Annotated in this window: 52 protein-coding genes and 1 other annotated feature (2 of these 53 cut by a window edge); of the genes, 39 read left to right on the forward strand and 13 right to left on the reverse strand. The window is 48.1% G+C overall.

Annotated elements, in window-relative coordinates; all coding sequences use genetic code 11:
- Positions 1–711 carry the 5' portion of an AraC family transcriptional regulator gene (locus EIM92_RS12020; RefSeq protein WP_125082831.1) on the reverse strand. The gene continues 135 nt to the left of window position 1, outside the view, so only the first 711 of its 846 coding nucleotides appear in the window; its start codon is at positions 709–711; its stop codon lies beyond the left edge, outside the window.
- 171 nt (positions 712–882) lie between these two features.
- Here EIM92_RS12020 and EIM92_RS12025 point away from each other — a divergent pair, with 171 nt between their 5' ends.
- Entirely contained in the window at positions 883–2,271 is a 1,389-nt protein-coding gene (locus tag EIM92_RS12025) for a family 4 glycosyl hydrolase (RefSeq protein WP_125082832.1), read from the forward strand.
- 258 nt (positions 2,272–2,529) lie between these two features.
- Here EIM92_RS12025 and kduD read toward each other — a convergent pair whose 3' ends face one another.
- Genes kduD through kduI form a run of 3 tightly spaced genes read right to left on the reverse strand, consistent with a single transcriptional unit; the run spans position 2,530 to position 4,942 of the window.
- Positions 2,530–3,282 (reverse strand): 2-dehydro-3-deoxy-D-gluconate 5-dehydrogenase KduD, encoded by a 753-nt coding sequence (gene kduD, locus EIM92_RS12030; protein ID WP_125082833.1) that lies wholly within the window; start codon positions 3,280–3,282, stop codon positions 2,530–2,532.
- Positions 3,283–3,305: 23 nt separating this feature from the next.
- The gene (locus EIM92_RS12035; protein ID WP_125082834.1) at positions 3,306–4,076 is read right to left on the reverse strand and encodes a DeoR/GlpR family DNA-binding transcription regulator; all 771 of its coding nucleotides are present in this window, start codon (positions 4,074–4,076) and stop codon (positions 3,306–3,308) included.
- A 32-nt stretch (positions 4,077–4,108) separates the two neighbouring features.
- Positions 4,109–4,942: a 5-dehydro-4-deoxy-D-glucuronate isomerase gene (gene kduI, locus EIM92_RS12040; RefSeq protein ID WP_125082835.1), complete on the reverse strand. Its 834-nt coding sequence runs from the start codon at positions 4,940–4,942 to the stop codon at positions 4,109–4,111.
- Between the two features lie 247 nt (positions 4,943–5,189).
- Here kduI and EIM92_RS12045 point away from each other — a divergent pair, with 247 nt between their 5' ends.
- The gene (locus tag EIM92_RS12045; protein WP_125082836.1) at positions 5,190–6,845 is read left to right on the forward strand and encodes a hypothetical protein; all 1,656 of its coding nucleotides are present in this window, start codon (positions 5,190–5,192) and stop codon (positions 6,843–6,845) included.
- Between the two features lie 89 nt (positions 6,846–6,934).
- Positions 6,935–7,190: a binding site (T-box leader), on the forward strand.
- A 52-nt stretch (positions 7,191–7,242) separates the two neighbouring features.
- Positions 7,243–9,684 carry a leucine--tRNA ligase gene (gene leuS / locus EIM92_RS12050; RefSeq protein ID WP_125082837.1) on the forward strand — a complete coding sequence of 814 codons (2,442 nt, stop codon included), beginning with the start codon at positions 7,243–7,245 and terminating at the stop codon, positions 9,682–9,684.
- Positions 9,685–9,700: 16 nt separating this feature from the next.
- Here the strand turns inward: leuS and comER are convergent, their stop codons facing one another.
- Complete coding sequence (gene comER, locus EIM92_RS12055) at positions 9,701–10,582, reverse strand: late competence protein ComER (protein WP_125082838.1); 882 nt, start codon at positions 10,580–10,582, stop codon at positions 9,701–9,703.
- A 74-nt stretch (positions 10,583–10,656) separates the two neighbouring features.
- Between comER and EIM92_RS12060 the strand changes: the two genes are divergently transcribed.
- The 6 genes from EIM92_RS12060 to holA all read left to right on the forward strand — a co-directional run bounded on the left by EIM92_RS12060 (position 10,657) and on the right by holA (position 17,860).
- Entirely contained in the window at positions 10,657–11,289 is a 633-nt protein-coding gene (locus EIM92_RS12060; protein WP_125082839.1) for a ComEA family DNA-binding protein, read from the forward strand.
- Positions 11,290–11,304: 15 nt separating this feature from the next.
- Positions 11,305–11,823: a deoxycytidylate deaminase gene (locus EIM92_RS12065; RefSeq protein ID WP_125082840.1), complete on the forward strand. Its 519-nt coding sequence runs from the start codon at positions 11,305–11,307 to the stop codon at positions 11,821–11,823.
- A 158-nt stretch (positions 11,824–11,981) separates the two neighbouring features.
- Complete coding sequence (locus EIM92_RS12070; protein ID WP_246021417.1) at positions 11,982–14,597, forward strand: ComEC/Rec2 family competence protein; 2,616 nt, start codon at positions 11,982–11,984, stop codon at positions 14,595–14,597.
- A gap of 129 nt (positions 14,598–14,726) precedes the next feature.
- On the forward strand, positions 14,727–15,275 hold the full coding sequence (locus tag EIM92_RS12075) for an RNA polymerase sigma factor (RefSeq protein WP_125082842.1): 549 nt from the start codon (positions 14,727–14,729) through the stop codon (positions 15,273–15,275).
- Positions 15,272–16,507 carry an ICP22 family protein gene (locus tag EIM92_RS12080; protein ID WP_125082843.1) on the forward strand — a complete coding sequence of 412 codons (1,236 nt, stop codon included), beginning with the start codon at positions 15,272–15,274 and terminating at the stop codon, positions 16,505–16,507. Before EIM92_RS12075 ends, EIM92_RS12080 begins: the two co-directional genes overlap by 4 nt.
- Positions 16,508–16,840: 333 nt before the next feature.
- Positions 16,841–17,860, forward strand: a complete 1,020-nt coding sequence (gene holA / locus EIM92_RS12085; RefSeq protein ID WP_125082844.1) for a DNA polymerase III subunit delta — start codon at positions 16,841–16,843, stop codon at positions 17,858–17,860.
- Between the two features lie 89 nt (positions 17,861–17,949).
- On the opposite strand, the gene rpsT is transcribed toward holA, so the two are convergent.
- On the reverse strand, positions 17,950–18,222 hold the full coding sequence (gene rpsT, locus EIM92_RS12090) for a 30S ribosomal protein S20 (protein WP_125082845.1): 273 nt from the start codon (positions 18,220–18,222) through the stop codon (positions 17,950–17,952).
- 173 nt (positions 18,223–18,395) lie between these two features.
- On the opposite strand from rpsT, the gene gpr reads away from it, so the two are divergent.
- The 4 genes from gpr (at position 18,396) to EIM92_RS12110 (ending at position 22,593) form a co-directional block, all read left to right on the forward strand.
- The gene (gene gpr / locus EIM92_RS12095) at positions 18,396–19,409 is read left to right on the forward strand and encodes a GPR endopeptidase (protein WP_125082846.1); all 1,014 of its coding nucleotides are present in this window, start codon (positions 18,396–18,398) and stop codon (positions 19,407–19,409) included.
- Between the two features lie 221 nt (positions 19,410–19,630).
- The gene (locus EIM92_RS12100; RefSeq protein ID WP_125082847.1) at positions 19,631–20,923 is read left to right on the forward strand and encodes a stage II sporulation protein P; all 1,293 of its coding nucleotides are present in this window, start codon (positions 19,631–19,633) and stop codon (positions 20,921–20,923) included.
- 30 nt (positions 20,924–20,953) lie between these two features.
- Positions 20,954–21,364: a hypothetical protein gene (locus EIM92_RS12105; protein ID WP_125082848.1), complete on the forward strand. Its 411-nt coding sequence runs from the start codon at positions 20,954–20,956 to the stop codon at positions 21,362–21,364.
- A 146-nt stretch (positions 21,365–21,510) separates the two neighbouring features.
- A complete protein-coding gene (locus tag EIM92_RS12110) occupies positions 21,511–22,593 on the forward strand; it encodes a LacI family DNA-binding transcriptional regulator (protein WP_246020954.1) in 1,083 nt (360 codons plus the stop codon).
- A 75-nt stretch (positions 22,594–22,668) separates the two neighbouring features.
- Here EIM92_RS12110 and EIM92_RS12115 read toward each other — a convergent pair whose 3' ends face one another.
- The 4 genes from EIM92_RS12115 to EIM92_RS12130 form a co-directional block, all read right to left on the reverse strand.
- Positions 22,669–23,859, reverse strand: coding sequence for a glycoside hydrolase family 130 protein (locus EIM92_RS12115; protein WP_125082849.1), 1,191 nt, complete (start codon positions 23,857–23,859; stop codon positions 22,669–22,671).
- Positions 23,860–23,881: 22 nt separating this feature from the next.
- Positions 23,882–25,021 carry an AGE family epimerase/isomerase gene (locus EIM92_RS12120; RefSeq protein WP_425464204.1) on the reverse strand — a complete coding sequence of 380 codons (1,140 nt, stop codon included), beginning with the start codon at positions 25,019–25,021 and terminating at the stop codon, positions 23,882–23,884.
- 58 nt (positions 25,022–25,079) lie between these two features.
- A complete protein-coding gene (locus EIM92_RS12125) occupies positions 25,080–26,045 on the reverse strand; it encodes a glycoside hydrolase family 113 (protein ID WP_125082851.1) in 966 nt (321 codons plus the stop codon).
- Positions 26,046–26,253: 208 nt separating this feature from the next.
- Positions 26,254–27,282, reverse strand: coding sequence for a substrate-binding domain-containing protein (locus tag EIM92_RS12130; RefSeq protein ID WP_125082852.1), 1,029 nt, complete (start codon positions 27,280–27,282; stop codon positions 26,254–26,256).
- A gap of 369 nt (positions 27,283–27,651) precedes the next feature.
- On the opposite strand from EIM92_RS12130, the gene EIM92_RS12135 reads away from it, so the two are divergent.
- The 16 genes from EIM92_RS12135 to EIM92_RS12210 all read left to right on the forward strand — a co-directional run bounded on the left by EIM92_RS12135 (position 27,652) and on the right by EIM92_RS12210 (position 46,800).
- On the forward strand, positions 27,652–28,986 hold the full coding sequence (locus EIM92_RS12135; RefSeq protein WP_125082853.1) for an ABC transporter substrate-binding protein: 1,335 nt from the start codon (positions 27,652–27,654) through the stop codon (positions 28,984–28,986).
- Between the two features lie 104 nt (positions 28,987–29,090).
- Complete coding sequence (locus EIM92_RS12140) at positions 29,091–29,966, forward strand: carbohydrate ABC transporter permease (RefSeq protein ID WP_125082854.1); 876 nt, start codon at positions 29,091–29,093, stop codon at positions 29,964–29,966.
- A 1-nt stretch (position 29,967) separates the two neighbouring features.
- Entirely contained in the window at positions 29,968–30,801 is an 834-nt protein-coding gene (locus EIM92_RS12145) for a carbohydrate ABC transporter permease (protein ID WP_125082855.1), read from the forward strand.
- 33 nt (positions 30,802–30,834) lie between these two features.
- Positions 30,835–31,857, forward strand: coding sequence for a glycoside hydrolase family 130 protein (locus EIM92_RS12150; RefSeq protein ID WP_125082856.1), 1,023 nt, complete (start codon positions 30,835–30,837; stop codon positions 31,855–31,857).
- Positions 31,858–31,987: 130 nt separating this feature from the next.
- Positions 31,988–32,947 (forward strand): acetylxylan esterase, encoded by a 960-nt coding sequence (locus EIM92_RS12155; protein ID WP_125085152.1) that lies wholly within the window; start codon positions 31,988–31,990, stop codon positions 32,945–32,947.
- Positions 32,948–33,438: 491 nt separating this feature from the next.
- On the forward strand, positions 33,439–35,256 hold the full coding sequence (gene lepA / locus EIM92_RS12160; RefSeq protein WP_125082857.1) for a translation elongation factor 4: 1,818 nt from the start codon (positions 33,439–33,441) through the stop codon (positions 35,254–35,256).
- A 174-nt stretch (positions 35,257–35,430) separates the two neighbouring features.
- Positions 35,431–36,615 (forward strand): radical SAM family heme chaperone HemW, encoded by a 1,185-nt coding sequence (gene hemW / locus EIM92_RS12165; RefSeq protein ID WP_246021418.1) that lies wholly within the window; start codon positions 35,431–35,433, stop codon positions 36,613–36,615.
- A gap of 70 nt (positions 36,616–36,685) precedes the next feature.
- Positions 36,686–37,156, forward strand: a complete 471-nt coding sequence (locus EIM92_RS12170; RefSeq protein ID WP_125082859.1) for an N-acetyltransferase — start codon at positions 36,686–36,688, stop codon at positions 37,154–37,156.
- A gap of 101 nt (positions 37,157–37,257) precedes the next feature.
- The gene (gene hrcA / locus EIM92_RS12175; RefSeq protein WP_125082860.1) at positions 37,258–38,292 is read left to right on the forward strand and encodes a heat-inducible transcriptional repressor HrcA; all 1,035 of its coding nucleotides are present in this window, start codon (positions 37,258–37,260) and stop codon (positions 38,290–38,292) included.
- Between the two features lie 48 nt (positions 38,293–38,340).
- Entirely contained in the window at positions 38,341–38,958 is a 618-nt protein-coding gene (gene grpE / locus EIM92_RS12180) for a nucleotide exchange factor GrpE (RefSeq protein ID WP_246020955.1), read from the forward strand.
- 72 nt (positions 38,959–39,030) lie between these two features.
- The gene (dnaK, locus tag EIM92_RS12185; RefSeq protein ID WP_125082861.1) at positions 39,031–40,878 is read left to right on the forward strand and encodes a molecular chaperone DnaK; all 1,848 of its coding nucleotides are present in this window, start codon (positions 39,031–39,033) and stop codon (positions 40,876–40,878) included.
- Positions 40,879–41,027: 149 nt separating this feature from the next.
- Positions 41,028–42,146 carry a molecular chaperone DnaJ gene (gene dnaJ / locus EIM92_RS12190; RefSeq protein WP_125082862.1) on the forward strand — a complete coding sequence of 373 codons (1,119 nt, stop codon included), beginning with the start codon at positions 41,028–41,030 and terminating at the stop codon, positions 42,144–42,146.
- A gap of 244 nt (positions 42,147–42,390) precedes the next feature.
- Positions 42,391–44,016, forward strand: a complete 1,626-nt coding sequence (gene dcuS, locus EIM92_RS12195) for a DcuS/MalK family sensor histidine kinase (RefSeq protein ID WP_125082863.1) — start codon at positions 42,391–42,393, stop codon at positions 44,014–44,016.
- Positions 44,013–44,726: a response regulator gene (locus tag EIM92_RS12200; RefSeq protein ID WP_125082864.1), complete on the forward strand. Its 714-nt coding sequence runs from the start codon at positions 44,013–44,015 to the stop codon at positions 44,724–44,726. Before dcuS ends, EIM92_RS12200 begins: the two co-directional genes overlap by 4 nt.
- A gap of 255 nt (positions 44,727–44,981) precedes the next feature.
- Entirely contained in the window at positions 44,982–46,409 is a 1,428-nt protein-coding gene (locus EIM92_RS12205) for an FAD-dependent oxidoreductase (protein ID WP_125085154.1), read from the forward strand.
- A 37-nt stretch (positions 46,410–46,446) separates the two neighbouring features.
- Entirely contained in the window at positions 46,447–46,800 is a 354-nt protein-coding gene (locus tag EIM92_RS12210; RefSeq protein ID WP_125082865.1) for an FMN-binding protein, read from the forward strand.
- 76 nt (positions 46,801–46,876) lie between these two features.
- On the opposite strand, the gene EIM92_RS12215 is transcribed toward EIM92_RS12210, so the two are convergent.
- A complete protein-coding gene (locus EIM92_RS12215) occupies positions 46,877–47,155 on the reverse strand; it encodes a YxcD family protein (RefSeq protein ID WP_125082866.1) in 279 nt (92 codons plus the stop codon).
- Between the two features lie 3 nt (positions 47,156–47,158).
- Positions 47,159–47,623, reverse strand: a complete 465-nt coding sequence (locus EIM92_RS12220; protein ID WP_125082867.1) for a hypothetical protein — start codon at positions 47,621–47,623, stop codon at positions 47,159–47,161.
- Positions 47,624–47,819: 196 nt separating this feature from the next.
- Between EIM92_RS12220 and EIM92_RS12225 the strand changes: the two genes are divergently transcribed.
- The 8 genes from EIM92_RS12225 to EIM92_RS12260 all read left to right on the forward strand — a co-directional run bounded on the left by EIM92_RS12225 (position 47,820) and on the right by EIM92_RS12260 (position 54,227).
- Positions 47,820–48,188, forward strand: a complete 369-nt coding sequence (locus tag EIM92_RS12225) for a hypothetical protein (RefSeq protein ID WP_125082868.1) — start codon at positions 47,820–47,822, stop codon at positions 48,186–48,188.
- A 30-nt stretch (positions 48,189–48,218) separates the two neighbouring features.
- Complete coding sequence (locus EIM92_RS12230; protein WP_125082869.1) at positions 48,219–48,389, forward strand: YfhD family protein; 171 nt, start codon at positions 48,219–48,221, stop codon at positions 48,387–48,389.
- Positions 48,390–48,562: 173 nt separating this feature from the next.
- On the forward strand, positions 48,563–49,693 hold the full coding sequence (locus tag EIM92_RS12235) for a Gfo/Idh/MocA family protein (protein WP_342772859.1): 1,131 nt from the start codon (positions 48,563–48,565) through the stop codon (positions 49,691–49,693).
- An 85-nt stretch (positions 49,694–49,778) separates the two neighbouring features.
- Positions 49,779–50,747: a 50S ribosomal protein L11 methyltransferase gene (gene prmA, locus EIM92_RS12240; protein WP_125082870.1), complete on the forward strand. Its 969-nt coding sequence runs from the start codon at positions 49,779–49,781 to the stop codon at positions 50,745–50,747.
- A 6-nt stretch (positions 50,748–50,753) separates the two neighbouring features.
- Positions 50,754–51,437, forward strand: a complete 684-nt coding sequence (locus EIM92_RS12245; RefSeq protein WP_125082871.1) for a site-2 protease family protein — start codon at positions 50,754–50,756, stop codon at positions 51,435–51,437.
- A gap of 92 nt (positions 51,438–51,529) precedes the next feature.
- Entirely contained in the window at positions 51,530–52,294 is a 765-nt protein-coding gene (locus tag EIM92_RS12250; protein WP_125082872.1) for a 16S rRNA (uracil(1498)-N(3))-methyltransferase, read from the forward strand.
- Between the two features lie 3 nt (positions 52,295–52,297).
- Positions 52,298–53,638, forward strand: a complete 1,341-nt coding sequence (gene mtaB / locus EIM92_RS12255) for a tRNA (N(6)-L-threonylcarbamoyladenosine(37)-C(2))-methylthiotransferase MtaB (protein WP_125082873.1) — start codon at positions 52,298–52,300, stop codon at positions 53,636–53,638.
- A gap of 157 nt (positions 53,639–53,795) precedes the next feature.
- On the forward strand, positions 53,796–54,227 hold the full coding sequence (locus EIM92_RS12260) for an NUDIX hydrolase (RefSeq protein WP_125082874.1): 432 nt from the start codon (positions 53,796–53,798) through the stop codon (positions 54,225–54,227).
- Positions 54,228–54,262: 35 nt separating this feature from the next.
- On the opposite strand, the gene EIM92_RS12265 is transcribed toward EIM92_RS12260, so the two are convergent.
- On the reverse strand, positions 54,263–55,279 hold the full coding sequence (locus EIM92_RS12265) for a Na/Pi cotransporter family protein (RefSeq protein ID WP_125082875.1): 1,017 nt from the start codon (positions 55,277–55,279) through the stop codon (positions 54,263–54,265).
- Between the two features lie 165 nt (positions 55,280–55,444).
- On the opposite strand from EIM92_RS12265, the gene EIM92_RS12270 reads away from it, so the two are divergent.
- Positions 55,445–56,815: a class I SAM-dependent rRNA methyltransferase gene (locus EIM92_RS12270; RefSeq protein ID WP_125082876.1), complete on the forward strand. Its 1,371-nt coding sequence runs from the start codon at positions 55,445–55,447 to the stop codon at positions 56,813–56,815.
- Between the two features lie 257 nt (positions 56,816–57,072).
- Positions 57,073–57,671, forward strand: partial view of a helicase-exonuclease AddAB subunit AddB gene (gene addB / locus EIM92_RS12275; RefSeq protein ID WP_125082877.1) — the beginning only. Its footprint extends 2,923 nt past the window's final position; only the first 599 of its 3,522 coding nucleotides appear in the window; it begins with the start codon at positions 57,073–57,075; the stop codon falls past the right edge of the window.

Raw genomic sequence — 57,671 nt, forward strand, 5'->3', positions numbered from 1 at the left:
GTTCATCTTAACCTGGTAAATATATTGTCCCGGAGTAATGCCTAATGTCTTTTTGAAATAAGTGATGAAGTATTTCTCGGATATGCCGACAAGCTGGGCGAGCTCACTCATTTTAATCGATTTGTGCAGATGATTGTTAATATAACCGAATACCGGCTGCAGCACGTCCAAATTCCGCTCGGCTGTTTTTGGCATTCTCCCGCTCAGAAATGTGCCGGTATACCGCTCTTGTCCATAGAGTTCAATGATTTTGGCGATGACAGCAATCAGGTAAGCTTTTAAGTATAGACGGTTCCCAGGCAAGCTGCTTAACTGATTCGATTGCATAAATGCTTTGCTAAACAGGACGGTTTCTTCCCGAATCAGCTCTTCCGGTATAATTCCCGAGAGCGGAAAGTCGCTCAGAATTCGCTGCTGCTTACCGATTTCGAAGTCGAAATGCACGTAAATAAACCGGCAGCCCTGATCGGTAGTAGAAGCCATATAAGGAATTCCCGGATAAAAAAAGACCACATCTCCCGGCCCGGCCTCATGTTCGATTCCATCGATACGAATCGTAACGGTTCCGGATTGAATGAACCAAAGATCGTAGTCGATGTGCGCCTTATGCTCGACCCACTTTCCGTCATGGGCGTGCTCAAAAACAGACTTCATTCGCAGCGAGATCAAATCCGACAATTCATTGAGAATTCCCATGTCCTTCATTTTCATATCCCGTATCATTCCTCTACCGTAAGACATATTTCAAATAATTATAGTATACCATCGAAGTTTCCGCTCATAAATAATCAAACTATTTGACATGAACGTAAAACTATCTCATATTCTACTTTCGAAATCCGCCTTCTATAATGGGGTCATAACCCATAAGGAGGGCTTGATATGATAGATTCTAAAGTGCCACAACCGAAGATCGTCGTTATCGGGGCGGGAAGTTTATTCTTTGGGCGCCAATCGATTTGGCAAATGGTCGACTCTAAATATTTGAATCAAGGAACACTTGCTTTGGTAGATACAGACGAAGAAAAGCTGTCCAAGATGGTCAGGCTTGCAGAAATGGTTGCCAAGGAGAATGATGTGCCCCTTAAAGTGGAGGGCTCGACGAATCGGAGAGAGGTGCTGAAGGGCGCTGATTTCGTCGTCCTCAGCTTTGCTGAAGATACTGTAAAATACCGCGGCATCGATTGCCAGATTTCTTTAAAATACGGAATTCGCATGTGCTCCGGGGATACCATCGGCCCAGGCGGGATCTTCAGAGCCATGAGAGAGCTGCCAGTCATCATGGAATGCGCTAAAGACATCGAGGAGCTTTGTCCCGATGCGTGGGTCATTAATTATATCAATCCGTCTGCTGTCCATGGAATCGCTTTAAGCCGATATGCGCCGCAGCTGAAAACCTTCGCCCTTTGCGATAGCCACCATATGCCGCATAAGAAAGCTTACTATGCCATTCGGGCAGGCATCATTGAGGATATTAGTGAGTTCAATGGGGAAATCGATCGGAAATTTGATTTCCGCATAGCCGGCGTCAATCATTTCACCTGGCTGCTTAAGGCCGAGTATGATGGAAAGGATGTCATGCCGCAGGTAGCTGAGTCGATGAGAATATCGGCGGGAACGGAAAACGATGGCGGGGATACAGGTGCGAAGGCGCTTTATAACGATGCCATCACGTATGAGCTCTATAACATTTTCGGATATATTCCGACATGTACGGCCCACACGAAAGAATACGTCCGCTATTGGCAGGGACTGGGCAAGACGAAGGACGTCATTCCCCCTTTATCGATTTGGGAAACGGAAGATCGGTATCAACGGCATGAGGAGATGTGGGGGCAAGTGGATGATTTCCTTTCCGGAAAACGTCCGATCACCGACTACATGAAATCATTCGGGCCCGATCACGCCACGGATATTATCGAAAATATGGTGGGCCATTTGGGCAAGCGGTTCTTTATTAATACGCTCAATAACGGGGCGGTGACGAACATGAATGACGACGCTTTCCTTGAATTGTTATGTGAAGTGAAAATGGACGGAATCAAACCCCTTCACGTGGGTGAGATGCCCCGGGGAATCCGGGGCATGCAGGAGCTCGTGCTCGATACGCACGAACTGACGGCGGAGGCTGTTGTAGAAGGAAGCTTCACGAAATTGAGAAGAGCGATGCTAACTGATCCGCTGGTAAATTCCATACATGATGCAGATATGATGATTAAAGAGCTGCTGGAGTTGGAAAAGGAGATCATCCCGGGATATTGGTATGAGTAATAACTGGATTGTTAAGTCTAAAAGGACTATGCGGGAGAGGGGCATTTTCATATCAATGAAGTCTGCCCGCAACATAAGTTTTGGGCGAATAAAATGAGAAAAGAGACATAAAGACGGTTTATCCTGGTCTTTATGTCTCTCTTTAAGTAGATCCTATATAGCTCTCTCTTGCCGACATTGCTCCCACGGCCGCATTTGCAGCTTCAGTATTAGCTTGCCGGGATTGTCGGCTCTATGAATCGAAAACATATAATTTTATTATCTCGCCATCCAGCCGCCGTCTACGCAAAGAACGTGGCCGTTTAAGTAATCGGATGCCGAGGATGCCAGGAACACTGCTGGACCCTTCAGGTCTTCAGGAGTTCCCCAGCGTCCGGCAGGGATTCGATCCGTAATTGATGCGAAGCGGTTCTCGTCCGCGCGGATTTGTGCGGTGTTATCCGTCGCCATGTAGCCGGGAGCAATACCATTGATTTGCAGCCCGCTCTCCGCCCATTCGTTGGCGAATGCTCTAGTTAGCCCGGCTACGCCGTGTTTACTTGCTGTATAGCCGGGTACATTGATTCCGCCTTGATAGGAGAGCATCGAGCAAATATTGATAATTTTTCCGCTGCCTCTTTCCAGCATATGACGACCTGCGATTTGGGATAGCAGGAATACGGTGTTCAGGTTCAGGTTGATCACATCAAACCAATCCTTTTCACTGTGGTCTTTGGCTGGTGTCCGGCGAATAATGCCGGCATTATTCACGAGAATATCAATGTGGCCGGTAAGTTTAAGCGCTTCGTCGAAGGTCGCCTGTAATTTGCTATGATCGCTCAAGTCGACATCGATGGCCGAAGCTTTTCTGCCCAAGCTCTCGATTTGTTTTACTGTTTCTTCGCTAGAGCTAACGGAGACGCAGACCACGTCCGCCCCTGCCTCGGCCAAGCCGATGGCGATGCCTTGTCCCAATCCTCCGGTTGTGCCTGTTACTAGAGCCGTTTTGCCTGTTAAATCAAATAATTTCATGGTTGGACTCTCCTTTTATCAAATTAGCAATTCTGGTCGGTGCCGCACTCTAACGTGACTCCAGCATGACTGTATTGTTGGGCGGTTTCGGCTGGGAGCCCACTGTCGGTAATGATGCAGGTCAGTTCGCTTAGGGAAGCGAACGTCCGCAGTGCGGTCTGCCCAAATTTATGATGATTAATGACGGCGATGACTTCATGGGCCGTCTCGATCAAGGCCCGCTTGAAGTCAATAAGATCTCCCGTATAAATCGACAAACCATGGTCGGGATGAATGCCAGTCGCCGAAATAAATGCTTTCTGAATGTTTAACTGTCGGATATATGAGGTTGCTTCCGGTCCCGCCAGCATGTTACGAACCCGATAGCCGCCAGGAACAACGAGACGTATGTTGTCCTTTGCGGCCAGTTCGCTGATGATATACACATCATTAGTAATGACGGTTAACGGTTCGTTGCTTAGGCGTCGTGCAATCTCCAGCGTCGTGCTCCCACCATCGAGTGCAATAATATCGTTGGGTTCGATATGCAGTAAGGCCCTGCTTGCGATATCAGCCTTCTCGTCTGCATGCTTTGTTAAAGGCTCCTTGGACGGTAGGATCCCGAATTGATCACTTTGCGCCAGTATAGCACCGCCGTGAACGCGAACGATTAATCCCTGCTCTTCAAGCCGGGTTAAATCCTCGCGAATCGTCTTGCCGGTAACGCCCAGCTTGTCGCTTAATTCCGCCACCGTAACCTCTTTGTTTGTCAGCAGAACCTCCATAATTCTCTCATGCCGTCTAATCGGACTCATACCATCTCAACTCTTCCGTAAATATTATCTCTCTATCTTAAATCCTTCATGGCTACGGCGTCCATATCACTATAAATTTTGTTATCGCCGGCCATGCCCCAGATGAATGTATAATTGCTCGTTCCCACACCGCTATGAATGGACCAGCTAGGAGAGATGACAGCCTCTTCGTTTCTCATCACGATATGACGTGTTTCTGTCGGTTCGCCCATGAGATGGATGACGACTGAATCTTCGGGAAGATCGAAGTACATATAAGCTTCCATCCGGCGTGGGTGAACATGCGCTGGCATCGTGTTCCACATGTTGCCTGTCTTAAGCTGCGTCATCCCCATAACCAGCTGGGAGCTCTGAATACCGTCCGCATGGATGAAGCGATGGATCGTGCGGTCGTTGGAGTTTTGAATCGAGCCAAGTGCGCTGGAATCCGCTTCTCCGAGCGTCGTCTTCGCTGTAGGGAACTCTTTGTGGGCTGGTGCCGAGTTCAGATAGAATTTGGCTGGCTTGTCAGCATCCTTGCTTCTGAAAATAACCTCTTTGGAGCCCATTCCTACATACAAGCAGTCTTTTGTGTTCAGATCGTATTCCGTGCCATCTACGATAATGGTACCAGGGCCGCCTACGTTGATTGCTCCAATCTCGCGGCGCTCCAGGAAGAAGGATACGCCAAGCTCCTTCAGATCTGTTTCCAGCTTGACGTCTTGCTTCACGGGATAAGCACCGCCGATGATCAAGCGATCCTCGTGAGTCAAAACCAGCTCCAATTTGTCGGCCGTAAATAAAGTTGGAATATGAAATTCCTGACGCAGCCGATCCGTGTCGAACTGTTTTACTTCATTTGGGTGAGATGCGTAACGTCTTTCCATTTTAAAAGCCTCCTCTTGTCGTTCGTTTTTTGGTTTAAGATGTTCATATAGGTTCATATTAATCCGTTTGTGTTTATTTTGCAAGCGGTTTAATGATTTTATTTCAGGGGAAGACAAGATTAGTCCAAGAACTGAAGAATGTGCAAGTATAACATTAAAAATTACATTTGAAGATAAAATCGGCGTGTTATGATATTGAAATAAGGATAGGTATGGAGATCCATCCGCAGCGGGAGGAGAATCAATCATGTGTTCATATCGGTGTAGAATGAACGAAATTATACGAAGGGTGGCGCGAAAAGCCTGGAGACGGCCGCTGTTAAATAGTGGCTTATGGTTTCATGGCGATATTCGCGATAACTATTATTACGCATCTTATTTGTTCGCTGCTGCCGTTGATCTGGAGGAAATGTCAATTTTTGATCGCGAGGAAGGAAAGCAGCTCGCCGAAAAAGTGCTATACCGGGTGCTCCAATTGCAGGACACCAACCCCCATAGCCCGATGTACGGACATTGGCCCCTTAACTTACATCCAGCTCCCGAGCAAGCCCTGCCTCATGAGCTGCCCGTAGAATTAATGGGAAGCCTGATGGTTTATTTCTACCATAACTACGCAAAGCATATGAGCTGCGAGTTGGCGGAAAGCTTTGAAGCTGCATTAAGAAACGTATATAAGGGTAATTTCTATCGCAAGCCGCTTGAGCATTACGGTCACCACGAGGCAAAGTTTACGGCGGCCAAGTTGATTTTCGGCCAAAAGTATAACGATCAGGAACTGATTGAAGACGGGAGAGACAGCCTGCGGCGTACACTTGAGATGATTCGCAAGGAGGGAATGGCGGAGTACGGCGCGCTCCCGTGGTTCTGGCACTGGATTCAGGCGTTCACATGCGCCTTTGAGCTGATGGAGGATGAAGGGCTTAAAGTCGAGCTGGCCGAAATGCTCGATTATTTATGGCGCTTAAGGGCGAGCCTTTACTTGAAAGGCGCTTGGGTCGGTGCGCATTCCCGCGGTTGGCCGCATGACGCGCCAAAGGATGCGAATGTTCTGCATGATTATGTGCAATTTGGCGATTTTGAACTGCCGGAAAAAATGCCTCGTACGGAATACGCCGGTCTGCTGTTCCGTGCAGCCCCAGAGAGTGCCCGGAGCATGGCGTTAATTAGAAAGCAGCCGTCCGAGGTGTGCAGTTCAATCATAAAAAGGGTCGAGGGGCAGAGACGAGTGCTGCATTCGTATGTTTATATCACCGAACAGTTCGCGGCAGGCGGATTGTGGGAGAGAGTCAAGGAGTTTGATAACGAGCAGCTGCGCTGGCTGTTCAGTTTGCCGGTGCGCTCTTGCGGGTTAGGCAATCAGCTGTACTTTTTTCACCCCGGAGACGGATTTGATCCATCTGGATGCGACCCTCGCCATCAAAGCGAATGGATGGAGGTACTTTATCATCAGAATGTAGTGATTGCGCTGTATCCGCTGCCTGGGGCGGTTCGGGATGAGGTCATTGGCGTTATTCCCGAGGGGGAGTGGCTGGAGGAGCCGGAAGCATTGTACGGTAAAGTAGAAGAAGCTTACTTCGCAGTATACCTGACCGGGCCATATGAAATTCGTCAGCAGGACGGTTATCGTCTTGTCGTGTGCCGCGGACGCAGGGGGGGAGTCGTGGTTGAAGCAGTCGGAGCTGCCGCGGCAAATGAGCGCGGAATCTTAGATTTGGGCCAATTCGCCGGCGCGATGTCACAAAATCACCCCCGATTTACAGTGGATAGAGAATTTCAGGTCGATTATACGGGGATACTAAGCGGCAAGAAGTTTTGTTTATCTATAAAGGATAGAGGTGGTTCGGAAGCGTTGATCGATGGTCAGTCTGTTTGCTACGATGATTACCACTATAGGGTGCTGTAGTTTGGATGCTAAAGTCTGGATGCTGGTCTGAATTATCATTGACGAGGCTGATTCAGTTTTATATAATGATTGGTAATCAAATTTTGATATTTGGAACTTTGAAGAGGAATAATAGTTTGGATTCTGCCACTCAGAGAGCCGGTGCTTGGTGCAAGCCGGTTGGAGAATGCAAATGAACTCGCCTTGGAGTTATGATGCAATGGGATTTTGGGTAGCTTAAGCTGCTGTCCTTGTCTCGCGAACATCATCGTCTTGCCCGCGTTAAGGGTGTAAAGGGAGCGGAACGCAAAGCATGCTGGCCGCTAACTAGGGTGGTACCACGGGAATACTCCTCTCGTCCCTAGCGATGATACGCTATGGATCGAGAGGTTTTTTTAATTGAAGGGAGTTTAGGATCATGAGTAATAACAACCAATCTCACGATGTATACCGCGCACAGGCAATTGAGCCGAAATGGCAGGCATACTGGGATGAGCATCAAACCTTTAAAACTCGGGAGGAACCGGGCAAGCCGAAATTTTATGCGCTCGATATGTTCCCCTATCCGTCAGGGGCCGGCCTTCATGTAGGGCATCCCGAAGGCTATACAGCGACAGACATCGTCTCACGTTATAAGCGGATGCGCGGATACAACGTGCTTCATCCAATGGGCTGGGATGCATTTGGTCTGCCAGCAGAGCAGCATGCCCTTGATACGGGCGAGCATCCTCGCGATATTACAGTCAAGAACATCAACAACTTCCGGCGCCAGATCAAATCGCTAGGCTTCTCTTACGATTGGGATCGGGAAATCAGTACAACGGATCCGGAATATTATAAATGGACACAATGGATTTTTATTCAGCTCTATAAGAAGGGGCTGGCCTATGTTGCCGAAGTACCTGTAAACTGGTGCCCGGCTCTAGGGACGGTTCTGGCGAATGAAGAGGTTATAGATGGCAAGAGTGAACGCGGGGGGCACCCAGTAATCCGCAAGCCGATGCGTCAGTGGGTGCTGAAGATTACCGAGTACGCCGAGCGGCTGCTGGAAGACTTGGAAGATCTGGATTGGTCAGAGAGCATCAAAGATATGCAGCGCAACTGGATCGGTAAATCGGAGGGAGCGGAGGTCGTATTCCAAATTGAAGGAAGCGATGAGACGCTGACAGTATTCACGACTCGTCCAGATACTTTGTTTGGTGCCAGTTACGCTGTGCTTGCGCCGGAGCATGAATTGGTGGAGAAAATTACGACAGAAGGCCAGCGTGCGGCGATCGTTAACTATCAGGAACAGGCTGCACGAAAGAGCGACCTGGAGCGCACGGATTTAGCTAAAGAGAAAACTGGTGTCTTTACTGGAGCTTATGCGATCAATCCGGTTAATGGAGAGAAGCTTCCAATTTGGATTGCGGATTATGTGCTTGCAGGTTATGGGACAGGCGCGATTATGGCTGTTCCGGGTCATGATGAGCGGGATTATGAATTCGCAAAGCAGTTTGGATTACCGATTATCGAGGTCGTAGAAGGCGGCAACATTGCGGAAGGAGCATATTCAGGAGACGGCGCACACGTCAATTCCGATTTCTTAAATGGCCTCCGCAACGAAGAAGCGATTAAGAAAATGATAGCTTGGCTTGAAGAGAACGGCAAAGGCCGCGGGAAAGTAAGCTATCGCCTGCGTGACTGGCTCTTCAGCCGTCAGCGTTATTGGGGAGAGCCGATTCCGATCCTGCATCTCGAGGATGGCACGATGAAGCCGGTGCCGGAAGATCAGCTGCCAGTGCTTCTGCCGGAGGTCGATCATATCGCACCTTCCGGAACGGGAGAATCACCGCTCGCTAATGTGACGGAATGGGTGAATACGACGGATCCCGAGACGGGCCTCCCGGCTCGCCGCGAGACGAATACGATGCCGCAATGGGCGGGAAGCTGCTGGTATTATTTGCGGTACATTGACCCGCACAACGATAAGGAGCTGTGCTCGAAGGAGAAGCAGGAGGAATGGCTGCCGGTAGATCTATACATCGGCGGAGCCGAGCACGCGGTGCTTCATTTGCTCTATGCCCGCTTCTGGCACAAGGTCTTGTATGACCTGGGTATTGTATCGACGAAGGAGCCGTTTCACAAGCTGGTCAACCAAGGGATGATTCTTGGTACGAACAACGAGAAAATGAGCAAGTCCCGCGGTAACGTCATCAACCCGGACGTGATCGTGAATGAGTACGGTGCCGACACGCTTCGTGTCTACGAGATGTTCATGGGGCCGCTGGAAGCGACTAAGCCATGGAATACAAGCGGAGTGGAAGGGACGCATCGTTTCCTGTCCCGTATCTGGCGCCTGTTCGTTACTGAGGACGGAAGCTTGAATGCCAAAATCAACGATGGCGCTGGTTCAGAGGATTTTAAGCGCACTTGGCACAAGACGATCAAGAAAGTAACCGAAGACTTCGAAGCGTTGCGCTTTAATACGGCAATCAGCCAGCTGATGATTTTCGTCAATGAAGCATATAAAACGGATGTTATCCCTAAAGCAGCGGCTGCGAATTTCGTGCAATTGCTGTCTCCGCTGGCACCGCATCTAGCGGAAGAGCTGTGGGAGCGCCTCGGCCATAACGAAAGCATTACTTATGAGCCATGGCCGGTTTATGACGAGGCTTGGACGGTTGATTCCGAAGTGGAAATCGTCGTCCAGGTGAACGGCAAAATCGTTGATCGGACTAAAGTGGCGAAGGATCTTGATCAGGCGGCAATGCAGGAGCACAGCATGGCCCTGCCGAACGTGAAGCAGGCTATTGAAGGCAAGACCGTTCGCAAAGTTATCGCGGTTCCGGGCAAGCTTGTCAACATCGTGGTCGGTTAGGTAGGGCTAAAACGTTTTACGTTTCAGTCTCGGAATCGCCATTGGCGGGGGTGGCAGTGCTGCCTGCGGCAGATACGTCGTTATTGAAGAGGGAGGCTAGCTTTACCTGATCGGCCTTGTGCTTGCGCTGAGTCGCTTCGATCAAGCTTGGGAACACCCCCTGCAGCCTCTCTTCCAGAATAGCTAATCCCTCGGCGGTCACTCCGCCGGGAACGGCTACGCGGCGTTGCAGTTCTTCAGGCGTTAGTCCGCCTTCTGTTAAGAGTCTGCCTGTGCCAAGCAGCATTTCAGCGCTAAGAATCAGAGCGTCCGTCATGTTGATTCCGGTCAATTGCACGGCCGCCCTGACCCATTGCTGGACGATAAAGGACACAAAGGCGGGGCCACAGCTTGAAATGTCAGAGGCGATTCTTGTCTCTGACTCTTTCATGGGGATTGGTCGGCTGATCGAGGACATAAGCTGTTCGAGCAATAGCCGGTCTTCGGGCTGAACTCGCTTTCCATAAATGCAGAGCGAGGTGCCGCTATGTACAGAATGGACAATGCTAGGAATGATCTTGGCGATTTTGGAAGGGATTTGTTCTTCCAGCATCGAGATAAGCACAGGGCTTGTAATGGATATGACCAGTTGCGACTCAAGGAGTACACTGCGAATTTCTGCGATAACCTCTGGAAAGTGATGCGGTTTGACGCAAATAAAGACAATATCGCTCCCTTGGGCAGCGTTGGCATTACTGGTGGAGACATGAATGCCGGGATATCGCGATGCCAGCAGCTCGGATTTGTCTTTGCTGCGGTTGCTAAGGTACAGGTTATGCGGATACAGTGCACCGGAACGCAGGAAGGCTTCGATAAGCAGGCTCCCCATCGATCCCGTTCCGATGAATGCGACTTTCATCCTTTTTCCCCCTTTCGTGCTTAAGCACAAAAATATTCGTCGTTTATATATGTATGCATCTTGATTGGATCTTCATGACTATTTGGACAGATTCTTTTGAGATTGGAGCGATGGAATTGAAACGGGAATATGTGATGACAGCGATTATATCGGCTGTCGTAGGAGCTGGATTGATGCTTCTGGCGGTCGGAGGAAGTCGTCCTGCGGGCATTGAGGGCTGGGCTCCGCTCAATCGCGAGGTCGCTGCTGTAATGGGCGGCAATGGAGTGGCGGAAGCTGCTCCGGTTACTGTATCTGCGGAAGGGCCGGGAATTGCAGCAACTCAGAATGACTCCGCTGTTAACAACGAGTCTGCCGCAATTACGATTGAGCCCATGATGGGCCAAGATGCCACTGACAGTGAAGGGCAGAAACACGAACTGGACGCTCAAGCGAGCACCGCCTCCGCAGGAACAGCGGGCGGAAATGAAGCGGCCGAATCGTCTCAGCCAGCTTCCGAACGATCGGAGCAAGATGGCTTGGTGAGTCTGAATACGGCAAATAGTAAGCAGCTTCAAACTATACCGGGCATTGGCGAGAAGAAGGCTCAGGCCATACTCGATTACCGAAACCAACATGGTTCTTTTAAATCCTTGAGCGACTTGAAGAAGGTGAAGGGCATCGGGGATAAAATGTTCCAGAAGATGAAGCCTTATATCAAACTGTAAGAGGAGAAATAAGGAATGGGTACAGATACACGTAAAGATTGGGATACGTATTTCATGGATATCGCTTATATGGTATCCACGAGATCGCGTTGTAACCGGCGGCATGTGGGGGCTGTGCTTGTCCAGGGGAAGAAGCTGCTCGGAACAGCATATAATGGTGCCCCCTCAGGAGTGCCTGACTGCTCAGAGGCGGGGTGTATGATTGCTGAGGAATATGAGGTAGTGACGGTAGACGGACAGGAAAAGATGATCAAGAAACAGCGTTGTGTCCGTACTATTCATGCAGAGCAGAATCTGCTGTTATTTACCGATCGGATTGATCGGGAGGGCTCTAGCGTTTATGTGACGGATGAGCCGTGCTGGACGTGTGCCAACATGCTCGCGAACAGTGGGATCACTGAAGTTATTTTCCATCGTCCTTATCCGAAGGATACGGGTAAGGTTTCGGCAATGATGAGCCAGAAGGGGATTACCTTCCGGCGTTTGGAATCGTATCAGCCTCCGAAGGAAACGGATGGCCGGGTTGAAGAATAGAGCAAGAGATGAAGGAAGAACCTCGTCTGCACTAGCAGCGGGGTTCTTTTTTTGTAGAGGGACGGATGATTTTTGAGCACGATGTTTCCGAAAGGAGTCGAGGTATGCAACGCAGGCCTTTAGTTATTGCAGTTTGTTGCTGGATCGCTGGAAGCAGTATGTCTCATTTGTGCGACGGCTCTCCTTTTTGGCTATTATGGATAGGGGTATCCTTGTTCATTCCCTTGCTAGGGTGGATTTCCCGCTTTCCGTGGAGAATGCTACTTATGCTCTGGTTGATGTTTACTCTTGGAGCCGCATATTGGTCATATCATGATGGAAGAAATGAGAGCGCGCTCTCGGATTTGATACTTGAAAACAGCTTTGATTCCGCAGCGACTCTTAATACTAGCTCTGGCTCCAAGGAGTTACTGGTTCATGTAGAAGGTATGATTATGTCTGCTGTGGAAGTGGATGGCGACCGTGCTGATTTTACGTTTCGACTAAAGGCCGTATCATTTCCAGGCCAGGCATCAGATTATCATACTGCGGATGTAAGCGGAGAGCTGTTAAGAGTACAGGTACGGCTGGCTTCTATCGAAGAAATTGAAGTGGCGGAGAAATGGCAGAGAGGTCAGCAGCTTGAGATGGCCGGCAGCTTAGAAAAGCCGAATGTCGCCCGTAATTTTGGCGGATTCGATTATCGCGATTATTTGCGAAACCAGCGTATCCATTGGATTTTGAAAGTGACAGGTGCGACTTCCATTGAGGTTGCAGCTGACAGCCAAATTAGCCCGGCTCTGCTGTTCGGAAAGGTCGATACCGCTCGAAGGCTGCTAGGGGATCGCATCGAGCGGTTATTCCCGGACTGGCAGGCAGGATATATGAAAGGCTTGCTGATCGGTCTTGCTAGCGAACTGGAGCCTGATAAATACGTACAGTTCTCTCAGCTTGGATTAACGCATATTCTTGCTATTTCTGGCAGCCATGTTGCGATTAATGTAAGTTTAATTTTCGGCCTGCTGCGTCTATTTCGGGTAACTCGGGAAAATTCCTATCGCGTCGTGTTCGGGTTCATTCCTATTTATGTGCTGATTACCGGATTTTCGCCCTCCGTTATCCGCTCGGGATTAATGACGATGATCGGTATATATTTATTGCGGCGTGGATTGTTAAAAGATGGATTAAACATTCTGTCTGCGGCTGCTCTAATCATGCTGCTGTGGGAGCCTTATTTAATGCTCAATGTCAGCTTCCAGCTCTCTTTTATCGTCACAGCAGGATTGATCTTGTTTGTTCCTTTACTGCTTCCGTATCTGCGTTGGCTGCCAACCAAAATGGCGGGTGCCGCAGCGATTACGATAGCTGCTCAAATGGTTTCATTCCCGCTGACGATTTATTATTTCAATCAATTCTCCCTGCTCTCCTTGGGAGCGAACATGCTGCTTGTTCCATTGATCGGAATGATTGCTCTGCCAGGAGGCACGGCTGCATTACTGCTAAGCGCAATGTCGTTTTCCCTTGGAAAGTGGCTGGCTTATCCCGTGAGATTATTAAATACTGCGACTTTTATTGTGACAGAATGGTTGAATGCTCGCAGCGGATTTATGACCTATTGGAAGTCTCCCTCATTGTTGTGGATTGCTGTATATTATATGGCTCTTTATTTGCTGCTTTATTGGAGGCACCGCAGCCGTATTGTTCGTCAAGCCGATTTGGCCGGCATCGATGATACGCAGCCACTTGGGCCTCTACTGCAGAGCGGAGGCTGGCAGGAGCGTCGGCGTAAGCGGCGGTGGGAATTAGATAAGTTGTTCTCCCTTCGACCTCAACAACTTTTGCAAGCGGGGCTTGTCTGTCTTCTGCTCATTCAACTGTATTTGGGATACTTGCCTTTAAATACGAAGGGTAGGGGGCATGTGCAGTTTATAGATGTTGGACAAGGAGACTGCGCGCTTATCACTACGCCGGAGGGAAGGAACATTCTTGTAGATGGGGGAGGCACCGTATCCTTTCGCAAACCGGAGGAGGCGTGGCGGAATCGGCGAGATCCCTTTGAGGTAGGGGCAAAGACGGTAGTTCCTTTGTTGAAAAAGCGCGGGATCAACCGTCTCGACGCAATCATTCTAACGCACGCCGATCAGGATCATGCTGGAGGTCTGCTGGCTGTGCTAGAGCATTTTCCTGTAGATGCGCTGCTCATCAATGGGACGCTAAGCGATTCGGCAACGATGGACAAGCTTATGTCTAAGGCCCTTCGAAAGAAAATACCCATTTATGAGGCCAGGCAGGGAATGAGTTTAAAGATAGATGCATTGACTTCGATACAGGTGCTGTCGCCTGAAGCTGATGATACTAGCGATGGGCATATTGCCTACAGCCGGGAACAGAATCATGAATCCATCGTATTTACTTTGCAAATGGCAGGAGCAACATTTTTGTTTACCGGAGACATGGACGAAGCAGCCGAGCATCGCGTATTGGAAGAGATTGACCGTCAGAACCGACTTCGTCTCGATGTCATGAAAATCGCCCACCACGGCAGCAAAACCTCAACCTCATTGGAGTGGCTGGAATATTGGCAGCCTGCGTCAGTTGTTATTTCGGCAGGTGCTTCTAACAGCTATGGCCATCCTCATCCGACTGTAGTAGAACGGTTAAACGCTTTGGGGAGTTCAATCTATCGAACGGACGAACAGGGCGAGGTGCAAATGGAAGTGAACAATAGCCGGATACGCGTTCGTTTTAAGTTGTCCTCCTCTGATGACGGGCTCCTTTTTTTCTGGTATTCTTAGGTGAGATTTAGGCTTACGAATGGTGATGTAAGACTTTATTGCTAGAAATTATTAAAAATAATAGTAACAACATTGCAACATATCGCCAGTCGATATCGTCTGTAAGGTTGCAAGGAAGGGGGAGCCATTGTGGTGGAGCAGGAACTCATCAGAGCCGCTCAAATGGGCGATCGCGACGCTCTAATCACCCTATTGCGAGAAATAGAGAATCAGGTGTACCGTACAGCCTATTATATTTTGAATAATGAGCAGGATGCGCACGATGCGGCCCAGGAAGCACTGATCCGAATTTATACGAAAATTGATACTTATGAGGAGAAGGCGCAATTTAAGACCTGGGTGCAGAGAATTGTGACGAATATATGCATCGATAAATTCCGTAGAAAGAAACCAACGGTATCGATAGAGGAGCATGATTTCGTGTTCGAGGGCAAGGATAACGTTGAGCGTGAGGTAATGTCTGGATATATTGCAGAGGATATCCGTGAAGCGATTGACCAGCTTCCCGAACATCATCGCTCCGTCGTTGTATTGAGGTATTTGCAGGAATTTTCGTATAACGAAATAGCCGAGAGTTTGAATTTGCCGCTGAATACGGTGAAATCATATTTATTCAGGGCCAGGCAGCAGCTTCAGCAATTACTCCAAGATTATCAGAAAGGTGGTGTGTCAGGATGAAATGCGCGGAGGCGGTGGAATGGATGCATCGATATGTAGATTATGATTTGAATGACGAGGGGACCTCTCTTTTGCTCGAGCATATTCGCGACTGTAACGATTGTGCTTACGAATTTGAACTTCTGAGGAAGCTTTCTGCCCAGTTAAGTGAGCTTCCAAATGTCACCCCGCGCTTTAGCCTTGTTGACCGGATCATGCCACAATTAGATGAAATTGACCGGGCTCGCCAGGAAGAGGGGAGTGCGCTCGAGCATGATCCTATTATCGAATCGGTAGCAGCATCTGCGGCAGCTAGTCCGCGGAGCACACGGAGTCGGCGTGATAAGCAAGCTTCGCAACGTGCCCGTAGTCGTAAAATTCGGACAGGGATTTTCGGAACGGTCGCCGCGGCTGTCATATTGGGGATTTTCATTACGCAATATGAGCCGCAAACAATTCCTAATGCGGAGTTGTCAACAGCTGACCAGAGCGCAGACTTAAATAGTCACTCCTCGGCTAACGAAATCATGTCGGGAAGCTTGGATGACACAGTAGACATAGACAATCATGTGTCTGGATTAGGAGATGGATCGACCGAGAATTCAGGGGTGAGCCCAGGGGATAAAGGGGATATGAAAGCCTCTACCCGGAAAGAGGGGGCATCATCTGATGGAGAGGCCGGTTCGGGGAAGAAGACATCTCAGGATCATGCTGAAACGAAGGGGGATGGATCATCCCAAGCCCCGGCAAATGGGCCTGTCGAATCTAGCGAAGGCGCAGTTGAGAATCCAGCAGGGGATGCTTCGCGCAGTGCAGGGAATTCTTCTGAGCCGAAGGAGGGATCTCCGGAGGAAAATTTGGATCAAGGAGATCCTGTTCAAAATGATCCGCAGAACAATGACGAGCTGGGCGACCATCGCATGGAAATGGCACCCTTGGCGCCGGATGAGTCTCTGTCTCCGCAAGCCCCGGCTCAGCAGTACGGGATTGCGAGCATGCCGGAGGAATGGAGTTCTCCCGATGGAACTCACCGGGCTGTCCTGCAGGGTGATCATCTGTACATCTATCAGGTGGGCAACGAAACATCCCAGCTTGTTGTCGATAAGCAAATTTCAGGCACATGGATTAACGGCGAATGGTCCAGTGACGGTACGAAATTTAACTATGAGGCCGATGTGGACGGCAGCGTGACAAAGCATAGCGTAGAGGTCAAACCCTCAGCGAATGCGGAAAATTCATCACAAAATGAATGAGAGTAGCACGATTTCAGGAGATATGGAATAGGTTATATAGATAAGAGAATTAAAGAGAATTGAAAGACCCTGATCGTCGTATGACCGCCGGCGGAAAAGTTTCTAGAGCTTTTCAGCCCGCGTTTATATAGATGCTCCGGGACAAAGGAACCTGGCCATGGCGCCGAAGGTTCCTTTGTTTGTATGGGAATGGAATGAAACAGCGGTCAAAGAGTAGTTAAATGCTTTTGGACTAAACCGCCGAATCGAAGTATCATAGTATTACAAACTGTTGATGGCGGACGAAAGAGGAAAGCCGCCGAGTAATAAGTGTAGGATGAAAGGGGAAGCCGAGTGGATACCAAAACGGCGATGAAAGAAATAAGACAGGGGCGCATATCCCCTTTATACTTATGTTATGGCACGGAAAAATACCAAATCAATGAATTTATCGGCTTGCTGGAGAAGCAAGTTGTCGACGAAGAGCAGCGCGACTTTGCCATGGCTGTTTTTGATTTGGCAGAAACGCCGATCGAGACCGTCATCGAGGAAGCGGAGACATTGCCATTCCTTGTCACACGCAAGCTGATCGTTGTAAGGGATGCATCTTTGTTTACAGCGGGAAAAGATAGCGGGAAAGTCGAGCATAAGTTGGAGTCGCTTACGGCTTATATGACGAACCCGGCGGAGTACAGCGTCATTGTGTTTGTTGTTCACGGGGAGAAGCTTGACGAGCGGAAGAAGATCGTCAAGGCAATCAAAGCGTCGGGCACAGTGCTTTCTTTTATGCCCCTTGGCGGTGGTGAGCTCGTGCAGTGGTCCGTCAAAGAGGCGGAGAAACGCGGCTGCAGCATGAGTCGAGAGGTTGCCGAAGCATTGATCGCTGCCAGCGGTGTTCAAATGTCTGCCCTTGCGGTTGAGTTGGATAAGCTGTGTCTTTATGCTGGAAAGGGCGGCGTTATAGACGAAGGTGCCATCAACCAGCTAGTGGCGCGCAGCACGGAGCAAAATGTCTTTGCCATGGTGGAAAGCATTGCAAATTTAAAGTTAGAGCAAGCGTTGGACATTTTTTACGAGCTGCTGAAGCAGCGTGAGGAACCGATAAAAATTGCGGCGCTGATCGCTCGTCAATTTCGGATTATGCTGCAGGTGAAGGAGCTCGGGCGGCAGAGCTATTCGCAGCAGCAAATGGCCTCTCAGCTTGGACTTCACCCTTATGCGGTGAAAATCGCTGGCGAGCAAGCGCGGAGATTTGAAACGGCTAAGCTGCGTCAAGCGCTGTCAGAGCTCGCGCAGCTGGATTATCAGATGAAGAGCGGCGGAATAGATAAGGTGCTTGGGCTTGAGTTGTTTCTTCTGAAGCTCGGGGCATAGCGGCTTCAAGTGGAAACTATAGCTTCACCAAAAAGACCTGAACATCTCTGTTCAGGTCTCTTTGAGCTTAAGTTTATAAATAACGACACTTACGCTTGGGACGTAAGGGCGTTCAATTTTTTAGCCAAGCGGGATTTCTTACGGGCAGCAGCGTTTTTGTGGATCAAACCTTTAGTAACGGCTTTGTCCAATTTCTTAGCAGCTGCAGCAAAAGCAGTTTTAGCTGTTTCTACTTCATTGCTAGCTAGCGCAGTGTCTGCAGCTTTAACAGCAGTACGCAAAGCGGACTTTTGCGAAGCGTTCAGAGCACGGCGTTTGTCGTTAGTTTTCACACGTTTGATTGCAGATTTAATGTTTGGCATTGCATTCACCTCCTGTAAAGCAAATATCATCCCAGATGATTCACAACTTAAAATATTTTATCACGCAGCAAGGTAAAATGCAATAAATTCATAGTAAAGAAAAGACGTCTGTATAATGTCTATCTTCCTCCCGCACAATATAGGATGATAACGGAAAGGGAGGTATTCCTCATATGAATCTGGATTTACGGCAGTATTCGGTTCGTACGGATTTAGCAGTGGAGTCTAAAGAGCTGGCGGAGACGGCTCATGGCGGACCGGTATCTGGCATTCATGAAGAAGTCGAGGAGCTGGATGGAATTAAAATTACTCGGCTGGATGTCGAGAATGAGCAGGTTTCACGTCAGATTGGTCGGTTGGTCGGACATTATGTCACCTTGGAGGTTCCTGCTCTGCGCAGTCATGACAGCGATCTTCAGGAGAGGGTGGCAGCGGCCTTTTCCAAAGAATTTATCGCTTTCCTGGATAAGATCGGCATTGGGCCAGGTGCTACTATGCTGATCGTCGGCTTAGGCAATTGGAATGTCACGCCGGATGCCCTAGGGCCGCTGGTCGTAGAGAACGTCATAGTTACTCGGCATTATTTTGAACTGGCGCCGGATCAAGTCGCCCCGGGCTATCGCAAGGTTAGTGCGGTCGCGCCTGGTGTACTCGGCATCACGGGGATTGAATCCAGCGAAATTGTGCAGGGCATTGTCGATCGTACGAAGCCGGACGTGATTATTGCGATCGATGCGCTAGCCTCGAGATCCCTGGAACGGGTCAATACTACGATTCAAATTGCCGATATCGGCATCCATCCCGGATCGGGGATCGGTAATAAACGCAAAGGTTTGACGAAGGAAATTCTCGGCGTCCCTTGTATTGCGATCGGTGTTCCGACGGTTTGCTATGCATCTACGATCGTGAATAATGCTTTTGACCTGATGAAGTCGCATTTTAACGGGGAAAACGGAAATACGCAGAGCAATACGAAACAAATTATGGGGTTGCTTACAGATCTGAGCGAGAACGAGAGATTGGGATTGGTGAAAGAAATCCTTGAACCTTTAGGACATGATCTCATCGTTACGCCAAAAGAAATTGACGAGTTCATTGAGGATATTGCCAATGTCATTGCCAGCGGACTGAATATATCCCTACACCAGGCGATAGATAAGGATAATGTTGCAGCGCATACTCATTAGCATTTGGTTAGCGGGAATACGATCCAGGGTTCATCCCCAGGGGCGTATTCCTTTTTGTTTTAACCGCTGAATAGAGTCCAGGGATTTGTTTCGATCCTATAAAGTTCGCAATCTAGCGAACTTTATATTTTTTGTGAGATTAGGGGTTCTACTTTTCCGGACAGGTTCATAGATTTCAATTATAGAAAGTGGCACCCGGCTAAAGGAGGGCTTCACAAAAAATGAGATGGTTCAGAACTTGGAATGTCGGCCGTATGAGACAGAATCTGCTACGCGTGCTTGCTATGGGGCAGACGTTTATGCTGTTGTCGGTGTTATCAGCGGTATTCTTCTTGCTGCTTGGGGTGGGAGGGATTGCGGAGAAAGAGTTAAATACCTCTCCAGTTTCTTCTATGAAAGGATTAGCATCCTCATTATCAAGCCGATTCTTTATTAGTATGGTTGGCATGGAATTGCCGCATATGGTACCTGATAAGGAGATGAGCTCCATATCGGGCAAGCAAATGACGAATTTTGTATTTCAACTGCTTACGGATGTGAATCCGTCTGATCCTAAAAGCCTGGTTGCCCGGGAAGTACCGGGCCTTGGTGCGGACAGCCCGATTTTATTGCGCACAGGCTCAGGGAATAAGACAGTACAAGCTCCGGAGGATTATCGTCCAGGGGTTGGTGCGGATGGGAGCAGTCCGGATCATCCTGAACCAGACCTAGCGGAGGAGCCGGATGCTGAGCCGGTTAAACCGTCTGTTCCTGAGCAAGGTAGTACGCAAAATCAAGACGAGCCGATTAAGCCAGGCAACAAAAATATTGTTATGATCTATCATTCCCATCCGCAGGAATCCTTTAATCCTGTATTAGGCATAGATTCTACCAACCCTAGCTCATCCAAAAATATGATGAACGTAGGTTTGGTTGGTGACGCCCTGGCTAGGGAGCTTGAGCGTAAAGGGGTCGCAACATTGCATGCTTATGAAAATTATGCAGCGACTGTGCAGAATTATAGCTACAATTACTCCTACAAATATTCTAGGCAGACCGTGAAGGAAGCGATGGCTCAGAATGGGGAGCTGCAATATTTCATCGATATACACCGGGATTCCCAGCGGCATGAAAAAACAACGACGATAATTAATGGCGAATCCTACGCTCAGGTTTATTTTATTATCGGACACGGGAATGAAAATTGGCGAGAGAATGAAGCCTTTGCCAGCTCAATCCATGATAGGTTGGAGAAATCTTATCCCGGAATATCAAGGGGCATCTGGGGCAAGACTTCTTCCCAAGGAAACGGGGAGTACAATCAATCTCTTTCTCCTCGAAGCGTACTCATAGAAATTGGTGGAATCGATAACAGCAAAGAAGAATTGGAGCGAACCGCCGCCGTCTTAGCGGGAATAATTGCAGATATTTATTGGGAAGGACAGAAGGCGGAGAAGGCAGGTTCTTTAACTAAGGAACAGTCAAATAAGAAGGAAGGTCAGAAACAGGTCGCAGCGAACAATTCAGCTGGGTAAGTAAACATATATTTGAAAGGGGGAGCCGCTTTGTCCAAAACGCTGAGAAAGTCTTTGCTTTACGGACTGTTGCTTGTTATAGGCATTACCTTTGGAATGCAGCTGGCAGAGTCGGGAACAAGCCGGATTCATAGCCCGGTTCCAGCTCGAACAAGCCAGCGATTTGACCCGGTTCCCTCAGAAGCCGCCGGGGTTCCGGATAGACAGCAAATCTTATGGGAGGGTAGGACGCAGGTGCCCGCAGATTGGACAAGGACAGCAGCTGAAGCAAACACGACTCAGCCGGTAATAACGGAGCGAGTGCAGACTCCGGACAGTCTGCTTCTGCCACCGCCGGAACAAGCGCCTGTAGATCGTTTTGCCGATAAAGCGGCTAATCTATTGCAGCAGGTGTCCCAGCGCAGCATTTATTGGGTTGCTTCTTGGTTTAATGCGGAATGATCAGTTAATCGTAAAAATTGGACTACTAACTCCGGAAACGTCGATGATTTATCGATAGGCATAAATTTGTTATAATAAAGTTATATTTGCTATTGGGCTCTATCAAACAAATTAACTAATTGGAGTATGTCCGGGGGTAGTAATCATTGAAAAAGGTAACGATGCAGCAAATCGCCGATCATCTTGGTGTATCTAAATTTGTCGTCTCCAAAGCACTGTCCGGCAAGGGTGGTGTGAATGAAATGACGAAGGAACGGGTCATTCAAGCAGCATCCCAGCTCGGTTATTTCAATCAAAAGAACGGTTATGTGAAAAATATAAGACCGAGTGCAGGAGCGGCAGCCATTCCACCGGGTAAGCAGTCGGTGCTAGTGCTGATGCCCAACATTCGCTCGCAGAATAAAGAGTCTCTCTATTGGGGGAAAGTATTGGAAGGGATATCGGATGAGCTAGAGGAACAAAACCTCGGCATGATCATCGTATCTGAACCACGAAACGATGTTATGATGAATATCATTAACCCTGAAGGTATTCTCGGGATGATCGGGGTAGGCCAAATCGCCACCAATTTGTTGTTGGAGGTGCACCGCATCGGATTACCGATGGTGCTTGTTGACCATGAGGATAATCTGATTCCTGCAGATTCGATATTTGCGAATAATGTCGATGGAACCTATCGGATGGTTAATCACTTGATCGGACTCGGGCACAAAGATTTGTACTTCTTAGGTAACCTGAATTTCTCCAGAAGCTTTAGGGACAGATGGCTCGGCTTCCGCAGCGCATTGGAGGAGAATGGACTTGATGTACAAAGGCATGATGATCCAATGCTCTTCCTGGAGAGTGTAGAGACAGGAGGGTTCAATCAGGGGTTGAAGGATTGGCTAAACGCTAGAAGGCAATCTAAGTCTCTGGAGTTGCCGACAGCATTGGTGTGCGCCAATGACTCGATTGCACTACATACGATCCATGTATTGAATGAGCTGGGCCTTCGCGTGCCTGAGGATGTCACGGTGACCGGATTTGACAATATTGATGATGCTGCCCGCTTCGATCCTGCGATTACAACGGTGAGCGTGCCTAAGGAGCAGCTGGGCAGACGCGCGGTCACAAAGTTGCTGGATCGATTGTCTGATGCGAACAGAGCCGTGGAGAAATGGCTGATTTCGGTGGAACTGCTGTACAGGAATTCTGCAACCAAACCACGTGAGGAGCATGTGTCAACCTAAAAGATGCCATTAAGTATGAGTGATCCATACAATTTAAAAAACCTCGCCGGTTGGGCGAGGTTTTTTAAATATGCTCTATTGGTCATTTGCGGCTTCAAAGCGTTTGTTCTTATTAATTAGTTCGATTCTTTGCTTCACACAGGCATAGGAACGAAGCGGGTCTTCCGGCGTATGCAGCGCATAATCGACAAGTTGATCGACGGTGGTTGTAGCCACGTGGATACGCGTATCGGAGGAGGCATAGTAGATATAGACATCACCGTTATCTCGGGCGATGACTCCGTTACAGAATACGACGTTAGAGACATCTCCGACCCGTTCTTCGCCGACTGGCGCAATTAAGTGGCCGCCTGGACTGTGAGTAATGCGGTGCGGCTCATTTAAATCGGTCAGAAATGCGTAGAGAACATACCTTAAGCCAGCCGCAGTGTTCCGGACGCCATGAGCGATGTGAAGCCAGCCGGCATCCGTGCGGATTGGGGCTGGGCCCTGCCCGTTCTTCACCTCTTTGATCGTATGATAGTGACGCTCATCTACGATGATTTCTTCGTCAATAACTGCGTGCTCGATCGATTCGGACAGCCCCCAGCCGATCCCACCGCCGGAACCTGCGTCGATGAAGCCATCCTGAGGACGCGTATAGAAGGCATACTTGCCATCGATGAACTCGGGATGCAGGACTACGTTGCGCTGCTGCGGCGACTTCGTCTTCAAATCGGGCAGACGCTCCCAGGTTGCGAGATCTTTTGTGCGGGCAATGCCGCATTGGGCGATCGCGCTGGACAAGTCGCCTTCAGGCGCGTTCGGATCCTTGCGCTCTGTACAGAACAGGCCGTAAATCCAGCCGTCCTCATGCTTCACCAGACGCATATCATAGACGTTTACGTCAGGCTCCTCGGTTTCCGGCATGACGACCGGATGATCCCAGAAGCGGAAGCCGTCCACGCCGCTTTCGCTCTCGGCTACGGCGAAGAAGGATTTGCGATCGGCTCCTTCCACGCGGGCAACGAGATAGAACTTGCCGTTCAATTCAATCGCACCTGGATTAAACACACAATTGACGCCAATTCTTTCAGCGAAAAATGGGTTTGTCTCCGGGTTGAAGTCGTATTTCCAAATTAGTGGGGCGTGTTCGGCGGTAAGGACCGGATAGCGATAGCGGTCGTAAATCCCATTTCCGAATGGAATCTTTTCATTTGGACGGGCGATTAAGGATTCATACTTTTTCGTTAGTGCTGCTTTTCTCTCTGCAAATCGTGCGTTCATGTATAGTGCCTCCATTTATTAATTATTTGTTCAAGCGGGCGATCATTTCCAGGCAGGCTCTTCCGTTATGATAAGGACATTTCCAGGCGCTGACCTTCGGTTCCTCGGTAATGGGGCTCCCATCTTGACGTACTGCCCAATGCCATTCCCCATGTTCAGGGTCGGAGATGAAGCGGCGAATGAATTGCCAAGAGCCCTGAGCCGCCTCCAAGAACTTCGAGTTACCGGTTAGCTGGTACGCATTATAGAATCCGACCATAGCTTCGGCCTGTGGCCACCAATCCTTATTGGTATCCGTTAGACCATGCTCATCCGCTTCGTTCCACAGCGCGCCATCCTTGTCTACTCCTCTAGCAAGAACCGCCTCGGCCATAGCGATTGCGACTTGTTTGACGCGCTCCAGTAATGCGGGGTTATCCTCTAGCACTTCTGCCGCTTCCACGAGCAGCCAGCTTCCTTCGATATCATGTCCATAGGAAATATGAGTGCTCTTTACATGCCATTCCTCATCGAAAAATAAATGAAAATGAGCGCTCTTCGAGTCGATGATATGATCCAGTGTCACCTCGATGAGCTCAGTTAGCTTCAGCTTTAGAGCATCCGATTTCCATACTCGGTACAGGTTGGTGTAGGCTTCAAGCACGTGCAGGTGGGTATTCATCGACTTTTTCTCGTTCAAGTCCTTGTCGCTCAAGGTCAAGTCATTGGTAACCTGCCAGTCGCGGGCAAGAGCCTCAATATAGCCCTGATGGACGTTGTCGTAGCTATGCTTCTCAAGAAGCTCGAATAATTGGACGGCCTGCTGGACGGGTTCCGTGCGACCGCAGGCCAGATGATATTCCGCCAGTGCGTAAATGACGAAGGCCTGGCCGTATACCTGCTTTTTATCTTGGATAGGTTGGCCTGTATAATCGACCATCCAGTAGAGCCCTCCAAATTTGCGATCCATAAATGTGTCTTGAAGATAAGCGTACGCTCTGTCGGCGATTTGCAAATATCCGGCATGCGGATAAGCGCGGTGGGCTGCAGAAAATGTCCAGAGTATCCGGGCATTTAGGACGAGGCTCTTGGCCGCTTTGTCATTAATTTTACCGACATAATCCATCTCACCGATAAATCCGCCGTAGGTTTCATCCAGCGTCTGATTCATCCAGAAGTGCATGATATTGTTGTTCAGTTCGTCTTCGATTTGCTTCAGCCAGGTTGTTTTATTCAGTTGCTCACTCAACGCGCAATCCCTCATTTCTTCTCCTAGACATGTAGTAATCCTTAATAACTGCCTCGGATCTTTTGCCATAAACGCAATATCCGTCGTCAGTTGCAGCTTCTTCTCGCGAATAGAGCTTAGCCGGCCAATCCCAAAGCATGAAGCCCTGAACCCAATCCCGCTTGGCGCAAGCGGTGAACATCGCTTCATAGAATTTGACCTGCTCCTCCTGATCGGCAGCGCCCGCAAGTGTCCAGTCGTTAGGAATCGCAGCCGAGCCTTTGCGGCTGGGGCATCCGGCTTCCATGAAAAAGAACGGCTTGCCGTAGGTCTGAACGACTTTTTCGATGCGATCGAGCTGTCTTTCCCAGTCATTTGCCGGGTAGTAACCACTGGAGGAAATGATGTCCAGGGCGTCCCACCAAACCACGTTATCCTCTTGGTATTTATCGCAATTATACGTAATAAGACCGGTGTATATTTTGCGAACTTCGGCAATCAATTGACGCCATTCATTTTCCCGACGATCCGTTTGTACCATTTCACAGCCGATGCAGAACATCTCGCATTTGGTCTCCTCGGCAATCTTGGCAAAATGAAGGATGTAGGCGCTATAAGAGCGGAACCAATCCGACCATTTGGGCTCGCAAGGAACATCTTTATCAAAAAAATTAATATGCGCCCGCCATGTGCCATCGGCACAATTCACGATCGGCTTTAGACAAACTTTCAGACCTAAGCTTTTTGCTTGCCGAATAGCCCATTTTACTTCGTCGTCGGTGACCGTAGGTTTATCCCAGTAAGGGATCTCGGTCGAAAAAGCGGTAGCCTGAAGTGCTGAGAAGGCGATAGCCGTCCAGTTCACAGCAGTCGTTCTGGTCATTTGCTCCATAGAATTTCTAGCCTCATCATTCGCCCATGTTCCGCGAACACCCATAAATCCCCACGTCATTCCGGCGATGTATTCCGGCATCCTCATCGTATCAGCCTCTCTTTGTTAGTAAGTGGTGGAGCATGCTCATTAATTGAAATGAACAGGTTACAAAAGGTGGTTTGTTAGGTTTGTTAGTATAATAATTATTTTGTTATATAACTAATTTATAGATGGTTTCGATGAATAAATCAACTGTTAATTATGGCAAAATAAAAAAATCCGCCTCTTGGGCGGATGAATTGGAGCATTAAGCTTATGTTATTTTCGCAGCTTCAGCATCTATCTCTCTAACGGATTGCCTATAAATAATGTTGCCCTGGACCATGACTCGGCCAAATCTGCGCTGTGGGTTCTCGATTTTATCCATAATAAATTTTACGGCGGACTTAGCCATTTGCTCGATATCCACTTCCACCGTGGTAAGCTGCGGCGTTGTCAGCGTTGCATAAATATCGTTATCAAAGCCGACGACGGAACAGTCTTCGGGGATACTGCAGCCCATCGATTTCAGCTTATCCACGAGTAGATAGGCGATTTGATCGCAGTTGCACACAAAGGCGGTCGGCAAGGGATTGGGAAGCGAAATATCAATGAATTTTCCTTTTTCGTCCCGATCGTTCAGGATTAAATCCTGATCCAGGCGTATTCCGTGCTCCAGTAAGGATTTATAGTATCCGAGAAAGCGATCCTGAATGCTGCTGGTCGAGTAGATATTACCAACATAGGCAATTTTGCGATGACCGTTGCGAATCAAATAATTTGTCATCTCGTAAGCTCCGTAAAAGTTATCAGTCACAATTGAATCGATATCCGCATGTTCATCATAGAAATCAAGAAATATTTTTGGCAGATCCATATTTTGGACTGTTTCGATATACTTCTTGCAGATTTGACCTAGTACGATAATACCATCGACCTTTTTTTCATTGTAGACTCTCGGAAAGTTCAATTGCTCTTCATCTTCATTACTGAGGATGTTTAAAATGCCGAAATAGCCGTATTGATCCAAGAGCAGCGAGATTTGCTGGTACACGCGCAGATAGAAGGAATGGGACATCCCGGTGAACCGCTCGGGAATAAGCACGCCAATATTTTTAGATAAACCATCCTTAATGGATTTCGCCGCAGAATTATAACGGTAACCCATCTCTCCGGCTAAAGCTTTGATCTTCTGCTTAAGCTCCTCGCTAACGCCTTCTTTATCGTTAAGTGCTTTGGATACCGTCACACTGCTGACACCTAGCTTATTGGCGATATCCCGCATGGTAATGTTGCTTTTCATGATTTCACCTACTTTCGTTTCATACAAAGTTATAACTTTAAATTTAACCATCTACAGGTAGTATACAATTATATTTTTAAAAGATAAAGAAAGTTTATTAATTTATTAGCTAATCGTAAACTTAAAATAAAACCGAATTCATTAAGGTTCGCAAGTGTTCCGAAGGTTAATGTATCTTTTTCAAAGAAATTACTTGAAATTTATCTATTAGTCGAATTAGTCGAAAAAAATCTAAGGGAGTATTATTGATAACGGTGTGTTAAACATAATTTAATAAAATTAAATGATTGACGAGTAAGCGCATTCAGTATAATATTAATATTGTGAGTTACCGATAACTTAATTTTACTTTAGAGAGGGGTTACAACAGTGAAAAAAGGCAAAGCAATCATGGGTTTATTGGCTTTGACGCTCGTGCTGGGAATGCTCGCTGGCTGCGGCAGCAAAGGCAATAACAGCGCGGCGAACGGTGGGACAAGCAGTGCAGGATCAAGCGATGATGGGGGAATAAAGGGTGAGATCACCGTAATTACACAAAGAACAGATATTGTGGATACGGTGTTCAAAGAGTACGCTGCTGAGTTTAACAAAGAATACCCAGATGTGAAAGTAAAGTTTCAAGCTCTTTCCGATTATGAAGGCCAAATTACGGTCCGAATGAGCTCTGACGATTATGGAGATGCACTGCTGCTCCCAACGAGCATTCCACTGGAGGACACGCCGCAGTTTTTTGAACCGCTGGGTAGCTTGGAGGAAATGAGCAAGGAATATATCGGGCTGGAAGAGAGAACCGTTGATGGCAATGCTTATGGAATTCCAACTGCGATTAACTTCTCGGGTGTTTTGTACAACAAGAAAGTGTTTGAAGATGCTGGCATAATGACAGCTCCAAGAACGCCGGAAGAATTTCTGGCAGCATTGAAAGCGATTAAGGAGAAAGGCGACGCGATTCCACTGTATACAAATTATGCTGACGGCTGGCCGTTGACGCAATGGGAATCTGTCCTGACAACGGTGGCGGGCGATGTGGATTATGTCAATGTGACACAGCCGAACACCGACGACAACTTTACACCAGGACAACCTCACTATGAGTTGTACAAAGTAATGTATGATGCTGTCGAACAAGGACTAATTGAGAAAGATCCAACGACGACGAACTGGGAAGGGTCCAAGTCTGATCTTGCTAACGGTAAAATTGGTGCAATGGTAGTAGGTTCCTGGGCGATTGAACAAGTACAGGAGCAGGCGCCTAATCCGGGTGACATTGCCTACATGCCGTTTCCTACGAATGCTAAAGAGATCATCATGCCATTGGCGGCTGACTATACATTAGGTATTAACAAGCATAGCAAGAACAAGGAAGCTGCTAGAGCATGGATAGACTGGTTTATTAAGAAGTCAGGTTATCCGACTGAGATAGCGGGCGGAATGAGTCCGGTAGTGGGGGCTGCACTTCCAGACACTCTTAAGCAATTCGAGGGCACGGATGTTAAGTTTGAGCTGCAGACTCCGGCACAGCCAGGTCAGGAGGGCTGGGTTGACAAGATCGATAAGGATGCAGAAATCGGCTTATGGCAGCCTGACTTCAAGAAACGGATCATTGAAGCAGCAGTCGGCAATCGTAAAGAATCATTCGATGACATTATGAAAGAACTAAACGATGCATGGGTGAAATCACGGGCAAAAGTAACGCAGCAATAAGCGATCCGGATATCTTGCGGGTTGAAACAAGAGGGGGACGCATGGAAATGCGTTTTCCTTCTCTATTCGAAAAAAGACAGGAGCAAGACCTGGAGGTGTGAGTGGTGTTTGCAAACCTAAGCTACAAGACACAAAGACGAATCATAATAATCGCTTTCTCGCTGATTCCGGTCGTCTTATTATTCACGTTTGCTTATCTCCCCGTGTTCAATATGTTCAAATATAGTTTTACGAACTGGAATGGTTATAGTAAAACTTTCGATTATGTCGGATTTGAAAACTATAAAACCATATTTACAAATCCAAAATATTTTTCCGTCTTCAAGGTCAGTCTCTACTATTTTGGAGCGACTTTCGTACAGATGGGATTAGCTCTTTATTTTGCTACTATACTTAGCTTTAACGTACGTTTTAAAAACTTTTTTAAAGGGGTTTTATTTTTCCCTTATTTGCTTAATGGGGTAGCCATCGGCTTTATATTCCTGGTCTTTTTCCGGCCGGACGGTACGCTCGATACGTTGCTTCAGGTTCTGGGACTTGGGCATTTATCGCAAGGCTGGCTATTGAATCCCAACATTATTAACATATCGCTCGCAGGCGCTTCCTTATGGCGGTATATGGGCTTCAATTTTATTATTTTTCTGGGAGCCATATCTTCCATCGGCAAAGATATTTACGAGGCGGCTGACATTGATGGCGCAAACCGCTGGCACCAATTCAAGCATATTATTCTGCCAAGCATCAAGCGAATACTGCAGCTTAACTTAATTTTGGCGATTAGCGGCGCAATCAGCGCATTTGATATTCCATATATCATGACTGGAGGCTCGAACGGAAGTAACACCTTCGTTATTCAAACGGTAGACGTTGCATTTAAATACAGTAAGCTGGGTCTTGCTTCGGCCATGGCCGTCGTGCTGCTCATTATCGTCATTCTCGTGACACTGCTCCAGCGGTTTCTGATTAAGGGGGATGATTGATATGTACAAAATGAAATATGCATTAGGCAGTACGTTTAAGTACATGACTTTGTTTCTGGGCGCTTTCACGGCACTATTACCGATTATCGTCGTATTCTTCTCATCCTTAAAAACGAATGCAGAATATGGTGCAACGAGTCCTTTGGACCCGCCTCAAAATTGGACGTATTTTGCAAACTACACGAAGGCGTTTGTTGATGGAAAAATGCTGCTTGGCTTCGGCAACACGATCTTTATTCTCGTTATATCCATTGCCGGAGCTACATTGATCGGATCCATGATTGCCTATGTGCTCAGCCGGTTTAAGTTCCGCGGAAGCAAGCTGCTTATGGGTGCGTTTCTGCTGGCAACTTTAATTCCAAGTGTAACGACACAAGTTGCAACGTTTAGAATCATCGATGCATTGGATCTGGTAAATACGCGATTTGCACCAATTCTTCTTTATTTAGGAACGGATATTATCGCTGTTTATATTTTCTTGCAATTTTTAGATACCATTTCTGAATCCCTGGATGAATCCGCAATGCTGGATGGCGCGTCCTACTTCACGATTTTCTTTAAGATTGTATTGCCGCTGCTGGCACCTGCGATTGTAACGGTCATCATTGTGAAGGGGGTTAATGTCTATAACGATTTCTATACCCCATTCCTTTATATGCCTGGTGAGAATTTGCAGGTGATATCGACCGCTCTGTTTAAATTTAAGGGACCCTACGGTTCACAGTGGGAGGTCATATGCGCGGCGATCATGATTACAATCATTCCTATTCTTGTCGTATTTCTCGCCTTGCAAAAATATATTTATAACGGTTTTGCGCAGGGTTCTGTGAAATAAATAAATGATTATTTTTGGAAGGAGAATTATATCATGGCAGAGGTTCGTATTATTGGAGAGAAATTAACAAACATCCCTTGGCAGGATAAGCCGGAGGGCGCAGTGGGGCCTGTATGGAGACATAGCGATAATCCTGTGATCCAGAGAAACCCGGCGAAAGGTATCGCCCGTATTTTCAATAGTGCTGTACTGCCCTTTGATGGGCGCTTCGTCGGTGTATTCCGTGCAGAAACAATTAACGGCCGGCCTCATCTTCATCTTGGCTGGAGCGATGATGCATTGAACTGGTCGATTGAAGAAGAGCGCATTAATTTCGTGGATGAGAGCGGCAAGCCGTTTCAACCGAACTATGCTTACGATCCGCGTCTCGTAGAGGTAGAAGGAACTTATTACATTATTTGGTGTACGGATTTTTACGGTGCCGCGATTGGTGTAGCGAAAACGGATGACTTCAAAACTTTTGTACGCTTGGAAAATCCATTTTTACCGTTTAACCGCAATGGCGTACTTTTTCCGCGTAAAATCAATGGCAACTTTGTGATGCTCTCTCGTCCGAGTGATAGTGGACATACGCCGTTTGGCGATGTGTTCCTCAGCGAAAGCCCGGATTTTGTTTACTGGGGCAAGCATCGTCATGTGATGTCTAAAGGCGGTCAAGGCTGGTGGCAATCGGTAAAAATCGGCGGTGGTCCGGCTCCGATTGAGACGACTGAGGGCTGGCTTATGTTCTATCACGGTGTAACCGGCACCTGTAATGGACTCGTATACAGCATGGGCGCAGTTATTCTTGACCGTGACGAGCCGTCCAAAGTCAAATATCGTTCCGCTAATTATGTGCTAACACCGGAGGAATGGTATGAGGAGCGAGGCTTTGTTAGCAATGTCGTATTCCCTTGTGCCACGCTGCATGATGCTGAAACCGGGCGAATCGCCATCTATTATGGTGCGGCAGATACCTATGTAGGTGTTGCGTATACGACAGTACAGGAAATTGTAGATTATGTGATCGCCACGAGTGAAGAAGTCGCTGACGATGCAGAAATCGGGATCATGTAATAGATTTAAAGAAAAGCCCGATCAAATTCTCGTATCATCTAGAGTATTCACAACGAATTAATCAGCAGAGGATGGATTCCTTCTTAACATAGAGGAGATTCCGTCTTCCCATTTTAGGGGGCATAACATGATGGGGAATGATATGAGCTTAGCGGAATTGAAGCAATATGGGGGCAAAAGTTCACGGCCTGCAGATTTTGACTCTTATTGGAAGCGTGCGCTACAGGAGCTTGAAGCCCAGCCGCTTGAGTACGAATTGGTTCCCGCTGGATTTACCAGTCCATTGGCGGATTGTTATCATCTTTATTTTACCGGAACAGGTGGGGCGAGGATTCACGCCAAATTTGTCAAGCCGAAAAATTTGACTAGCAAGGGGCCGGGTATGGCGATGTTCCACGGTTATTCTTGTGATAGCGGCGATTGGTCGGATAAGGTGAATTATGCGGCACATGGCATTACGGTGCTAGCGATGGATTGCCGAGGTCAGGGCGGTTTGTCCGAAGACAACTTAACAGTACAGGGCACGACGATCCGTGGCCATATTATCCGGGGGATTGATGATCCGAATCCTGATAAATTGTATTTTCGCAATGTCTTCCTGGATACGGTGCAGACGGTAAGAATTCTGATGAGTATGGAGTATGTTGATCCAGCGAGGATCGGTGTGCACGGACTTTCACAGGGCGGCGCGCTTGCCATAGCGTGTGCCGCGCTTGAACCCAGAGTCAAACTGGCTGTCCCTGTATATCCTTTTTTGGCCGATTACCGCAGAGCTTGGGAACTGGATATTACCACTTCTGCTTACGAAGAAATTCATTATTATTTCCGTTTCTTTGATCCGCATCATTTGCGTGAGGATGAAATTTTTACGAAGCTTGGCTATATTGATATTCAAAATCTTGCTGACAGAATTGAGGCTAAGGTACTTTTCGTGACGGGACTTGCCGATACGATCTGTCCGCCGTCCACGCAATTTGCCGTTTATAACAAAATTCGTTCCGAGAAGGAGCTGCTAGTCTACCATGAATACGGTCACGAGTACTTGCCGTATTTGGGAGATCGAACATTACAGGCATTTCTGAAATTGTAAGGTGAAGAGAAAGAGTAGGGGAAATACGTTATTGAAGCGGATAGGGGTTCGAAACTTCGGTACAGGTTTAGAGTTTAGAATCAGTCAATTCTAACGAAGAGTCATTGCCTGGATCATACAATGGGCAACCCAGGCGTGGAATGGTTCGCTAAGCTATATATCACTAAGCTATATATAATAGAAGAAACTGATGCAAGCGCAAATGTATGACGCTCGCTGTTATGATGGGAAGTCTTGCGGTGATCGGTTGGATCATGGCAGAATTCTTGTTAAACTACAGCGAGTGCATAAGCAATACCTGAAGCTGATTGGCTCCAGGTGCCTGTAAGGCGATAACCCCCGATGTCAGGTTAAGAATCCTGGTATCGGGGATTCTTTTTGTATAGCGGTCTTTATTTCCGAATCTCCATCTAAAGCCAATATTGCTGAGGACTCCTATAACTGATATAATAAATTGATTATACTTCTAAGGATTTGTGGTGGGGGTAACAATGACAGATATTAGAGCAAGGCAACAAAAAATTCGGAATTTCTGTATTATTGCACATATCGACCATGGCAAATCAACGTTGGCTGACCGGATTTTGGAATATACCGGAGCATTGACCTCACGGGAAATGCAGCAGCAAGTGCTTGATACGATGGATTTGGAGCGAGAACGTGGAATTACGATTAAGCTGCAGGCGGTACGCCTTTCTTATCGTGCAGACGACGGTGAAGAATATGTGCTTAATTTGATCGATACGCCAGGACACGTCGATTTCACGTACGAGGTGTCCAGAAGTTTGGCGGCTTGTGAAGGGGCGCTTCTGGTCGTCGATGCTGCTCAGGGGATCGAAGCCCAGACGCTGGCTAACGTATACTTGGCATTGGATAATAATCTTGAGATTTTGCCAGTAATCAACAAGATTGACCTGCCTAGCGCTGATCCTGATCGGGTGAAGCAAGAGATTGAAGATGTGATTGGGTTGGATGCAAGCGAGGCTGTCCATGCTTCAGCGAAAGCTGGAATCGGCATACGCGAAATTATTGAACAGGTCGTGCAGAAGGTTCCTGCGCCGACAGGAGATCCAGATGAGCCGCTTAAGGCGCTGATTTTTGACTCGCATTACGACCCTTATAAGGGTGTTATTGTCTATGTGCGCGTAATTAACGGGCATATCAAAGCGGGATCTAAGATCAAGATGATGGCGACGGGCAAGACGTTTGAGGTTATCGAGGTCGGCGCGTTTATGCCGCGGATGACGATGGTAGACGAGCTGAACATCGGTGATGTAGGGTTTATCGTAGCAGGTATTAAGACGGTAGGCGATACGCAAGTCGGGGATACGATTACGGATGCGAAGAAACCAACAGCAGAGCCACTGCCTGGCTATCGCAAAATCAATCCGATGGTTTTCTGTGGTCTATATCCTATAGATACATCGGATTACAATGATTTGCGCGAAGCGTTGGAGAAGCTGCAGTTGAATGATGCTTCGCTGAGCTTTGAACCGGAGACGTCTAGTGCGCTTGGTTTTGGATTCCGCTGTGGATTTCTCGGTCTGCTCCATATGGACGTTATTCAAGAGCGTATTGAGCGTGAGTTCAATATACCGCTGATTACGACTGCACCAAGTGTTATCTACAAAGTATCCTTGACCAATGGAGAAACGATCTCCATTGATAACCCGTCCAATTACCCGGAGGTTGGAAAGATCGACCACGTAGAAGAGCCTTATGTTAAGGCGTCGATTATCGTACCGAATGATTTTGTAGGAACCGTCATGGAGCTGTGCCAAAGCAAACGCGGCGAGTTCATTAACATGGAATACCTAGATACCACCCGGGTCACAATAATGTATCAAATTCCACTATCCGAAATCGTCTACGATTTCTTCGACCAGCTGAAATCAAGTACGAAGGGGTATGCCTCCTTTGATTATGAGCTCTCAGGCTACCGCCAGTCGAATCTGGTCAAAATGGACATCCTCCTTAACGGAGAACAGGTCGATGCGTTGTCCTTCATCGTTCACAGAGAAAGGGCTTATCATCGCGGACGGGCGATCTGTGAGAAGCTTCGCGAGCTGATTCCACGTCAAATGTTCGAGGTACCAATTCAGGCTTCCGTAGGTACTAAGATTGTAGCGAGAGAGACAGTTAAGGCGATGCGCAAGAACGTTCTTGCGAAGTGCTATGGCGGTGACATCTCCCGGAAGCGTAAATTGCTGGAAAAGCAAAAAGAAGGTAAGAAGCGCATGAAGCAGGTAGGTAACGTAGAGGTGCCGCAGGAGGCGTTTATGGCGGTTTTGAAAATCGACGATAATTAATCGCCCCTGCTTGGCGCATATGCATAGCATAGGATTGAAAAGGAAAGCCGGATGGCTTTCCTTTTTCCATAATTCATGTTCGATAGGCAGATCAATTTTATGAAAAGTAATTTTATGAACAGGAAAAAAGGAGGCACCACCGTGAGCCAACAACTGAATTTGGACGGGCAGGAATTGCCTGACTCTGATTCGCGGTTTAAGACGGCTCCCGAAGCCGTGTATATACACATTCCGTTTTGCACGAATAAATGTTTCTACTGTGATTTCAACTCGTATGTCCTTAAGGATCAGCCGGTGATGGATTATTTGCGGGCGCTTGATCAGGAGATGGAGCTGACTGTTCGCGAGACGCCACCCGGAGAGATTAAGAGCATATTCGTTGGCGGCGGTACGCCGACCGTACTTAAACCGGATGAGATGGAGTTTTTCCTCGCGTCTGTCCGCCGGCATTTTCCGAAGTGGGCTCCTGATATAGAATTTTCTATGGAAGCCAACCCTGGTACAACAGATAAGGAGAAGCTCGGCGTGATGAAGGCCGGGGGCGTCAATCGTGTGAGCTTCGGCGTACAGGCGTTTCAAAATGAACTGTTGAGCGGGATTGGACGCATTCATAACACAGATGATGTGTATCGTAGCTTGGAGAATGCGCGAGCGGTAGGGTTGAATAACCTGTCCATCGATTTGATGTTCGGCCTGCCTAATCAAACCGTCGAAATGCTGGATTACAGCGTGTCCAAAGCACTTGAGCTCGAGCTGTCGCATTATTCTATTTATAGTCTCAAAGTGGAAGAGAATACGTTGTTTCATACGCTATATCATAAGAACCAGCTCCCGCTTCCTGAGGAAGAGGATGAATTGAAGATGTACCTGCTGTTAATGGAACGAATGGAAAAGGCGGGATACAGGCAGTACGAGATCAGTAATTTTGCTAAATCGGGTTTTGAGAGCCGGCATAACATCACTTACTGGCGGAACGAAGATTATTACGGCCTGGGCGCTGGCGCCCATGGATATGTAAATCGATATCGCCATGTAAACATTAAGGGCGTGAACCCATATAATGAAGCAACTAAGCAGGGACGGCCGCTTCTGGATCGGTTCGAGGTATCCCGTGAGGAAGCGATGGAGGATTTCGTCATGGTGGGCCTGCGCGTATTAGAGGGCATTTCGGATGAACGTTTTCGGCGTCAATTTGGGGTTTCGCTGGATGAAGTGTTCGGGGATCAATTTAATAAAATGCTGAATGCCGGATTGCTTGAAAAGACAGCTTCAATTCCAGGCTATCGGCTAAGCAAGAAGGGGATATTGTTTGGCAATGAGGTGTTTGCCGAATTTATAGGTGCCTTGGGCGGAAAATAATATATTGAACTTATATACGCTTTGTTGTATATTTATTCATATTATTGTACCGGGTCGAGGAGGGATCAGCATGCCTGCAACAACAGCTGTGTGCAGAAGGGCGAAACTGGAAGATGTAGAGCCTCTATTTCAAATGATTGATGGATATGCCCAGCGGGGAATTATGCTGCCGCGCTCGAGAGAGATGCTGAGTCGGCAGATTAATGATTTTGTGGTTACAGAAGTAGATGGCTTGGTTGTTGGATGCGGATCCCTATGCCAACTAGGTGAAGAACTCGTAGAAATCCGGTCGCTCGGTATTTCGGAAGGCTATAAAGGACGCGGCCTCGGTTCGTTACTCGTGGCGCAGCTGGTCGAGGAAGCGAAAAACCTTGGCATTCCGAAAGTTATGGCACTTACTTATGAAGTTTCTTTTTTTCTGAAAAACGGGTTTGAGGTCGTGGAGAAGGACATTTTTCCAGAGAAAGTCTGGACGGATTGCATCCATTGCCCGAAGCAACATGCCTGTGATGAAATAGCGGTACTTAAGATACTGAACTGACTTGACAATCGTCTTGTCGGTTTGGTATTTTTGTAATAGCGTTTAGCACTCGATATGACCGAGTGCTAACGACACGGTCAAATGTTATGGGAGGGATTTTCATGTTAACGGAACGCCAGAGAATGATTTTAACAGCTATTGTAGATGATTATATTCGTTCGGCGGAGCCGGTGGGATCCCGAAGCATTTCAAAACGTGGGGATGTCGGCTACAGTCCGGCAACGATTCGTAATGAAATGGCAGATTTGGAGGAGCTCGGATTTCTGGAGCAGCCTCATACATCAGCAGGCCGTATTCCATCTCACAAAGGATACCGATATTATGTTGATCATATGATGCCCCTGAACCGTCTGACCTCGGATGAGCTAGCAACAATGAAATCATTTTATGCCGAGAAGCTTAATGCGACTGAACAGGTCATTCAGCATGCGGGCACGATTTTGTCGCATATGACGAACTATACCTCTATTCTGCTTGGACCTGAAGTATTCCATACTTCTTTACGTCATTTTCAGCTGCTGTCTTTAAATGAGACAACGGCAGTAGCCATTATTGTGACGAATACAGGCCAGGTAGAGAATAAGACGGTCACTATTCCGCCCGGCGTATCGATCTCCGAAATGGAGAAGGTTGTCAACCTGCTCAATCATAGACTGGCTGGAGTGCCAATCTATAAATTAAAATCCGCACTGTACAACGAAATCGGTCAAGAAATGCAGCGGCATATCGACCATTTCGAGGATTTGATGAAGGTGTTGGATGAAGCGCTGGATAGCGACGGAACCGAAGGGCAACGCCTGTTTCTTAGCGGAACTACGAATATGCTGACGCAGCCTGAATTCCGGGATGTGAATAAGGTGAAGAGCATACTTGACCTGTTGGAGGAAACGCCGACATTGATGAAAATGCTGGCATCCGCACAGGCCGGGACAGGCATTCAGGTACGTATCGGTACAGAGAACAAACATGAAGCTTTTGCAAATTGCAGTTTGATTACAGCAACCTATGCCATTGAAGGCGGCGCTGTAGGCACGATCGGTATTTTGGGACCGACAAGAATGGAGTATGCCCGGGTCATGCGGATTTTGGATATGCTATCTAAGGATTTAACAGAATTCCTGTCCCGCTTACATTAATCTGAGCATGATAATTATGTTTTACCGTATGTTAAGGAGGTGAACATCTTGAAGGAACAAGAACCGATTCAAGACAACATCAATACGAATGTAGAGGAAGAAATTGAAATGAATGATCATGTGAATCAAGAACATACAGCAGACGAGAACAGCATACCGGAGGAGGACACTGCAGGCAAACGAGAGGCTTCCGAGTCCACTGCACCTGAAGAAGGCAATGCAGAGCTTGCAGCGCTGCGCGCAGAATTGGAAGAGCAGCAGCAAAGATTGCTGAGAGCGCAGGCGGATTTCGACAACTTCCGCAGACGTACGCAAAAGGAGAAAGAAGAACTAGGGAAGTACGCTTCCGCTAAACTGATTACCGAGCTGCTGCCAGTCATAGATAATTTCGAACGAGCTTTGGCCAGCGGTGAGCAGGGTACGGATGTCACTTCCTATGCCAAAGGTGTGGAAATGATTTTCCGCCAGCTGGAAGGCGTCTTGGGCAGCGAAGGCCTGAAGGCGATGGAAACCGTCGGAGAGCCGTTCAATCCTGAATTCCATCAGGCGATTATGCAGGTGGAGTCGGACGAACATGAAGAGGGCATCGTTGTCGAAGAAGTGCAGAAAGGGTATATGTTGAAGGACAAGGTACTTCGCCCAGCGATGGTCAAGGTTAGCGGTTAACTTCAGCAGTTCCGCTTAAAATTTGACAAGCTCCCACTTATGCAACAATCTATTAAGGAGGACATAACTTATATGAGCAAAGTAATTGGTATTGACTTAGGAACTACAAACTCTTGCGTAGCGGTCATGGAAGGTGGCGAAGCCGTCGTTATTCCTAACCCGGAAGGCGCGCGTACAACACCATCCGTGGTAGGCTTTAAGAAAGACGGTGAGCGTGTTGTCGGCGAAACAGCAAAACGCCAGGCAATCACGAATCCGGATCGCACAATTATTTCTATTAAAAGACATATGGGTACAGACCATAAAGAAAGCATCGACGGAAAGGAAATGACACCGCAAGAAATTTCGGCAATTATTCTGCAAAAGCTGAAATCCGATGCAGAGGCTTATCTTGGTCAAACTGTATCCCAAGCTGTTATTACCGTTCCAGCTTATTTCAATGACAGTCAGCGTCAAGCGACGAAGGATGCTGGTAAAATCGCTGGTCTTGAAGTATTGCGTATCGTGAACGAGCCAACGGCGGCCGCTCTTGCTTACGGCATGGAGAAAGCGGAAGACCAAACGATTCTTGTATATGACCTTGGTGGCGGTACATTTGACGTATCCATTCTGGAGCTTGGGGACGGCTTCTTCGAAGTTAAGGCGACAAGCGGGGACAACAGTCTGGGCGGCGACGACTTTGACCAGGTGATCATCGACTATCTGGTAGCTGAATTCAAGAAGGATCAAGGCATCGATCTCAGTAAGGATAAAGCAGCAGTGCAGCGTCTTAAGGATGCGGCCGAGAAAGCGAAGAAGGAATTGTCCGGCGTGTTGACGACGACGATTTCCCTTCCGTTTATCACCGTAGCCGATGGCGTACCACAGCACTTGGAGATGAACTTGACCCGCGCTAAATTCGAAGAGCTGTCCGCACATCTCGTAGAACGGACGCTTGAACCGACACGTCGCGCACTTAGCGACTCCGGCCTGACTCCATCGGAAATCGATAGAGTTGTATTGGTTGGCGGCTCCACGCGGATTCCTGCTGTTCAAGAAGCGATCAAGAAGTTGACGGGCAAAGAGCCGCACAAAGGCGTTAACCCGGACGAGGTTGTTGCGTTGGGTGCAGCTGTGCAAGCGGGCGTACTTACAGGTGACGTGAAAGACGTTGTATTGCTGGACGTAACACCGCTATCCCTCGGTATCGAAACTGCAGGTGGCGTGTTTACAAAAATGATCGAGCGCAACACAACGATCCCAACAAGTAAATCACAAATCTTCTCCACCTATGCGGACAATCAGCCGAGCGTTGAGATTCACGTTCTGCAAGGGGAGCGTGAGATGGCCGCTGGTAACAAAACGCTGGGACGCTTTATGCTTGGCGATATTCCACTCGCACCGCGCGGCGTACCGCAAATCGAAGTTACCTTTGACATCGATGCTAACGGAATCGTTAACGTATCGGCTACGGACAAAGGAACCGGCAAGAGCCAAAAAATCACGATCACTTCTTCCAGCGGCTTGAGCGAAGAAGAAGTAGAGAAAATGATGAAGGATGCCGAGCTTCATGCGGAAGAAGATAAGAAACGCAAAGAGCTTGTCGAAGCGAAAAACAACGGCGACCAGCTTATTTACAGCGTAGACAAAACAATCAAGGAGCTTGGCGATAAAGTGGACGCTGCCGAGGCGGACAAAGCGAATGCAGCTAAGGATGAGCTCAAGAAGGCGCTTGAAGGCGACAACCTTGACGAAATCAAAGCCGCTTCCGAGAAGCTGACAGAAATCGTACAGCAATTGTCCGTGAAGCTGTATGAACAGGCTCAGGCGCAAGCAGGTCAGGCTGAAGGCGCTGATGGTGCTGCAGCCGGCGGTCCAGGCAAAGACAACGTCGTGGATGCAGAGTACGAGGTTGTGGACGAAGACAAGAAACAAGACTAATCATTGCACGTTAAGCGTTGGTTAGAACAATACACTTGGTGAACCGGGAAGGTCAAAGCGCGGGGCATTCCGTGCTTTGACTTTCCTTTTGCCGGATAAGGGGACTATCTAGCGTTTACCATAGCAATAGCAATAGTGGGGGTGGAAGGATGGCTGAAAAGCGCGATTACTATGAGGTGCTTGGCGTTGGCAAGAGCGCCTCGGATGATGAGATCAAGAAAGCTTATCGCAAGCTGGCGCGTCAGTATCACCCTGACGTGAACAAGGCGCCGGATGCGGAAGATAAGTTTAAAGAAGTTAAAGAAGCTTACGACGTCCTAAGCGATTCGGGAAAACGTGCTCGGTACGACCAATACGGCCATATTGATCCGAACCAAGGAATGGGCGGCGGATTTTCCGGTGCGGATTTCGGAGGTTTTGGCGATATTTTTGATATGTTCTTCGGCGGCGGCGGTCGCCGGGATCCAAACGCGCCGCAGCGCGGAAATGATCTGCAGTATACGATGACGATCGAATTCAAGGAGGCCGTCTTCGGTAAAGAGAGCGACATCACGATTCCACGTACGGAAAATTGCGATACATGCTTTGGCTCCGGTGCAAAACCGGGAACGAAGCCGGAGACTTGTTCCGTTTGCCGGGGTACTGGACAAGAGGAAGTGGTTCAAAATACGCCGTTCGGCCGGATGGTGAACCGCCGTGCTTGCAGCAGCTGTTCGGGCAGAGGACAGATCATTAAAGAGAAGTGTTCAACTTGCCAGGGCAGCGGAAAAGTAAAGAAGCAGCGTAAAATCCATGTTCGCATTCCAGCCGGGGTAGATGACGGCGCGCAATTGCGGATGACTGGCGAAGGGGAAGGCGGCCTGCGCGGTGGCCCGGCCGGGGACTTATACATCGTCATTCGTGTGAAGTCGCATGACTTCTTCGAGCGTGAGGGCGATGATATTTACTGTGAGGTTCCATTAACCTTTGCGCAAGCGGCGCTCGGGGATGAAATCGAAATTCCGACGCTAACCGAGAAGGTGAAGCTGAAAGTACCGGCAGGCACTCAGACAGGTACCTATTTCCGTCTTAAAGGCAAAGGTGTTCCGCGGCTGCGTGGCATCGGTCAGGGCGACCAGCATATTAAGGTTGTCGTCGTGACGCCAAGCAAGCTGAGTGAGGAGCAGAAAGAGTTGCTACGGCAATTTGCCGCTATGAGCGGAGAGCATACGCATGAAAATGAGCAATCGTTCTTTGATCGGATGAAGCGGGCATTCCGTGGAGATTGATCAATAACGAGATCAATCCGGCTATGATTCATCGCTTGTTGAGCTGAATAGCTGAAGAGAGAGTTAAGGAACAAGTTAGGCCGATGTCTTGATGACATCGGTCTTTTCTTATATGCGAGATTACTGGCCTTCCCTAGAAAAATAATTCGTGAAATGTGTACAGGCATTATAAAAACTTCACAGCGCAAGGGCTGTTGGCAGGGTAAAATACAACATGAGTTAGAAGCAGCAGGAGGGGATCGTTGTGAAGAGAAAACAAATATTCCGTCTGCAGACCACGATTACCTTATTAGTGTGTCTTGTTCTCGCCTTCGTATTGTTGATTATATATTTCATGTTCAGTCAGCAATTCAAAAATCAAACCAGGCGTAATTTAGAAGAAAGGGTTGTTGCCGTATCGCGAACGATGGCTCTTACGCCTTCTGTGCAGGAGGCACTGGGCAACCCGCAAAGTTCATTCAACATTCAACAGTATGCGAATAAGATTCGGCGACTTAACGATGTTGAATTTGTCGTGGTGATTGATATGGAAGGCATCCGTAGATCCCACCCGGTTCCGGAGCTAGTTGGGCAGCATGTTGCTGGAGGAGATGAGCAGCCCGTTCTGTCTCGCGGAGAGCATAAAATTTCAATCGCTGAAGGTACGCTGGGCACTTCTCTGCGGGCATACGTTCCGGTTTTTAATGCGGAGGGTAGCCAGGTCGGAGCGGTTCTGACAGGAGTATTGCTTCGGCGGGTATCCGCAGAAGCATCTAGGAATCAATGGATTCTATATTGGGGACTTGGACTCGGCGGGGGGATCGGTGCCATCGGGGCGTATTTGCTAGCTCGTAAAATTAAACAAACCATTTATGATATGGAGCCGTTCGAAATCGCTAAACTGCTGAAAGAACGAAACGCGATGCTTCAGTCGGCGAAAGAAGGAATTATTGCGGTAGACGAGCATTTGCAGGTTACGCTGCTCAATGAAGAGGGACGCAGATTGTTTAGGCAAGCGGGATTACCTGCCAAGCTAGTGGATGAAGATATTAGGAGCATTTGGCCAGGTTTGGGGTGCGATAAGATATTACGCACAGGCGAGTCTGTTTCAGATGAAGAAGTAGAACTAGGAGCGGTAATCGTACGCGTGAGCAGTGTTCCTATTCTAGTGAACGGAGAGGTTGCGGGAGTCATTGCGACCTTCAGAGATAAGACAGAAATCCGGATGATGAATGAGCGATTATCAGGGCTGTCATCCTACGCAGAAGCATTGCGGGCTCAAGCTCATGAATTTCGAAACAAGCTTCACGTCATCTATGGAATGGCTCACATGGCGTATTACGATCAATTGCAAGCGTATATTTCTGAGACGCTCCAGACGCATGAATCCGAAGTGGGAGCAGTCACAGAGCAAATTAGAGATCAAGTCATGGCCGGGTTCATCTTGGGAAAAATGAGCAGAGCCCGGGAGGCGGGCATTGATTTCGTGCTTCTGAAGCATAGCTCACTACCCGAGCCAAGCCGCAGTGAAGTGATGCATCACTTAATAACGATATTGGGAAATTTATTCGATAATGCAATGGAATCGTTGAAAGCCGAGCATCTCGGCCTTGAAGATCCGCTGATCGAGCTCTCTGTTTGTTATGAAGAACGCACAGGTGAGCTGAATTGTATTATTCGAGATAATGGCAGCGGGATTAGCGAGGAAATCCAAACTGCGATATACGACAAAGGGTTTTCCACCAAAGGAGATGATCGGGGAATGGGACTATATCTCGTCATGCTGAGGGTAAAAGAACTTGGCGGCAGAATAGATTGTCTATCCCGGAGGGGCGAAGGGACTCAATTTACTGTTAGCGTGCCATATGCCGTAAAGGATGCGGTGATATGATCCGTGTACTGATTGTTGAAGATGATCCTATGGTGGCACAGTTTAATCGGTGTTATTTGGAACAGGTCAGTGGATATCAATGCATCGGAGCGGCAGCTTCTGTGGAAGAGGCTGAGGCATTATTAGAAAACGCCAGGCCGGAGCTTATTTTACTTGATTTATTTATGCGAAAAAAGGGCGGTTTCGACCTGCTTAATAAAATACGCAGCAATGATACGAATATCGACGTTATTGTTATATCAGCGGCCCGAGATCCAGAGAGCATTAAGAAGGCATTGCAATATGGCGCAGTTGATTATTTGATTAAGCCCTTCAACTTCTCAAGATTTAAAGCGGCCTTGGAGAGTTATCGAGAAACCTATTACCGCATGAATACACCGGATAGTATAAGCCAAGACGATCTGGATCAGCTTATAGGAAGATCTCCCAATAAAGGGGGGAATACAGCCATGCAAAGCTTGCCAAAAGGCTTGACCTCAGGGACGCTGAAAATATTATGGGAAGCTATTGAGAAGCATGGCCGCAGTTTTTCAACTGAGGAACTCGCACAGCTGTCGGGAATATCACGTGTGTCCGTTCGAAAATATCTTGCTTTTCTACTGGAGATCGGAGTGCTGCAATCAGAGTTGATTTACGGGACAGGGGGAAGGCCCTTGGATAAATTTTGGGTATTTCCGGATAAATCTCAAGTAGTAGAGACGTATTTTTAAAATTTGATTATGGTGCCTTCGGAGACCCTCGTCATTGATTTGCAAATGGCGGGGGTTTTTATTTGGGATTCAGTTGGTAAGGTATCGCCTTTAGTTCTCACAGCTCCTGTTGGCCTTCCCGCTTACATTACTTAAATAACGATTTCAGTACTTACAAAATCTGTTCGAGAGGCGGAAGCATCTATACAATATTAAACATGTGAAAACATGCACAATGTCAAATTGCTGCAACAACAAAATGAAGAGGGGAACAGCATGAAAACAAGACAAGTAAAGAGACTAACGCTTACCATGATTGCAGTGATGATGATGTCGCTCATATTGCCGGCTTGCGGAGGCAAATCAGATGCTGCTGATATCGTCGTGATCGGAGGCGGAGGTGCAGGCATGTCTGCGGCCATTGAGGCGCATAATCTGGGGGCCAAGGTCGTTCTGCTGGAAAAAATGCCAATGCTCGGTGGAAATACGGCTCGGGCTGAAGGTGGGCTGAATGCTGCTGGCACAGAGTATCAGAAGGCGCAAGGGATTGAAGACAGTCCTGAGCTGCATTTTGAAGATACCATGAAGGGCGGGAAAAATGTAAATAACCCGGATCTTGTCAAGGTGTTGACAGATAACGCTGCAGAATCGATTCAATTCCTGAAGAAGAACGGCGCTGAGTTGTCGGAGGTTGGCAAAGCGGGGGGGGCTAGTGTTCCGCGGATTCATCGGCCGGAGGGCGGGGAAGCGGCAGGTAATTTTATGGTGATCGCTCTTAAGAAGAAATTAGAGGAATTGAATGTCGACGTTCGTCTACAGCATAGTGTAACTGAAATCGTGACGGATAAAGAAGGCAACGTCACTGGGGTCAAGGGTGCGGATAAAGAAGGAAAAACATTTGAAATCCAAGCCAAGGCCGTCATTCTGGCGACGGGCGGATTTGGTGCTAACCTGGATATGGTCGTTAAATATAATTCTGATTTAGAAGGATTCGCTACGACGAATGCCCCGGGAGCGCAGGGCGATGGCATACAACTAGCGGAGGCTGTAGGAGCCAAGCTGGTGGATATGAAAGAAATTCAGATTCACCCTACTACCATTCCGGGTGAAGGTGTGCTTATTACGGAAGGGGTCCGGGGAGACGGAGCGATTCTCGTGAACCAGGAAGGGATTCGCTTCACGAACGAGCTCCTGACTAGAGATGTGGTATCTAAGAATATTTTGGCTCAGACCGACAAAATTGCTTATTTGATCTTTAATGATGAGCTTCGCGGGACGTTGAAAGCAACGGATACGTACTTTGAAATGGGGCTTGTCGAAGAAGGGCAGACGATCGCCGAACTGGCGGGCAAAATCAATGTCGATGCTGCTGTTTTAGAGCAAACTGTTCATCGTTACAGCGAGTTTAAAGAGGCGGGCGTGGATGAAGACTTCCAGCGTGATGATATGCGCCTTGATTTCAAGAAGGGCAATTATTATGCCATTAAAGTGACGCCAGGTATTCATCATACTATGGGCGGTGTCATGATTAATACCCAAGCACAGGTGCTGAACGAAGCGGGCAATGCTATTGCAAACCTCTATGCGGCGGGTGAGGTTACGGGTGGTGTTCACGGAGCAAACCGGCTTGGCGGTAATGCGCTGGCTGATATTACGACTTTCGGACGCATTGCTGCTCAGGAAGCCGTGAAATCGCTCGATTAATAGGTTTCAATAATGAAAGAAAGGGGAGGGAGAAACCATGCGTAGATCAGTTAAGAATGTAGGAGCGGCCATGATAGCAGCATTATTTATACTGGCTGGTTGCTCGAGCAGTGGCGGGCAATATATCGATGGAATATATGAGGGCAGCGCTCAAGGGGCCAAAAGCGAAATCAAGGTCTCCGTTGAAGTAAAGGGAGAGAAGATCAGCAAGATCGAAATTGTTGAGCATGGCGAAACGCAAAGCATTGTTGATGCAGCCATTGAAACGACGATTCCGGAAATCATTAAGGAACAATCTACGGAGGATATAGATGTTATATCCGGCGCCTCCAAATCGAGCGAGGCAGTTGTACAAGCGGTGGAAAGCGCGCTTAGCAACGCAAAAAAATAACATCAATCTTAACAAAGGGCACCCAATATCGTTTTCCAACGATAGGGTGCCCTTGTATTGTAAGCAGTCGCGATGTTTATTGGCTAATGGTCGCTGTGATTTCCTCATCCAGCTCTAAGGTGATATCATCCTTAAATGCCCGGATGCCGTATTCCTTGAATACATATTGCATGATCGCCTCAATGATATTCAGCTCGATCAAGTAGCGGCTGCGTCCATTAGCCCATACCTCTCCAGTATAACCTGTATCTTCATCCCAGCTCAGTTCTACTTGGATATCGGTAGGACGCAAGCCGGTTCGATCTGCCGTATGAATGCAAATGGCGTTGATGATTTCATCCATGCTAAGAATCATAAGTTAATATCTTCCTCCACGGTTGTTGTAATCATCGTTGCGCGGACCTTGATAGGTTTGCACCTGTGGCTTCTTGAATCTACGGAAGAGGGCGATGGCTACGACGATGATTAAGTAGATGGCGAACAGGTTAACGGCCAGGCCGAGCAATTCGCCAAAGAAGCCCATGCCTCCGAACAGCCCGCCGAATAGAAGTCCGGCCAATCCACCGACCATCATCCCCTTCATAAAGCTGCCGCCGCCAAAAAATCCGGTTCTGTTATTGTTCACTCCGTTCGTCGTAGAAGTGGACTTGTTCGTCGTGTTGGATTCCGATTTGTTTACTGTGCTTGATTTCTTCGGCGTGTTAGTATAGCTCCGCGGGCCGGATTTAAAGCCGCCACCACGTCTTGCATCGGCGAAATCTGTAGCTGTGAATGCAAAGAATAATGTGAAGACCATAGCGAGCAGTGTCATTTTTTTGAACATACCTAGAGTAAACCTCCTACTGTAAATGTGTGTTTATATAAGAGTATATACGAAATTCCTGAATAATAGTTTCAATTTTTAAAAGAAAGAATCATTTGTATAAAGTACCAATTAATTTTGCATCCTACACAATAAGAAACTGCCTAACCAGCAGATTCAATACATGCCGTAGGAAGGCGAAGGCAGGTGCTTACAGATGGGTGAAAAGAACATTCTCGCTTATTTTAAAAGCCCGGAAGAAGCGGAGGGGGCAGCTCGAAAGCTGCAGGCCCTTCGGGTGGTTGATTTATCCATCGATCGCTTTAGTAAATATCCCGGGGAAGGCTATGATCCCTTGAATCCGATCACCGGCAAAATATCCAGTCTGGCAGCAGTTACACAGGATGGGGAAATAACCAATCCATCGGCAGGTATTTTGGCGGCCGCAGATCCCGCTGCAAGCGGGATGAGCCATGGGGGCCAGGGAGGGCCGACAGGCCATGATATTCTACTCACAGTCGTCGTGGACGAGTCGAGCCATCATCAAGCTCTGCGCATCATTGAAGAAGTAGGCGGCATAACGTAGTCGCAAATATTCGAAGGAGGACAAGAGATCATGAGCGAGCACAAGCGGGACGCAAAACGTCCTTACTCAGCGAAAATATCCGGATCATCCGTTGGACACAATGAGGATGTAGAATTTTCGGAAGAACTGGCCGATCAGGAGGACTGGGAAGCGCTGGAGCGCAGTGAGCGGGCAGATCGTCGTCAACAACAGCGCCGCTAATTGCAGCAATATATAGACGTAAAGAGCAAAAGACCTTATTTGCGGTCTTTTGCTTTTTCTTCTTTATGGATTATATGACCAGCTTCATATCTTATGTAATTGACCGCTGAAAAATGGATTGACAGCATGTTGTCGGCCTTTTAACTTCAAAGCATATAGTCAGGAGGAAAAAGATGATGGACACGATCAAAATAGGTATTATCGGTGCTGGACAAATCGGCAAAGCGCATCTGGAAGAGTACGTAAATATTCCAGGCGTCGAGGTTATTGCTATATGTGATATAAATCTTGATGAGGCTAAGCGGGTGGCGGCCAAGTACAGCGTATCCAAGGTTTATACCGACTACCGGGAAATGCTCCAGCAGCAAAAGCTTGATGCCATCGATGTATGTCTTCATAACAACTATCATATGCCGGTGACAATAGCAGCTCTAGAGGCTGGCATGCATGTATATTGCGAGAAGCCGATCGCGGGCTCTTATGCCGATGGTCTGAAAATGCTGGAGACCGCTAAGGCTTGCGGCAAGCTGCTGCATATTCAATTAGCGCATCTCTTTCATATCGAGACAAGGGTCGCCAAACAATTAATTGATGCAGGCAAGCTAGGCAAGCTGTATCATGCCAGATCCACAGGATTTCGGCGTCGCAACCGACCTTATATCGATGGCTATGGCTCTGCGGCGTTTACGAGGAAAGAAACCGCTGGTGGTGGAGCTTTATACGATATGGGGGTATACCATATTGCCCGCATGCTCTATTTGATGGGCAATCCGAAAGTAGAGCGGATCGTCGGACGCACGTATCAAGAAATGGCGATGGATGAGGAGCGCAGACTTCGTTCCGGATTCGATGTCGAGGAGATGGCCGCTGGATTAGTCTGCCTGGAGGGCGGAATAACGCTGGATATTATCGAGTCCTGGGCGCTGCAGCTCGGCGGCTTGGAGGGCAGCGCGATCGTCGGATCGGAAGGCGGAATCCGCTTGTCTGGAGCTGTGTCGGACAGGGAAAAGCACGGCTTCAGCTTCCACACGACCATCGCCGATTTGGACATGGATTGCACGATAAATTTGGAGCGGGCAGAGTGGCGGCAGCGGATGCTAAGTCGTTATCCAGATGCCTATATCTCTTCTCAGCACCATTGGATTGCAGCCCTACAAGGACAGGTGGCGTTGCTGCCCACGGCAGATATCGCACTCAATACTATGCTAATCAGCGAAGGGCTGTATTACTCTCAACAAATAGGGCGTGAAGTAAGTGCGGAGGAGGTCATACAAGCCTCCAAATCGACTTCAATCGTGCTCTAGCCGCTGTTATATCGGCTTTTTGTTTCCCTTGGTATTATATAGTACAATAAAGGGTATGCGTAGGAACTGAGGAGGATAAAGCAAGATGATCTGGAAGGAAATAACTATAGATACAACAGAAGAAGCAGTAGAGATGATTACCAACTTTTTACATGAAGCGGGAGCTGGTGGTGTAACCATTGAGGAATATGTGGATAACGACAAGCCTAGAGATACCTCCTTGGGACAATGGTTTGAGATTCCTCCCAATGACATTCCTGAGGGAGAGGCTAGAATCAGCGGTTATTTCCCGGATGGGACGGACATAGATTCGGTAATAGCTACCGTGAAGGAACGAATTGCAGAGCTTGCTGAATATGATATCGATGCAGGCCGTGCGAATATTGCCGTGAAGGATGTAAGCGAGGATGACTGGGCAAATAACTGGAAGCAATATTTCAAGCCGATCCGGGTGTCAGAGCAATTGACGATCAAGCCTACCTGGGAGGAGTATGCGCCCGAATCCGAAAAAGAGAAGATCATCGAGCTTGATCCGGGAATGGCCTTCGGAACGGGTACACATCCGACGACATCGCTTTGTTTGCGCACGCTTGAAGGCGTTATCCAGCAAGGGGATGAAGTTATTGACGTTGGGACAGGCTCCGGGATACTTGCCATCGGTGCAAGCAAGCTCGGCGCAGCCCATGTTCTTGCGTTAGATTTAGATCCGGTAGCTGTCTCCAGTGCTTTGGAGAATACGCGACTGAATGGCCTTGAGGATCGGATTACTGTTGTAGAGAGTGATCTGTTATCCGTTTTGAAGCAGGAGGCGGGAGCAGAGCTTAACGTTAAGCTGCCGGTTCGTGTTGTTGTTGCTAATATATTGGCGGAAATCATATTATTGTTCATCGACGATGTCTATGAGGCGCTGCAGCCTGGCGGTTATTATATTGCCTCGGGGATTTACAAGAACAAAGAACAAGCCGTGGAGGAAGCTCTGCTTGCCGCGGGATTTGAGATCAAGGAAACAGCCAGGGAAGAAGAGTGGGTTGCTTTCGTGGCGAGAAAGAGGTAGCCATTCATGGATTTCCTAAATCAGATATTGCGTGTTCCTTTAGATCAGCTGCCCTATTTATTAATTTCGCTGATCATTGCATTTACCGTTCATGAATTTGCCCATGCTTATTTCGCCAACAAGTTTGGTGATCCGACGGCGAGGCTGCAGGGGCGGGTGACGCTTAACCCCGTTGTCCATTTCGATCTGCTCGGAGTGATCTTTCTTCTGATTGCGGGGTTTGGCTGGGCAAGGCCGGTACCCGTCAACCGGGACAATTTTGATAGGCCGCGGCAAATGGGGATTATTGTATCCGCGGCAGGGCCGCTCAGTAACTTGCTGCTCGGCTTTCTCGGAACGATGATTTATACCGCGCTATCTCAATTCGGCATGTTAAACATGATCTCGAACGAAATTTTGTTTATTGCGGTACATAATTTTTTTGGCTATTTTATTATTTTGAATTTTTTTCTATTCTTATTCAACTTAGTACCGTTGCCTCCACTGGATGGCTATCGTCTACTGGAGGATATTGTGCCTGACCACGTTAGAATTAAACTGAAGCAGGTTGAACACTGGTCTATTTTAATATTTTTAGTCATTTTGATCGTTCCGCCGCTTCGGAATATTACGATAGAGCCACTTTGGGACGTAGCAAAACTGATTTATTTCCAATTCGCAAATTTCTTCATTATACTGTTTGGCGGTTAAAATCCCTCCTTTGTTTCGGGTAATAAGTACTGGAATCCATAAATCAAAAGTTGTATGATGTTCTTTGGTGATAAAGGTGAGGTTGATGATAAATGCAGCGCTATTTTATTGATCCCGAACAATTTGGGGACAAGATGGTAAGCATAACCGGCGAAGACGCTCGTCATATCGGCAAAGTGATGCGATCCAAGCCTGAAGATAAGCTGATAGTCAGTGACGGGCTGGCGAGGGAAGCGCTTGTCGAGATCGTAGAGATCGAAGCGCAGCAGGTGACTGCCCGCATCATTGAAATGCTCGAGGCCACCGGTGAGCCGCGCGTTCAGGTTACGTTGGCCCAGAGTCTGCCGAAAGGCGATAAGATGGAGATAGTGATTCAGAAATGCACAGAAATCGGCGCTTCTTCCTTCCTGCCTTTTATGTCGGAACGGACGGTTGTCCAATACGATCCAAAGAAAGAAGAGAAGCGGATGGCCCGCTGGCGTAAAATTGCCAAAGAAGCGGCGGAGCAGGCCCATCGCAGTAAAATTCCAGCGATTGAAGCACCTGTATCTTGGAAGGAACTGCTGGCGAAACTGCCTGAATATGAGCTCGCTTGTGTATGCTATGAGAAGGAGCACGGCCAGCAGTTGCGGGACGTGCTAAAGCCTTTTTTCCAGCGTCTAGGGGATAAGGCGCCTTCAAGGGTGATGATCGTAGTCGGACCCGAAGGCGGTTTCGCAGAGCAAGAGATTGAGCAATTAGAAGCGGCGGGTGCCGTAACCGTAGGCTTGGGCCGAAGAATATTAAGGACAGAGACAGCCGGAATGGCCGCTTTAACTTGCATCATGTATGAAACTGGAGAAATGGGGGAGATTTGAACAATGCCATCCGTTGCTTTTTACACACTCGGCTGCAAAGTCAACTTCTATGATACAGAAGCTATATGGCAGCTTTTCAAAAACGAAGGCTACGAGCAGGTCGATTTCGAACAGACCGCCGATGTATATCTAATAAATACTTGTACAGTCACCAACACAGGGGATAAGAAATCGCGGCAAATTATTCGCCGTGCGATTCGGCGTAATCCCGATGCCATTATTGCGGTTACCGGCTGCTACGCCCAGACATCGCCGGCTGAAATATTGGATATCCCTGGGGTTGATCTTGTTATCGGTACACAGGATCGCGAGAAAATTATGCCCCTAATCGGACAGCTTCAGCAGCAGCGTCTACCTATTAATGCTGTCCGCAATATTATGAAAACTCGAGATTTTGAAGAACTGGATGTGCCGGATTTCGCAGACCGTACGCGCGCTTTTCTTAAAATCCAGGAAGGCTGCAATAACTTCTGTACATTCTGTATCATTCCATGGTCACGAGGATTGTCCCGCAGCCGTGATCCACAGAGTGTCGTGAATCAGGCAAGGCAGCTTGTTGCTGCCGGTTATAAGGAAATCGTACTAACCGGTATTCATACCGGAGGATACGGAGATGATCTGGAAAACTACCGTTTATCCGATCTGCTCTGGGAGCTGGACAAGGTCGAAGGACTAGAGCGGGTAAGAATCAGCTCCATTGAAGCGAGTCAAATTGATGAGAAAATGCTTGAAGTGTTGAAGGGCTCCAGCAAAATGTGCCGGCACTTCCATATTCCGCTGCAAGCAGGCAGCAATGAAGTGCTTAAACGGATGAGACGTAAATACACGATTGAAGAATTTGAGCAAAAGATCAAAATGATCCGTGATTTCATGCCGGATGTGGCCATTACGACGGATATTATTGTTGGCTTCCCAGGGGAGACTGATGAATTGTTCCGGGAAGGCTTCGAAGCGATTAAGCGCATCGGCTTCTCTGAGATGCATGTGTTTCCTTATTCCAAACGGACAGGTACACCTGCGGCGCGGATGGAAGATCAGGTAGACGAGGAAGTGAAGCACGCTCGCGTGCATGAATTGATCGATCTATCGGAAACGATGCAGCTGGCATATGCGCAGAATTTCATCGGGCAAGTGTTGGATATTATTCCGGAGAAGGATGAAAAGGGCGTGTCCGGCGAAGGGTATGCTACTGGATTCAGTGACAACTATTTGCAGGTTCGCTTCGAGGCTCCGGGGGACTTGACCGGGAAAGTATGCCGGGTGAAGCTGACGGAAGCCGGCGTTAATACTTGTGAGGGTCAGCTTGTGCGCATTTTGGAAGATACTCCGAAAGCATTGGCTTAATGGAGGATCATACAGTTAATCATATATTTATCTTCAAGGATTTCACCCCGAAGGGGTGAAGTCCTTGTTGTCCATTGTGGGTGTTATCCCGGGTATGGGGCAAGCAGAGAAGCATGTTTACATAAATGATGTTCCAGGATTAAGGAGGGGTAATGTCATGCCGTCGAAACAAATATCCGCAGGAGGCATCGTCTACCGCAAAGAAGCGGGACAACTGCAAATTCAATTAATAACGGACCGATACGGCAAAATTTCGTTTGCTAAAGGGAAAAGGGAAAACGGAGAGACCATTGAACAAACCGCGCTCCGTGAAATACGGGAGGAAACCGGAATTGTCGGCCGCATCGTCGAACCTATTGATATTATAGCCTATACTTATCATCATCCCCAGCTAGGAGATATTCAAAAAGAAGTGCATTATTATCTTGTAGCAAGCGAAGGCGGCACTCTAAAGCCGCAAACAGAAGAGATTCGCAGTGTAGCCTGGTATGAACCAGAAGTCGCTTGGGAAAGACAATGCAATGCCGGATATGATAATAATGATTTTATTTTAAAAAAGGCGCTTAAATTGTTAGGTGTCCGCATTTAGTCTCTCATTTTAGTCTCGTATTTTGGCGGACGAGATCACTGTTGCCGGTGGGGTGGAATATTCAGGCGGCGAGGTGTTGGCCCGCCCCATCTCGACCATACAGGCAAGTAACAAAAAGGGAGTGCGAGCAATGAACAGGCGACGTTAAAAATCGTCTGCGTATGCGCGATCTGAGAAGCTGGATTACTACTCATCCAGACTGCCGCTGCTTCCAGCCACGGAATTAAGGGCATGAACAGAAATGCGCCAAGAACATTCAGTATTACGTGTGACCAGGCGACAAAACGTCCTGACCGCGAACTGCCGATCGCTGCGATCAGTGGAGTGATGCATGTGCCTACATTGGAGCCAAGCACCATGGCTATGCCGAACTCAATGGGCAGGGTACCTGTAGCAACAAGTCCCATTGTCATGGCAATGACGGCAGCGCTGCTATGGATGAGTGCAGTGAGAAGCCCGCCGGCAATAGCTCCCCATAGGAGGCTGTCGTCTGCATGCTCTAGCAGCCATGCGATTACACCTCGCTGATCTAGCGCGGGGCCGATTGATTGCATCCACTTAATCGCAATCATGATCAGGCTGAAGCCGAATACAGCCAGCGAGCCGAATTGCAGCGGTTTTAATAATTGGGCCCAGGGGGCATCAGTCCGCTGGCGGGGCAGGGCCTCTTCGCTTATTACGGCAGCAGCCCAAACGATAAGCGAGCCGATCAGCAGTGGGATACCTAGACGCGAAATATTTAGAGCGATCAATTCGGTGGTTAGGCAGGTTCCGATATTGCCGCCGAGAATGATGCCGAGTGTCCGGCCGTAAGATAACAGTCCGGCATTAACGAGTCCAATCGTCATGACCGTTATCGCCGTACTGCTCTGCAGTACCGCAGTTACGAACGTGCTGGACAGTAAGCCCGTCCAGGGCGTGCGCGTCGAGGCCTGAAGCAGCTTGATTAATCTAGGGCCGGCCCACGCTTGTAATGAAGCTTCCATGATTTTCATGCCAAGCATAAATAAGGCGAATCCGAACGTCGCTGGGAACACAATTTCGTGAAACATGAGCTCCCTCCTCTGAGATAAAGCTGTACAAGTTACATATATGCCAGGCCGGTGGCTCTCATGCCCGAAGGCGGTCTTTCTCCATTTGGTTATCTATGAAGGATTGCTGGCCGTATGCCTGAGCCTCGGGGAGATGCGATTTAATAATAAGAGGAGTTGGTCAGCTTGCCATCAGTCATTTTGCAACGAAGCCGTAAAAAGCGGCTGGAACAAGGACATCCCTGGATTTTCAACAATGAAATTGAGAGAGTCGAAGGAGATCCTGAGCCGGGGAGCTTAGTCGCTGTACGGGATTGGAGAGGGAAATTTCTGGCGACCGGGTACTACAACCCTGCCTCTCAAATAACGGTGCGGGTCGTATCCTATCAGCCGCTGGAAGCGATGGATGTTGCTTTTTTTACGCAGCGCTTTGAACAATGCTTGGCGCATCGCAGAAGATTTGTACAGGAGGATGCCTACCGGTTCGTGTATGGAGAGGCTGATTTTTTGCCGGGTCTTATTGTTGATCGGTTTGGTGATGTGCTCGTCGTTCAATTGCTTACACTCGGAATGGATCGCTGCCGTGATAGCATTGTACAGGCTCTGGTGTCCGTTCTTCGGCCTGCAGGCATTTATGAGCGCAGCGACGTAGCCATCCGTGCGATGGAAGGCTTGGAAGAGATCAAAGGACCGCTCTATGGCGATCCTCCGCAGCACGTAACGGTTAAGGAGAATGGGCTTTTGATTCAAGTGGATATTTGGCAGGGGCAGAAGACGGGATACTTCTTTGACCAGCGCGAGAATCGCGCCTCGATCGAGCCTTTAATGACGGGCTGGGGAGAGTGGAGCGGCGTGACGATGCAGCAGCTGCCGGCCGACGGCGGAGGCTTCCGCATGGCTCCGGTGAATCGGAAGGGCAAGGAGGTTACCTTCCCGTATTGGGATGGAGCGACAGTGCTGGAATGCTTCTCCCACACCGGGAGTTTTACGCTGCATGCCTGCAAGTATGGCGCAAAGAAAGTGACCTGCCTCGACATTTCCGAGCACGCAATTCAAAGCGCCCGGGAAAATGTCAGGCTGAACGGATTTGAAGACCGTGTGGAATTCGTCGTCGCCGATGCTTTCGAGTATTTGCGCAGCCAGGTCAAGGGGTTGGATGAGCGGCGTGAACGTGCGGCTGATGATGGAAAAGTAGACACTTCGCTCCCGATGACGGCTGGCGGAGGGAGAACCTGGGATGTCGTCATTCTTGATCCGCCTGCCTTTGCCAAGACAAAGGGGGCCGTTAAAGGGGCGTGCAGAGGATATAAAGACATTAACTTGCACGGACTGAAGCTGGTTAATGAGGGAGGTTACCTAGTCACGGCTAGCTGCTCTTACCATATGAAGCCGGAGCTGTTCCTGCAAACCATTCAGGATGCCGCCGTGGATGCCGGTAAGCTGTTAAGACTGATCGATTGGCGAGCCGCCGGGAAAGATCACCCGCAAATTCTGGGCGTCAATGAAGGACACTATTTGAAATTTGCAATTTTTGAAGTGCAGACGAAGACGTTTTAATCGTTCGATCTAGTAATAAAAGGAAAATGATATTTTCTCGACCAACAAGACTTCTGATTTATTCAGAGGTCTTGTTGTGTTATGCGGTGTTTTTATTTAAAATTAACAGAACATACATTCTTGTTTCACGAGTTAACGCTAGGATCGTTATGCTATAATGTAAATTAACCATTTGACCGTGAAAAAAGCTGTGGGTTTAATGCTTTTTTTCTCATAGAACATTAGTGTTAAGGTAATACGCTGTTAGGAGGAGCTTCATGTCACTTCAATTTATTATCGGTCGTTCGGGAAGCGGCAAGAGCAGCTTGGTTTTGGAGCGAATCACCTCCATGCTGAGGTCGGATCCGATCGGGCCTCCGATTATTTTAATCGCCCCAGAACAAGGGACGTTTCAGATCGAGCGTGCGATTGTGCAGTCAAAACAACTTTATGGTACCGTAAGGGCTCAGGTGCTTGGTTTTCACCGTTTAGCCCTGCGGGTTATGCAGGAAACAGGCGGATCGGCACTGATACCGATAAGTGAAGAGGGCAAGAAGATGCTCCTCTACAAAATTATGCGTCGGCATCGGAAAGATCTGAAGCTGTACAAACAGTCGGGCGACCAGCTTGGTTTGATCGACCGGATTAATGCCCTATATAGCGAGCTTAAGAAGTATGATGCTGATTTTGCGTCGCTGGATAAGTTTGGGGAAGTATTGGAGAAAACAGATGGTGACTCGCCGCTTCTGAAGGACAAGCTCCACGATTTAAGCATCATCTATCGCGAATTTGATCAGGAGCTATCCAGGCTCTACATAGATGCTGAGGATCATGTCGTTAAATTGGCTGAGGGAGCGCAGAGTTCATCTTATCTTCG

Source organism: Paenibacillus lentus, assembly GCF_003931855.1.
GTDB classification, from domain to species: domain Bacteria; phylum Bacillota; class Bacilli; order Paenibacillales; family Paenibacillaceae; genus Fontibacillus; species Fontibacillus lentus.

What these genes read in the sequence shown, in the direction of transcription:
- EIM92_RS12025 (WP_125082832.1), top strand. Translation starts at nt 883, where the DNA reads ATGATAGATTCTAAAGTGCCACAACCGAAGATCGTCGTTATCGGGGCG.
- kduD (WP_125082833.1), bottom strand. Translation starts at nt 3,282, where the DNA reads ATGAAATTATTTGATTTAACAGGCAAAACGGCTCTAGTAACAGGCACA.
- EIM92_RS12035 (WP_125082834.1), bottom strand. Translation starts at nt 4,076, where the DNA reads ATGAGTCCGATTAGACGGCATGAGAGAATTATGGAGGTTCTGCTGACA.
- kduI (WP_125082835.1), bottom strand. Translation starts at nt 4,942, where the DNA reads ATGGAAAGACGTTACGCATCTCACCCAAATGAAGTAAAACAGTTCGAC.
- EIM92_RS12045 (WP_125082836.1), top strand. Translation starts at nt 5,190, where the DNA reads ATGTGTTCATATCGGTGTAGAATGAACGAAATTATACGAAGGGTGGCG.
- leuS (WP_125082837.1), top strand. Translation starts at nt 7,243, where the DNA reads ATGAGTAATAACAACCAATCTCACGATGTATACCGCGCACAGGCAATT.
- comER (WP_125082838.1), bottom strand. Translation starts at nt 10,582, where the DNA reads ATGAAAGTCGCATTCATCGGAACGGGATCGATGGGGAGCCTGCTTATC.
- EIM92_RS12060 (WP_125082839.1), top strand. Translation starts at nt 10,657, where the DNA reads ATGACTATTTGGACAGATTCTTTTGAGATTGGAGCGATGGAATTGAAA.
- EIM92_RS12065 (WP_125082840.1), top strand. Translation starts at nt 11,305, where the DNA reads ATGGGTACAGATACACGTAAAGATTGGGATACGTATTTCATGGATATC.
- EIM92_RS12070 (WP_246021417.1), top strand. Translation starts at nt 11,982, where the DNA reads ATGTCTCATTTGTGCGACGGCTCTCCTTTTTGGCTATTATGGATAGGG.
- EIM92_RS12080 (WP_125082843.1), top strand. Translation starts at nt 15,272, where the DNA reads ATGAAATGCGCGGAGGCGGTGGAATGGATGCATCGATATGTAGATTAT.
- rpsT (WP_125082845.1), bottom strand. Translation starts at nt 18,222, where the DNA reads ATGCCAAACATTAAATCTGCAATCAAACGTGTGAAAACTAACGACAAA.
- gpr (WP_125082846.1), top strand. Translation starts at nt 18,396, where the DNA reads ATGAATCTGGATTTACGGCAGTATTCGGTTCGTACGGATTTAGCAGTG.
- EIM92_RS12100 (WP_125082847.1), top strand. Translation starts at nt 19,631, where the DNA reads ATGAGATGGTTCAGAACTTGGAATGTCGGCCGTATGAGACAGAATCTG.
- EIM92_RS12115 (WP_125082849.1), bottom strand. Translation starts at nt 23,859, where the DNA reads ATGAACGCACGATTTGCAGAGAGAAAAGCAGCACTAACGAAAAAGTAT.
- EIM92_RS12120 (WP_425464204.1), bottom strand. Translation starts at nt 25,021, where the DNA reads ATGCACTTCTGGATGAATCAGACGCTGGATGAAACCTACGGCGGATTT.
- EIM92_RS12125 (WP_125082851.1), bottom strand. Translation starts at nt 26,045, where the DNA reads ATGAGGATGCCGGAATACATCGCCGGAATGACGTGGGGATTTATGGGT.
- EIM92_RS12130 (WP_125082852.1), bottom strand. Translation starts at nt 27,282, where the DNA reads ATGAAAAGCAACATTACCATGCGGGATATCGCCAATAAGCTAGGTGTC.
- EIM92_RS12145 (WP_125082855.1), top strand. Translation starts at nt 29,968, where the DNA reads ATGTACAAAATGAAATATGCATTAGGCAGTACGTTTAAGTACATGACT.
- EIM92_RS12150 (WP_125082856.1), top strand. Translation starts at nt 30,835, where the DNA reads ATGGCAGAGGTTCGTATTATTGGAGAGAAATTAACAAACATCCCTTGG.
- EIM92_RS12155 (WP_125085152.1), top strand. Translation starts at nt 31,988, where the DNA reads ATGGGGAATGATATGAGCTTAGCGGAATTGAAGCAATATGGGGGCAAA.
- lepA (WP_125082857.1), top strand. Translation starts at nt 33,439, where the DNA reads ATGACAGATATTAGAGCAAGGCAACAAAAAATTCGGAATTTCTGTATT.
- EIM92_RS12170 (WP_125082859.1), top strand. Translation starts at nt 36,686, where the DNA reads ATGCCTGCAACAACAGCTGTGTGCAGAAGGGCGAAACTGGAAGATGTA.
- hrcA (WP_125082860.1), top strand. Translation starts at nt 37,258, where the DNA reads ATGTTAACGGAACGCCAGAGAATGATTTTAACAGCTATTGTAGATGAT.
- dnaK (WP_125082861.1), top strand. Translation starts at nt 39,031, where the DNA reads ATGAGCAAAGTAATTGGTATTGACTTAGGAACTACAAACTCTTGCGTA.
- dnaJ (WP_125082862.1), top strand. Translation starts at nt 41,028, where the DNA reads ATGGCTGAAAAGCGCGATTACTATGAGGTGCTTGGCGTTGGCAAGAGC.
- EIM92_RS12200 (WP_125082864.1), top strand. Translation starts at nt 44,013, where the DNA reads ATGATCCGTGTACTGATTGTTGAAGATGATCCTATGGTGGCACAGTTT.
- EIM92_RS12205 (WP_125085154.1), top strand. Translation starts at nt 44,982, where the DNA reads ATGAAAACAAGACAAGTAAAGAGACTAACGCTTACCATGATTGCAGTG.
- EIM92_RS12210 (WP_125082865.1), top strand. Translation starts at nt 46,447, where the DNA reads ATGCGTAGATCAGTTAAGAATGTAGGAGCGGCCATGATAGCAGCATTA.
- EIM92_RS12215 (WP_125082866.1), bottom strand. Translation starts at nt 47,155, where the DNA reads ATGATTCTTAGCATGGATGAAATCATCAACGCCATTTGCATTCATACG.
- EIM92_RS12220 (WP_125082867.1), bottom strand. Translation starts at nt 47,623, where the DNA reads ATGTTCAAAAAAATGACACTGCTCGCTATGGTCTTCACATTATTCTTT.
- EIM92_RS12225 (WP_125082868.1), top strand. Translation starts at nt 47,820, where the DNA reads ATGGGTGAAAAGAACATTCTCGCTTATTTTAAAAGCCCGGAAGAAGCG.
- EIM92_RS12230 (WP_125082869.1), top strand. Translation starts at nt 48,219, where the DNA reads ATGAGCGAGCACAAGCGGGACGCAAAACGTCCTTACTCAGCGAAAATA.
- EIM92_RS12235 (WP_342772859.1), top strand. Translation starts at nt 48,563, where the DNA reads ATGATGGACACGATCAAAATAGGTATTATCGGTGCTGGACAAATCGGC.
- prmA (WP_125082870.1), top strand. Translation starts at nt 49,779, where the DNA reads ATGATCTGGAAGGAAATAACTATAGATACAACAGAAGAAGCAGTAGAG.
- EIM92_RS12245 (WP_125082871.1), top strand. Translation starts at nt 50,754, where the DNA reads ATGGATTTCCTAAATCAGATATTGCGTGTTCCTTTAGATCAGCTGCCC.
- EIM92_RS12250 (WP_125082872.1), top strand. Translation starts at nt 51,530, where the DNA reads ATGCAGCGCTATTTTATTGATCCCGAACAATTTGGGGACAAGATGGTA.
- mtaB (WP_125082873.1), top strand. Translation starts at nt 52,298, where the DNA reads ATGCCATCCGTTGCTTTTTACACACTCGGCTGCAAAGTCAACTTCTAT.
- EIM92_RS12260 (WP_125082874.1), top strand. Translation starts at nt 53,796, where the DNA reads ATGCCGTCGAAACAAATATCCGCAGGAGGCATCGTCTACCGCAAAGAA.
- EIM92_RS12265 (WP_125082875.1), bottom strand. Translation starts at nt 55,279, where the DNA reads ATGTTTCACGAAATTGTGTTCCCAGCGACGTTCGGATTCGCCTTATTT.